Raw genomic sequence first — 44,918 nt, forward strand, 5'->3', positions numbered from 1 at the left:
GGCGGGCGGCGGCGGGCGCGCGGCCGCGTCAGCGGGCCGACCAGCCGCCGTCCATCGTGTAGCTCGAGCCCGTCACCATGGCGGCGGCCGGCGACGCCAGCCACAGCACGAGCGCGGCCACCTCCTCGGGCTCCACGAGCCGCTTGATCGCGCTCTCGGTGAGCATCACCCGCGCCAGCACCTCCGACTCCGCGAACCCGTGCGCCGCGGCCTGCTGCGCGATCTGCTTCTCCACGAGCGAGGTGCGCACGTAGCCGGGGCTCACGCAGTTGCTCGTCACCCCGTGCGGGGCCGCCTCGAGCGCCGTCACCTTCGAGAGCCCCTCGAGCCCGTGCTTCGCCGCCACGTACGCGCTCTTGAAGGCAGACGCCCGCAGCCCGTGCACCGACGAGACGTTCACGATCCGCCCCCACCCGCGCCGGTACATCCCGGGAAGGGCCGCCCGCACGAGCAGGAACGGCGCCTCGAGCATCACGGTGAGGATCTGCCGGAACCACTCCGGCTCGAACTCCTCGATGGGCGCCACGTGCTGGATGCCGGCGTTGTTGACGAGCACGTCGACGCCTTCCAGCATGGGCTGCAGCGAGTCGTCGGTGAGGGCGGCGGCATCGGCGAGGTCGATCGTCCACGCCTCCCCGCCGACCGAGGCGGCGAGGGCCTCGGCGCGCGGGCCGTCGCGATCGGCGACGACCACGAAGGCCCCCTCCGCCGCGAAGGCCCGCACCACGGCCTCACCGATGCCGCTCGCGCCACCGGTCACGAGGGCGCGCCTGCCCCGGAGCGCCAGGGTCCGCTCCGGAGCACTCATCGCCGAGCGCCGCGCAGGCCGAAGCGCTCGGCATCCGCCTCGTCGACCGCCCGGAGCGAGGCTCCGCGGGTCTCCTTGAGCGTGAGCACCGTCACGGCCGTGATGGCGCACGCCAGCACGATGTAGAGCGCCACCGGCACCCACGAGTCGAACCGCTGCAGCAGAGCGGATGCGATGATCGGCGCGAGCGATCCGGCCACGATCGAGGTCACCTGGTAGCCCAGCGAGACACCCGAGTAGCGCATGCGGGTGGGGAACATCTCGGCCATGATGGCGGGCTGCCCCGCGTACATCAGGGCGTGGAAGCACAGCCCGATGGTGATCGCGACGACGATGAGCACGGGGTTCAGCGTGTCGAAAAGCGGGAAGGCGAAGAACGCCCAGGTCGCGCCGAGCGCGGCTCCGGCGAAGTACACGGGCTTCCGGCCCACCCGATCCGCGAGCCGCCCCACCTGCGGGATGACCGCGAAGTGCACGGCGTGCGCGATGAGGAGCGCGAGCAGGAGCGAGCTCGTGTCGTATTCGTGCACCGTCACGAGGTAGACGATCGAGAAGCTCACGATGATGTAGTAGAGGATGTTCTCGGCGAACCGCAGCCCCATCGCCTTCAGCACGCCCTTCGGGTAGCGCTTCACGACCTCGAACACGCCGTAGCTCGCGGCCTTCTCCGACTCCACGAGGGCTTTGGCCTCGAGGAAGATCGGGGCCTCGTTGACGTGGGTGCGGATGTAGTAGCCCACGAGCACGATGAGCGCCGACAGCCAGAACGCGATGCGCCAGCCCCAGCCGAGGAACTGGTCGTCGGGCAGCACGGTCGAGAGCACGAGCAGCACGAGCGTGGCGAGCAGGTTGCCCACGGGCACGGCGGCCTGCGGCCAGCTCGACCAGAAGGCGCGCGAGCTGTTCGGGCTCTGCTCGGCCACCAGCAGCACAGCGCCGCCCCACTCGCCGCCGAGCGCGAAGCCCTGGATGAAGCGCAGCGCCACGAGGAGCGCGGGCGCCCAGTAGCCGATGGTGTCGAAGCCCGGCAGGCAGCCGATGAGGAAGGTCGCGACGCCGATCAGGATGATCGTGACCTGCAGCGTGTGCTTCCGCCCGAGCCGGTCGCCGATCTGGCCGAACACGATGCCGCCGAGGGGCCGCGCGATGAAGCCGACCGCGTAGGTGAGGAACGCCGCGATGATGCCGTCGAGCTGGCTGCCCGCGTTCGGGAAGAACACGGCGCCGAAGACGAGGCTCGCGGCGGTGGCGTAGAGGAAGAACTCGTACCACTCCACGACGGTGCCCACCATCGAGGCGGCCACCACCTTCTTCAGGCCGGAGGGCGCTCGTTCGGTGCGGACGGGATCGGTGACGGTCATGTGGTCTCCTCAGTGGTCGTCGTTGACTGCTGACGAGTATTCGTGCAGATCGGAGCCTCGACAATGACCAGTTCGGAACACCCGCTGTGCATAATTGCAGACATGTCCGTCGATCCGCATGATCTGCTCGTGCTGCGCGCCGTCGCCCGCACCGGACGCTTCACCGGCGCCGCCGACGAGCTGGCCCTCAACCACACCACGGTCTCCCGCCGCATCCAGTCGCTCGAGCGCGCCCTCGGTGGCCGCGTGCTCTCGCGCGCCGCCGGCGGGTGGGAGCCGACCGAGCTCGGCCGTCGCGCCCTGCGCGCCGCCGACGGGGTCTCCGAGGCGCTCGACGGCCTCGCGGCCGAGGTCTCCGGGGCCGACCTGCGACCGAAGCTCGCCGGAGTCGTGCGGCTCTCGGCGACCGACGGCTACAGCGCCCTCGTCGCCGCGCCGGCGGTGGCCGACCTGCAGCGCGAGCATCCGGAGCTGCAGGTCGAGATCGTCACGGTCACCCGCCGGGCGCTGCAGCAGCGTTCGGGCCTCGACATCGAGGTGGTGGTGGGGCGCCCGCAGGTCCACCGCGCCGAGGCGGTGCTGCTCGGCGAGTACGTGCTCGGCATGTACGCCTCCGAGCGGTACCTGGCCGAGCACGGCGCTCCGCAGACGCGCGACGAGCTGGTGGCGCATCCGCTCGTCTACTTCATCGACTCGATGCTGCAGGTCGACGACCTCGACGCCCCGCGCCGCCTCGTGCCCGGCATGCGCGACTCGCTCACGTCCACCAACGTCTTCGTGCACGTGGAGGCCACGCGCGCCGGTGCCGGCATCGGCTTCCTGCCCTGCTTCGTGGCCGACCGGCATCCGGATCTCGTGCGCGTGCTGCCCGAGGAGATCGCCGAGGTGCTGCCCTACTGGATGGTGCTCCGGCCCGACTCGCTCGACCGCCCGGCGGTGGCGGCGGTGGTGGCGGCCCTCCGCGACCGCACGGCGGCGATGGCGGATGCGCTCCGCGGCGATCGGCGTGCCGAAAGACTCTGACCGCCGGATGCGCGTCGCAGCACGCGGAGAGACGGCAGGCCAGCGGGTGGTCGGGATTCAGCGAGCCAGGATGAGGTCGAGCACCTCGCGCGTCGTCGCGGCCTCCACGGTGGGTGGCGCCGCGGCATCACCGCGCTCGCTCCACACCGTCCCGTGCCCCACCCACGCGGTGCGGAGCCCCGCCGCACGCCCTCCGGCCACGTCGTTCACGGGATCGTCGCCCACCATCCAGGTGTCGGCCGGATCCCCGCCGGCGCGCTCGAGGGCGATCCGGAAGATGCGCTCGTCGGGCTTCTTCACCCCCACGCCCTCCGAGATCACGGTGTCCACCATGCGCCGGTCGATCCCCGTGCGGCGCAGCTTCCGGCCCTGCTGCTCGACCGGCCCGTTCGAGAGGATCGCGAGCCGCACCCCGTCATCGGCCAGCACGTCGAGGTGCTCGGCGAGGCCGTCGTAGACCTCCACGAAGTCGACGTGCTCGTAGAGCAGCCGGTCGATCATCCGCTTCACGGCCGAGGGCCCGGCGTCGAGGCCGAACCGCTCGAGCACGCGGGCGGCGAGCTGCGGGCGCGGCGTGTGCCCGTTGCGGTCCTCCGCCACGATGAAGGCGGCCTCGTCCTCCCGCCCGTGCTCGGCGGCGAACAGCTCGGCCCAGCGCGCGAAGGCGCCCGCGCGATCGACGAGCGTGTTGTCGAGGTCGAGCAGCAGCAGGGGCGGCGGGCGCCCGGTCATCCGGCGGTGCTGAACTCGCGGGCCGGCGGGTGGTCGCCGTGCCTGTGCACGAGCAGCCACTCGCCCGCGGCGTCGCGGCGGTAGATGTGCGTCACCCGGATGACGATCTCGCGCGGCTCGCCGCCGTCGATCCGCACGACCCCGCGTTCGAGCCCGACCGTGTAGCCGAGGTCGCCGCCCGCGTGCACGGCGTCGTAGCTCGGCTCGAGGGGGCCGCCGCTGAAGCGCGTGCCCACCCAGTCGAGGGTGGCGTCGATGGCGTCGTGCCCGCGTTCGAGCGTGCCGAACGCGCCGTAGAGCGTGGTGTCGGCATCCGGGGCCCAGCAGGCACGGAACGGCTCCGGATCGCCCTCGCCCATCGCCGCGAGGGCCCGGCCCACGCGATCGACCGCCGCCTGGAACGCGGGATCGACCCCGCTCGAGACCTGCTCACCCACGACTTCTCCCTCCGCCGCCGACAGCCTAGCGCCAGGCGGGGGCGGCGCCTCAGCCTGCGACGGCCGTCTGCCCGAGGTGCTGGGCGAGCGAGTCGAGCGCGCTCTCCCAGCCGTCCTGGATGAACTCGTCGCCGCTCATGCCGTCGTAGCCGCGCAGGTCGAAGGTCAGGCGGCTGAGCTCGCCGAGGTCCGCGATCGTGACGGTCACGAGCAGGGCGTCGTCCGGATCGGCGTCCGGCTCGCCCCAGGTGAAGACGAGGCGCTCGGGCGCCGAGACCTCGCGATAGACGCCGCCCGTCGGGTGCTCCTCGCCGCTGGTGTCGTCGACCATCGTGTAGGCGTAGTGCCCGCCGGGGCGCACGTCCATCGAGACCGACTCGAGCGGGGTGTGCAGGCCCGACGGATGCCACCACTCGGCCGCCTGCGCAGGCTCGGTCCACGCCCGCCAGATCTGGTCGGGGGTGGCGTCGAACTCGCGGGTCAGGGTGAAGCCCTTGTCGATGTCGATCATCGTCGATCCTCCTTCGTCGGCGCCGATCCCGGATGCCGTCGAAGGCGGGGGCGCACCTCCTGTCTACTCCCGTCGCCGGGGCAGCGGGCCGGAGGCGGCCCAGGGCGAGCCGGTAGGCTGTGGCGCGATGTCTCCCCGCACCGTCTTCCGCACCGTCTCGATCGCCGAGGCGATCACCTGGACCGCCCTCATCGCCGCCATGATCGCGCGCTACGCGTTCTCGGCCGAGGTCCCGTTCTTCTTCGCCATCGGCCTCGCGCACGGGGTGGTCTTCATCGCCTTCGTGGCCGCGTGCGTCGTGGTGGGCCTCAACCAGCGCTGGCGGTGGTGGGTGATCGTGGTCGCCGCGGCCACCGCGATCCCGCCCTACGGCACGGTCGTGACCGACGTCGTGCTCGAGCGCCGAGGGCGTCTGGCGGGCGGATGGCGGCTGCAGGCGACGGATGATCCGCGCGACGCGCATCCGATCGACCGGCTGCTGCGCTGGTTCCTCAACCGGCCCTGGCTGTTCGTGGTGGTGCTCGTGGTCGTCGTGGCCCTCCTCACGACCGTGGCGCTCGTGGCCGGGCCTCCCGCGGGCTGAGCGTGAGCACCGGCGACGACGAGCGCGGAGCGAGCCTGCGGAACCTCCGGCTCGTGCCCGCCCGCAAGCTCCCGAAGCTGCCGCCCCGGGGCGAGCGCTGGGCCGGGCTGCTGCGGCCGGCGACGTTCGTGGCGCTCGGCGTCGCGGCGGTGCTCGTGGCGGTGGTGTGGATCGGGGTCTCGACCGCGCGCACGGGGGTGCCGACGACGCTCGAGGGCGTGACCGCCGAGGTCACCGACGAGGTCGACACGCTGCTCGCGCTCCTGCCGGGCGAGGTCACGACGGTCTCGGACGACTCGGTGGTGCAGGAGTGCCCCGACGGCTCGCCCGAGGAGCAGTTCGCGCTCGCACGCACGGCGAGCGCCACCGGGATCGCGTCGGCCGAGGACTGGGCGCGGGAGGTGCGCACCGCCTACGAGGAGCGCGGCTGGAGCGTCACCGCCCAGGGCATCGGCGGCGGGGGTGTGCGGCTGTCGCTCGTGGGCACGAACCTCGTGCCGCTGAAGGTCTCGGCCCGCCCTCTCGACGGCGGGCTCCGGATCGGGCTCTCGAGCGAGTCGCGGTGCACGGGCGCCGAGCGCTGAGCGACGGACACAGCGCCACGCCGAGCGCGGCTCAGGCCGAGGCGCGGCCGCCCAGTTGCCGGAGGCGGTCGTCGATCGCGTGCGTGAAGGCGGCGGCCCAGATGCGGTAGCCGCGGTCGTTGGGGTGGAAGAGGTCGCCCGCGAACTGCGTGCTCACGCCCCAGAGCCCCTGCCGCTCTGTGAGGCGGTGGAGCGGCACCACGCGGAGTCCTCGTGCGGAGGCCGCCTCGCGGAGCATCCGGTTCGCCACGAGCACTTTCCGCTCGGCGGGCAGGAAGTAGAAGCTCGGCAGGTCGGCCACGATGGCGTGCTCGGGCAGCGCGTCGAGGATCGTGGCGATCTCGGTGCGGAAGTGCTCGGGGTCGAAGTCGGCCATGTCGTTGGCGCCGATGCACACGGTGAGCACGTCGGGCTCGAGCTTCGCGAGCCGCGGGAGCTCCTTCTCGATGGCTTCGCGGAGCCGCGCCCCCGAGATGCCGAGGTTGACCACGCGCACGGTGCGCCCGGAGCGCTCCCGCAGGTGCTTCGCCAGGAAGCCGACGTAGCCCTGGGCCGGCCGGCTCGCTCCGATGCCCTGGGCCGCCGAGTCGCCGACGGCCACGTAGAGAAGCTCGCCCTTCTTCGCGGCCTGCTCCCGCCAGTAGAGGGAGTGCACGGGGATCGCATCGGAGAGCACACCCCTCCAGTGGTGCTGGCGACGTGCGAGGTAGCGCACCCAGGCGGCGATGCCGGCCGCCGCGGCGCCGGTCGCGACGACGGATGCGACGAGGGTGCGGCGTCGCACGCTACGCACCTCCGTGGAAGGCGGTGAGGGCGGCGGCGAGCGCGGCGAGGTCGTCGACGTGGGCGAGCTCGCGGGCGGAGTGCATCGAGAGCAGCGGCGGGCCCACGTCGACCACGCGGATGCCGAGGCGGGTGGCGGTGAGTGGACCGATCGTCGATCCGCAGGGCACGGTGTTGTTCGAGACGAACTCCTGCACCGGCACACCGGCCGCCGCCGACACCCGGTGCCAGAGCGCGGCGCCGTGCGCATCCGTGGCGTAGCGCTGGTTGGCGTTGATCTTGAGCAGCGGGCCGCCGCCGGCCACGGGCCGGTTCGCGGGGTCGTGGCGCTCGGGGTAGTTGGGGTGCACGGCGTGGCCGGCGTCGGAGGAGACGCACCACGAGGCGGCGAGGGCGCGGGCGTGCAGCTCGGCGGCGGCTGCGCGGTCAGCGGCATGGTCCGCGGCGTCGCCGGTGGCGAGGCCGGCGGTGATGCGGGCGAGCACGTCGGCGAGGAACGGGCCGCTCGCGCCCGAGCGAGACTCGGAGCCGAGCTCCTCGTGGTCGAAGGCGGCCAGCACCGGGATGTGCGCCCCGGACCCGTCCGTGCCCTCGGACGTCGCCAGCAGGGCGACGAGTCCGGCGTGCACCGAGGTGAGGTTGTCCATCCGGCCCGCTGCGAAGAGCGCGTCGTCGAGGCCGAAGCGGGCGGGGGCCGCGGTGTCGACCGTGAGCAGGTCGTAGCCGGCCACGTCGGCACCGCTGCCCAGACCGGCACGGCGGGCGAGGATGTCGACGAGGTCGGCCTGGGACACGTCGCCCACGCCGAACACGGGCGCGGTGTGGCGCTGGCGGTCGAGGGTGAGGCCGTTGTTGACCTCGCGGTCGAGGTGCACGGCGAGCTGCGGGATGCGCAGGAACGGTCCGGTGCGCACGAGGTGCTCGCGGCCGTCGCGGTCGACGAGGCGGCCGGCGAGCTCGAGCTCGCGGTCGAGCCACGAGTTCAGCAGCGGTCCGCCGTAGACCTCGACGCCCGCCTGCAGCCAGCCGTTCGACCCGATGGTGGGGCGCGGCTTGAGCTTGAAGCCGGGGGAGTCGGTGTGCGCGCCGATGATGCGGAACGGGCTGCCGGGCGCGGCGCCCTCCGGGACCGTCCAGGCGATCACGGCACCATCGCGCCGCACGTGGTGGAGGCCGGGTCGTGCGGTCCAGGCATCCGTCTCCCGCAGCTCCTCGGAGCCGGCGGCCTCGAGCCGCCGGGAGACCTCGGCGACCGCGTGGTACGACGAGGGGGAGGCCTGGATGAAGGCGGCGAGATCGGCGACGTGGGCGGCGGTGTCGGGCATCCCTCCATCCAACCACCCCGTGCTGCCACGGCGGCCCCGCGGTGGGTTCGGTGTCGGGGGCTGCCGGTAGCCTTCTGGGGATCGAAGGAGTCGCATGATCCTCACGGGCGGCACGGTTCTCTACAGCGCCACCGACCTCACGGCCGCGGCGTCGTGCGAGTTCGCCCTCGTGCGGCGGCTCGACGCCAAGCTCGGCCGGGTCGCGCCGCCGCCCGAGAGCACCGACGAGATGCTCGAGCGCACCGCGCGGCTGGGTGATGCGCACGAGCTGCGCACGCTCGAGCGGTTCCGTGCCGAGTTCGGACCGTTCGTGCCCGGATCCTCGGTGCCGGGGTCCTCGGTGCCCGGCTCCTCAGTGCCCGGATCCGCGCGGGGAGTTGCCGAGATCGACAGGCCCGAGCGCACCACGCCCGAGGCCCTCGCCGCCCAGCAGCAGGTCACCCTCGAGGCGCTACGGGCGGGTGCCGACGTGGTGTTCCAGGGCACCTTCTTCGACGGCCGGTTCCTCGGCTTCGCCGACTTCCTCGTGAAGGCGGGGCAGGCATCCGCCGGGCCGGTCTACGAGGTCTACGACACGAAGCTCGCACGGCACGCGAAGATCACGGCGCTGCTGCAGCTGGCCGCCTACGCCGATCAGCTCGAGCTGCTCGGCGTGCCCACGGGGCCGGAGGTGCACCTGCTGCTCGGCGACGGATCGCGCTCGACCCACCAGCTCCGCGACATCCTGCCGGTCTACCGGGATCGGCGCGAACGCCTCGAGGCGCTCCTCGACGACAGGTCGCGCGAGGGGGTCGAGGCGGTCGCCTGGGGAGACGAGCGGTACACGGCGTGCGGTCGCTGCGACGTCTGCGCGCCCGAGGTGGAGGCGCACGACGACGTGCTGCTCGTCGCCGGGCTCCGCCTCGGCCAGCGCGAGAAGCTCCGCGCCGCGGGGCTGCCCACGCTCACGGCGCTCGCCTCCTCCACCGGGCCCGTCCCGGGCCTCGCCGACACCACGCTGGCGGGGATCCGCGACCAGGCGGCCATGCAGGTGCAGGGCCGCTCGGGCCTCGCCTACCGCGTGTTCGATCCCGCGGCCCTCGGAGCGCTCCCGCCTCCCGATCCGGCCGACATCTTCTTCGACTTCGAGGGCGATCCGCTCTATACGGAGAACGCGGGGCCGGACTGGGGTCTCGACTACCTCTTCGGGGTCATCGAGCACGCGGCGCCGGATGCCTCGCGGGGGTCTGCCGGTGCCGCTGCGCTCGGCCTGCCGCACCCGGGCGGGATCGATCCCCGCACGGTGTTCCGCCCCTTCTGGGCGCACGACCACGCCGAGGAGCGGGAGGCGCTCCGGGCCTTCCTCGACTACCTCACGGAGCGTCTGCACGCGCATCCGGGCCTGCACGTCTACCACTACGCCGACTACGAGCGCGCCCACCTGCAGTCGCTCTGCGCGCGCCACGGCGTGGGCGACGAGCAGCTCGACGAGCTGCTGCGGCGAGGCGTGCTGGTCGACCTCTACCCGGTCGTCAAGAAGAGCCTCCGGGTGAGCACGCGCTCCTACAGCCTCAAGAAGCTCGAGCCGCTCTACATGGGCGACCTCCTCCGCGACAGCGGTGTCACGAACGCGGCCGACTCCATCACGGCCTACGCCCGCTGGGCCGAGCTCCGCGACGAGGGCGAGGCTGAGGCGGCCGCGACCCTTCTCGGCGAGATCGCCGACTACAACGAGTACGACTGCGTCTCCACCCTGCGGCTCCGTGACTGGCTGCTCGACCGGGCGGCGGAGAACGGACTCGGCCCGTCGACGGCGGCGCCCGCCCCGCAGCTCGACACGCTGGAGATCGACGCCGGGCGCGGCCCGGGCGGCCCGGGCGGCAGCACCGGGAACGACGGCACCGGGAACGACGGCACCGACGGCACCGACGGTGCTGACGGCTTCACCTTCACGGCGAGCCCGGTGCACGAGGCGCTCACCACCTTCCTCGGCCGCGTCGACGCTGGGGAGGAGCCCGCCATCGACGGCGACGACCGAACGGCGATCGCCCTGGCTGCCGCAGCGATCGACTACCACCGCCGCGAGGACAAGTCGTTCTGGTGGGAGCACTACGGCCGTCTGGAGCGGCCGCTCGAGGAGTGGTCCGACACGCGAGACGTGCTCGAGGTCACGCACGCCCGCATCGACCGCGAGTGGTATCGCTCGGGCCGGCAGAAGGCCGACCGCCGCGAGATCCGTCTGCGCGGCGTGCTCGCCCCCGGCAGTCGGCTCGAGGCGGGCGCGTCCGGCCGGTTCTTCGTCTACGACCCGCCGCATCCGTGGCCGGATCCGCGCTCCCGCGCGACCGATCGCCTCGCCCACGCGCGCACCACCCTCGATGAGGTGCGGGAGCTCGAGAACGGCCTCACCCAGTTCGTCTTCACCGAGGCCCTCAAGGTGGGCGACCTGCCCTACGACGCCGTCCCGATCGCCGTCGCCCCCGCAGCCCCGCCCAAGACCGACTCCCTGCAGGCGGCCATCGCGGAGTGGGGCGCCACCCTGGCAGCCGCCCTCCCGGAGTTCCCCGCCGACCCGGCCCTCGACATCCTCCGCCGCCGCCCGCCTCGCACCCTTTCCCCCGACGCCACCGGAGAGCCCGACACCACCGGCGAGCCCGCCACCACGGCGCCCATCGCGAGCACGCTGCGTCCCGTCGGCGACGGTCCCCGCGGCACCATCGACGCCATCCGCGACTCGCTGCTCGACCTCGACCACTCGTTCCTCGCTGTGCAGGGCCCGCCCGGCACGGGCAAGACCTACACGGGCGCCCGGGTCGTGGCCGACCTCGTGCGCGAGCACGGCTGGCGCGTGGGGGTCGTGGCGCAGTCGCACGCGGTGGTCGAGAACATGCTCGACGCGATCGTCGGTGCCGGGGTCGATCCGGCCGCGGTCGGCAAGTCGAGCGACTCACCGACCGCCCGCTTCACGGCGCTGTCGGGCCGGGATGCGCTCGGCCGCTTCCTCGCGCACGCCGAGCGGCACGACGTCGGTGCGGTCATCGGCGGCACCGCCTGGGACTTCACGAACACCGGCCGGGTGGGAAGGCGGAGCCTCGACCTCCTCGTGATCGACGAGGCCGGCCAGTTCTCGCTCGCCAACACGATCGCCGTGAGCGTCGCGGCCCGCAACCTGCTGCTTCTCGGCGACCCGCAGCAGCTGCCCCAGGTCACGCAGGGCACGCATCCCGAGCCGGTCGATACCTCGGCGCTCGGCTGGCTCACCGACGGGCACGACGTGCTGCCGCATCACCTCGGCTACTTCCTCGACGTCAGCTGGCGCATGCATCCGGAGGTCTGCGCCCCCGTGAGCGACCTGTCCTACGAGGGCGAGCTGCACTCGAAACTGCCCGCCACCACCGACCGGCGCCTCGAGGGAGTCGAGCCCGGCCTGCACCTCGAGCCCGTGCAGCACGCGGGCGATTCGACGGAGTCGCCGGACGAGGCCGCTCGCGTCGCGCAGATCGTGCGCGATCTCCTCGGGCTGACCTGGCACGACCCGGGGGAGGAGTCGCCCGGCCGGCCGATCGAGGCCTCGGACATCATCGTGGTGGCGCCTTACAACGCCCAGGTCGAACTCGTCAGGCGCACGCTCGCCGAGGCGGGACTGGACGGGGTCTCCGTGGGCACGGTCGACAAGTTCCAGGGCCGTGAGGCGGCGGTGGCGATCGTGACGCTCGCGGCCTCGTCGGCGGCGGAGGTGCCGAGAGGCATCGGCTTCCTGCTCATGAAGAACAGGTTGAACGTCGCCATCTCGCGGGCGAAGTGGGCGGCCTACCTGGTGTACTCACCGGCGCTCGTCGACCACCTGCCGGGGAACGCGGCGGAGCTCGCCACGCTCTCGGGGTTCCTCCGGCTCACGCGAGCGGTTCCCACCGACCGTGCACCTGTCGGTTGACCTGCCACGCGATCGGCTCGGCCGACACCCGGGCGCCGTCGATCCCCTGCTCGGCGATGAGGAACGCGGCCTCGTCGGTGTCGGCGGTGAACCGCACGGTCACGCGCGGCCGCCCGGAGACGATCGCGATGTCGGACGACTCCACCGTGGTGAAGTCGGCGATGGCCTGGGTGAGGGTGGGCAGCACGGTCTCGGGCTTGACGCCGAGCTCGAGCGTTCCGACGATCATGGTCACGCGGTACGAAGGCATGCCACCAGCGTAGGGGTCGATCGCCGCCGAGCGCTGGCGAAGCGCGTGGGCCAGCGCGGGCGCGGGAGCGGGCCGGTGGGCAGGCTCACTCGCGTGAGCTCCGGCAGCCCGGTGGGCTGGCCCAGTCGGGCGGGCAGGCTCGGGTGCGTGGACAGGCGCAGCTGTGTGGACTCCCGCAGCCGTGCGGGCTCCCGCGGCAGGGTGTGCGCGCGCAGTACGGTGGGCAGATGAAGCCGGTCGTGTTCACCGAGGTCATCGACACCGCCGTCTCGGCGCGCCGAGCTTTCGACCGAGTGGTGCCCCGCGACGACGCCGAGCTCTTCACCGGCTACCTCGTGCTCCCCGCCGTCACCCGCGTCTCCGACCAGACCGGCCCCTGGACGACGCCGGGCTCCCGCCGCACCGTCCACCTCTCCGACGGCGGCACTTTCCGCGAGCACCTCCTCCGCCACACCCCACCCGCCGAGCCCTCCACCACCACCCCACCCGCCGAGCCATCCCCCACCACCCCGCCCCCCGAGCCCGACACCACCACCCCGTCCGCCGTGGGCGAGTTCGACTACCGCGTCACCGACTTCACCGGCGCCCTCGCCCACCTCGTCTCCGAGGCCAGGGCGAGCTGGCGCTACGAGCCCACGGCGACCGGCTCGCGCATCCGCTGGACCTACGAGTACGTCCCGCTGCCCCGCCGCCGCTTCGTGGTCGAGCGCCTCATCGGGCCCATCTGGCGCCGCTACATGCGCCGCAGCCTCCTCGTCTGCGCCCGGGTCGCCGAGGGCGCATGACGGCGGTCCTCCTGACCGGATCCCGCGCCCCGGTCACGCTCGACCTGGCCCGCCGGTTCCACGACGCCGGCCGCTTCGTGGTGGTCGCCGATAGCCAGCCCGCCCTCACCTCCGCGTCACACGCGGTGGGTGCCGCCTACCGCGTGCCGTCGGCGCGCTTCGCCCCGTGGGAGTTCGCCCGCGCGGTGGCGGGCATCGCCGAGCGCCACGCCGTCGACCTCATCGTGCCCACGTGCGAGGAGGTCTTCCACCTCGCCGCCATGCGCGACACCGGGAGCGTGCCGGGCCTCGAGGGTCGCGTCTTCGCACCGCCGCTGCCCGTGCTGCGGCGGCTCCACGACAAGGCGCTCTTCGCCGCCCTCCTCGCCGAGCTCGGCATCCCGCATCCCGAGACCGCCGTGATCGACTCGGGCATCGGCTGGCGCCGGCTGGCGAGACGTCGCCAGGAGCGGCCCTCCGCTGCGGTCGTGGTGAAGCCCGCCTACTCCCGGTTCGGCGCGCTCACCCGACGCGTGCCCGAGGGCGCACCTCTGCCCGACGTGCCGGCCCCCACACCCGAGCACCCCTGGCTCGTGCAGGAGCACCTCGACGGCATCGAGTTCTGCGTGCACGCCGTGGCGGTCGACGGAGTCCTCACCGCGTTCTCGGCCTACCGCCCCGTCTGGCGCGCGGGCACCGGAGCCGGCGTCGCCTTCGAACGCCTCGACCACGACGGCTCCGCACCTCTCTCAGGCGCCGTGCAAGCGGCCGAGCGGTACGCCGAGCAGCTCGCGAGGCACCTCGACATCACCGGCCAGTTCGGGCTCGACCTCATCGCCACCGCATCCGGCGACCCCCACGTTCTCGAATGCAACCCGCGCGCGACCTCCGGCCTCCACCTCTTCACCGCCGAAGACGACCTCCCCGCCGCCTTCACCCCCGCCGCCACACCGCGGAACCCGACCCGCCCGAGCTCACCCTCCGCCCGGCTCGGGATCCCGCACGCCCTCTACGGCCCGGCGGGCATCCGCAGCGGCGCCGACCTCCGCCGCCACCTCCGTCAGCTCCGGTTCCCGGATGCGCTGCGCCCGCACCGCGACCGCCTCCCGATCGGCACCCTCCTCCGGTCGCTCGCCGTGCAGGCCACCACGGCCCGAGCCTCCGGCGGAAGCCTGCTGGCAGCCTCCACCCACGACATCGAGTGGAACGGCGAACCACTGCCGAACGACCCGGCCGACGGCCAGCAGGCAGCCGAGGGTGTCACCTCCTACCCCTCCGGATGGGCGTCCCGTCTCACGGAGGACACCCGGCGGACAGGCGGCACCGAGCACCTGGCACCCAACATCGCCGTGTGCTTCGAGACCGTCCAGGTGGCCGGTCTCACGCTCCCGCTCACGAGACCCCGCACGACGACGCCGAGCTCGCGCCCCCCGCAGAGCTACGTCGTCTCGCCCCGTTCCCACTTCATCCACTACGCCCGCGAGGAGCTCGGCGAGCTGAGATCCCCTGCGGTGCGCGCCCTCGCAGCCCGAGCGATCGACGCCCTCGACCTGCTCACCCGCACCGCCCACCTCGACGACATCGTGCTCGTGGGCAACGCCCTCGTCTCGACGAACCTGCAGCCCGACCTGCCCGAAGCGGCCGTCACCGCGCTCACCGCCGAGCTCACCGCCCGCCACCCGCGTCTCGCCCTCGGCTGGCGGAGCGTGCACGGTCGCGCAACCCGGTTGCCGGAGACCCTCCGCCGGGCGGGGTACCGCCTCATCCCCTCCCGCAGCGTGCTCTTCCTGCCGACGCGGGGCACGGAGTGGCAGAGCCTCCGCGACTCCCGCCGCGACCGTGCCCTCCTCGAGACCGAGGGCTACAGCCTCCGAGAGGCACCCCGAGACGCCACCGGAGCCTCCGACGAGACCACCCGGCGCCGCATCGCCGACCTGTACGACCTCCTCTACGTCGACAAGTACTCCGCGCTCAACCCCCGCTACACCCCGGAGTTCATCGCGATCGCCCAGCGGAGCGGCCTGCTCCGCTTCGTGCTGCTCGAGCGCGACGGGCGGATCGACGCCGCCTTCGGCTACACGACCGCCCACGGGCTGCTCGCCGCGCCCGTGGTGGGCTACGACACGGCCCTGCCCCAGGAGCTCGGGCTGTACCGCATGCTCACCTACGCCATCGCCCGCACCGCCCACGAGGCGGGCGTCGACCTCCACGCCTCGAGCGGTGTGGCCGACTTCAAGCGAAACCGCGGGGCGGACGCCGAACTCGAGTGCACGGCCGTCTTCACCCGCCACCTCCCGTGGCCGCGCCGCGCAGGCTGGGCGGTGCTCGACCTGGTCGTGCGCCGCATCGCCGTGCCGCTCGTGCAGCGCAACGGTCTCTGACAGCACCAAGGCCTCCGCCGATGGCAGAGGGCTCGAACACATGTGGCATGAAAGCCAGCGGCACAGCCTCTCTGGTAGCAGGAGCATGAGGCAGGTAGGCATGAGGGGTGAGTTCCGCGCCGTCCGATGCCTCCCGTCTGCTGGGGTCCCGCATCCGTGAAGAGCGCCAGCGCTTCGCCATCAACCAGATGGAGCTCGCCGACCTCGCGGGCCTGCACTTCACCAACCTCGGCAAGATCGAACGCGGCCAGGCGAACCCGTCGCTCCACACGATCCTCCGCATCGCCGGCGCGCTCGACCTGAACCCCGCGGTGCTGCTCGACGGCATGACGGCCGACATGCTGCCCGACCGGCCGCACAAGGTCACGGTGGCCGACCTCATCCGGGCCCGCGAGCAGGGCGACCAGCCCGTCTGAGACGCCGCGCTCTCAGAAGCTCACCCGCCAGAGGTACTCGTCGCCGTTCGGCCGGAACCAGCGGATGATGAGGATCGCCGACACCGGCAGCGTCGACCCCCGGATGCGCAGGGTCATCTCGTGCCCGGGCGCGAGGAGGAGGGGTGGTGTCGCCCGCATGAGGCCGCTGCCCAGAAGGCTGAACGACAGACCGCGGAGCGGCTCGTCGCTGATGTTGCGGAGGCCGTAGCGCTCGGGCGCCCCGCTGCGATCGAGCCGCAGCGGCACGGGATAGGCGTCGGATTCGGAGGACGGTGTGGGGGAGGAGTGGACCTGACTGCTTGCCATGCCCACAGTAGAAACCCCACCACCGACGATCAGGGCCCGAAAAGCCCCCTCCGGCCGTCCCCTGTGGACAACCCGTCCCGATCAGCCGGATGTGTCGGAGGAGTAGCGCTCGAGCGCCTCCGCGATCGGCCCGTCGAACACGAGCCTCCCGCCGTCGAGGTAGAGCCCGCGCGTGCAGAACCGCCGGAGGTCGCGTTCGTTGTGCGACACGAAGAAGAGGGTGCGCCCGCCGGCGAGCAGCTCCTCGATGCGCCGGTAGCACTTCTCCCGGAACCCCTTGTCGCCGACCGCGAGCACCTCGTCGACGAGGATGACGGGCTCCTCGAGCTGCGAGATCACGGAGAACGCGATGCGCACCCGCATGCCACTCGAGAGGTGCTTGTACGGGGTGTCGAGGAAGTCGCCGATCTCGGCGAACGAGATGATGTCGTCGAACCGCTCGTCGACCTCGCGCCGGGTCATGCCGTGCAGGCCCGCCGTGAGGTAGACGTTGTCGCGCACCGAGAGGTCCTCGACGAAACCGCCGGTGATCTCGATCAGCGGCGCCACGCCCTCGTGCACCCGCACACGGCCCTCGTCCGGCAGCACGACCTCGGCCACGAGCTTCAGCAGGGTCGACTTGCCCTGCCCGTTCCGGCCGATCACGCCGATGGCCTCCCCGGGCTGCACCGTGAAGCTCACGTCGCGGAGCGCCCAGAACTCGCCGGGGCGCGACCGGCGGGTGCTGCCGGCGAAGAGGTCCTTGAAGCTGCGTCGAGCGCGCTTGTTGCGCTTGAAGCGGATGCCGACGCGCTCCACCTCGATCACGGCCATCAGATCTCCTTCAGCACGGATCGCTCGGACCGCTTGAAGACCAGCAGCCCGATGGCCAGCAGCGCGACCGACATCGCGGCCCCGACCCCCACCTGGTACCAGTCGAGCTGGTCAGGGAAGAAACCGGCCCGGTAGAGCGAGAACACACCGCTCAGCGGATTGAACGCCGCGAGCGGCTGCAGCGCCTCGGGCAGGTCGTGGGTGCCGTAGATGATGGGGGAGGCGTAGAAGAGGAACCGCAGAGCGAGCTTGACCGCCCGCTCGAGGTCGCGGAAGAACACCACGAGCGGTGCCACGATGAGCGCGACCCCCACCGTGAGGGTGGCCTGCAGCAGGATGCCGAGCGGGAACAGCAGCAGCTCCCAGTCGACCGTGGCCCCCGCGACGATCGCGAAGGCGGCGAGCACGGGCAGGCTCGCCAGGAACTCGATCCCCTTCGAGAGCACGAGCCGGTTCACCCAGATCGTGCGGGGGATCTTGGTGGAGCGGATCAGCTTGGCCTCACGCAGGAACGCCCGCGTCGCATCCGAGACCGTGCCGTTGAACCACATCCAGGCCAGCAGCGCCGTGAGCAGGAACACGATGTAGGGCTCCGTGCCGACCGGCCGCCGGAACACCTGGGTGAAGACGAACCAGTAGATCCCCGCCATGACGAGCGGATCGAGGATCGACCACAGGTAGCCGAGTGCGGACGTGGAGTACCTGACGCGCAGGTCTCTCCGGGTGAGGAGGAGCAGCGAATGCCGGTAACGCGACCAGCGGCCACCCTTACGGGCCAAAGGCGCCCGTGCAGCAACGCTCACCTGTGCAAGCCCCTTCGTGATGGATCGAGGCTAACTCTGTCACACGAAGAGGTTCGCGCGCTCCAGGTCTTCTGCGAAGTCGACCTCGACGGCGTAGAGGTCCGAGATGTCGACGGGCTCGATGAGCAGACCGTCCTTCTCGATGGCGAGCTCGAGGCCGCGCTCGAAGTAGTCCTGGTCTCCCACACGCTGCAGGTGACGGATGAAGGAGGCCTTGTCGCGCGCCGAGATGTAGTTGATGCCGACCGCTTCGCCGAGTCCGCCGACGACGGTCTTGGAGAGCTCGTCGATGTAGCCCTCGGCCGTGGTCGTGTACTTGACCTCCTCGTCGGAGACCTTCGCGGTGTTCACCGTGACGAACGACTGGTCGCGGGCGATCATCGAGACCGCGCGGTCGAGCACGGCGGGGTCGAAGACCACGTCGCCGTTCATCCAGAGCACGCCGCCCGAGGTGGAGGCCTGCAGGGCGCGGAGGAGGCTCTTGGAGGTGTTCGTCTGGTCGTACTCCTCGTTGTAGACGAAGGATGCCTCGGGGAACGCCTCGATGATGTGCTCGAGCTTGTAGCCCACCACGATGGTGACCTTGGCGTTGGAGCCGAAGGCGTGGTGGATGTTGTCGAACTGCTGGCCCATGATCGTGCGGCCGTCGCTCAGCTCGGTGAGCGGCTTGGGGAGGGATCGGCCGAGCCGGCTGCCCATGCCCGCGGCAAGAATGACGACCTGCGTGGTCATGTTGACTCCTCTTCGTTCCACGAGATGTTCACCGGGTCGTTGCTGACCCGCGATTGCCTCGTTCGACTACTCACCGTACTATGACCCGAAAAATACCGGACGCAGAAGAGATGTATCGTGTCTCTTTCGTGATGCATGCCGCGGGGCGCAGTGCACGCGACAGAGGATTGATAGGTTTATCCGGTGAGCTCAGAGTCCGACACTCCACCAGCGCAGGGTGCCTCCAGCGGACCCCGCACTCCCAGGCGGACTCCGGCCAAGGCCTCCGCCTCGACGGCCAAGGCTGCGACGCCGCGGCAGCCGGCCGCCCGCAAGCCCGCGGCCCGCCCCGCGGCCAAACGGCCCGCCGTGAAGGTCGAAGACGTGAAGGTCGAAGACGTGAAGGTCGAAGACGGGTCGGCTGTCGACGAGATGGTCGTCGACGATCTGGTCGAGGCCGAGCTCGAGGCCTCCGCCGCCCAGAAGGCGGCTCCCGTCAAGAAGCCCGCCGCGCCCCGCAAGCCGGTGCAGCGCAAGACTCCCGTCAGGAAGCCGGCGGCCACCGCGGCGGACGAGACGGCCGCACCGGTCGCCACCCGCGCCCCGCGAACGCCGCGCACCCCCCGCACTCCGGCCAAGCCGCGCACGGCACCCGTCCTCCCGCCCTCGGTCGTCCGCGACCTCGATCCGTCGAAGATCGCGCTGTCGATCTCGGGCCTGTCGAAGAAGTTCGGCAGCACCACGGCGGTCGCCGGCGTCGACATCGACGTGCCGCAGGGCTCGTTCTACGGCATCGTCGGCCCCAACGGCGCGGGCAAGACCACCACGCTCTCGATGGTCACGGGCCTCCTGCGCCCCGACGGCGGCGTCGTCACGGTGCTCGAGCAGGACGTCTGGCGCGATCCCGCCGCCGCCAAGCGCCTCATCGGCGTGCTCCCGGACAGGCTCCGCCTCTTCGACCGCCTCACAGGCCGGCAGCTGCTGCACTACTCCGGTTCCCTCCGCGGCCTCGACTCCGCCACCGTGCGTCAGCGCAGCGAAGACCTCGCCACGGCCTTCGGGCTCGAGGATGCGCTCGGCCGGCTGGTCTCGGACTACTCGGCGGGCATGACCAAGAAGATCGCGCTGGCCTGTTCGATGATCCACTCGCCGCGGATCCTGGTGCTCGACGAGCCGTTCGAGTCCGTCGACCCCGTGTCGGCCGCCAACGTCGTCGAGATCCTCGAGAAGTACGTCACCGGCGGGGGCACCGTCGTGCTCTCCAGCCACAGCATGGACATGATCCAGCGGGTCTGCGACCGGGTCGCCATCATCGTCGAGGGGAAGGTGCTCGCCAAGGGCACCGTCGACGAGGTGCGGGAGGGCGGAACGCTCGAGCAGCGGTTCGTGGAGCTGGCCGGCGGCCGCAAGAGCCCTGAGGGGATGGAATGGCTGCTGAGTTCCTCCGACTGAGGCTGAGGCTTCTCGGCAACACGTTCAAGCGCAGCACCCCCGAGCTCACGGGCGTCGTGATCGGCACCGTGCTCGCCCTGGCGGTGACCGTGGCCGCCGTCGTGGCACTCGTGATGCTCCGCGACGCCTCCGCCGACCTCGCCCGCAACGCCGTCGTGCTCGGCGGCTCGGTCGTGGTCGCCATCTTCTGGTTCGCACCGCTGCTGCTCTCGCTCCGCGACGGCATGGACCCGCGCTCGTTCTCGTTGATGGGGCTGACGGCCGACCGCATCGCCCTCGGGCTCGCCGCGGTGGCCTTCGTGAGCCTCCCGGCGATCGTCGTCACCATCGTGTCGCTCGCCACCGCGGTCACCTGGTCCGCGTCCCCGGGCACCGCGCTGCTGGCGCTCCTCGCCGGCGTCGTGGCGGCCGTCACGTGCGTGCTGGGCGCTCGGCTCTCGCTCTCCCTCTCGGCCTTCGCATTCGCGACCCGCCGCGCCCGTGACCTCGGCGCTGCGGGGGCCGTGCTCGCGATCGTCGTGATCGTGCCCGGGCTCGTGCTGCTCGGGCTCACCGGCTGGGGCGCCGACGGCGGCGGGTTCTTCTCGACCCTCGAGGGCATCCTCGGCTGGACCCCGCTCGGCGCCGTCTGGGCCGTGCCCGCCGACGCCGCCGCCGGCCAAGGGGTCTCGGCCGTGCTCAAGCTCCTCATCGCGGTCGCGACCGTCGCCCTGCTGTGGCTGGCCTGGAAGGGCCTCGTCGCCCTGATGCTGGTCACCCCGGGTCGCGACGTCGAGGTGCGGGAGGCCTCGGGGCTCGGCTGGTTCGCCCGCACCCCCACGACCCCGCTCGGTGCCATCGCGGCCCGTTCGCTCACCTACTGGGGCCGCGATCCGCGCTACTACGCCCAGCTCGTGATCGTGCCCGTCGTCCCCCTGGTGGCCGTGATCGTGTTCGTCTTCGTCGGGCTCCCGATCGAGTACACCGCCCTCCTGCCCGTGCCGCTCATGTGCGTCTTCCTCGGCTGGGTCGTGCACAACGACGTGGCCTTCGACAACACCGCCGTCTGGCTGCACGTCGTGACCGGCCGCTTGGGCCTCGCCGACCGGATCGGGCGGATGATCCCGGTCGTGCTCATCGCGATCCCGCTGATCGGCATCGGCTCGTTCCTCAGCGTGCTCTTCGCCGACGAGCTCGACGCGCTGCCGGCCGTGCTCGGCACGAGCACGTGCCTCGTGCTCGTGGGGCTCGGCCTCGGCAGCCTCTTCTCGGCGCGCTTCCCGTATCCGGCCAGCCGGCCGGGCGACAGCGCGTTCTCGCAGCCGCAGGCGACCGGTGCCACGAGCGTGCTGGCCCAGGTGTTCTCCTTCTTCGGCACGGTGGCGCTGTCCACCCCGGCGATCGTGTTCGCCGTGCTGGGTGTCTTCGTCGATCCGGAGTACTACTGGCTGTCGCTCTGGACCGGGCTCGGCATCGGCGTGTTCGTGCTCGTGGTCGGCGTGGGCGGAGGCGCGGCGATCTTCAATCGCCGGGGTCCCGAGATCCTCGCCGCCGCCCTCCGCAACTGACGCACGGCCGGCCCGGCGCGGTTAGAATCGACGTCATGACTGGCGCATTCGATCGCACCTCCGAGCCCGGAGCCCTTCCCGACGGCGGCGGCGGAACCACCACTCTCGACCGGGAGCTCGAGGAGCTCCTCAACACCGAGAACATCGATCCCGGCGACCACGAGCGCTTCTCGCACTACGTCGAGAAGGAGAAGATCCTCGAGTCGGCGATGACCGGCAAGCCCGTCAAGGCGCTCTGCGGCAAGAAGTGGACTCCGGGGCGCGACCCCGAGAAGTTCCCGATCTGCCCCACCTGCAAAGAGATCTACGAGCGCCTACTCGACGAGTAGGGGGCCCTAGACGGCCTGGAAGACGGTCGGGATGGCCGGCGTGCCCGAGGCCAGCCGGAAGGCCTGGTCCGGCAGCTCGGCGAGGGCGACCTCGCGGTGGCCTCGTGCCGCCACGACGCCGGCTGCACCGAGGTAGCGCTCGTCGGCAGTGCCGTCGGCCATCAGGTCGACGTGCAGGGGGCGCCCCGGCGCGTCATCCGGAGCGGCATCGCCCACGAACACCGTCTCCGTCACCGCGGTGCCCGAGCTGTCGATCATGCGCACCGGATGCTTGCGCCCGCCGTGGGTGGCCTTGTCGGCCGACTTCTTGGCCACCGAGATCCAGCGGCCCTCCGCGTCCTCCCGCGCCACGAGCTTGTAGACGAGACCGGCGGCCGGATGCCCGGAGCCGGTCACGACGGAGGTCCCGACCCCGAACGAGTCGACGGGCGTGGCCGCGAGGGCCGCGATGGCGTACTCGTCGAGGTCGTTGGTCACCGTGATCCGCGTGCCCGTCGCCCCGAGTTCGTCGAGCTGCTGCCGCACCATGGCCACGAGGGTGAGCAGGTCGCCGGAGTCGAGGCGCACCGCGCCGAGACCGGTGCCGGCCACGCGCACGGCCGTGGCCACGCCCTCGGGCACGTCGTAGGTGTCGACGAGCAGGGTGGTGCCCGCGCCGAGGGTGGCGACCTGCGCCCGGAACGCCTCCTCCTCGGAGTCGTGCAGCATCGTGAAGGCGTGTGCCGCCGTGCCCATCGTGGGCACGCCCCAGGTGCGGCCCGCCTCGAGGTTCGAGGTGGCTCCGAAGCCGGCGATGTAGGCGGCGCGGGCGGCGGCCACGGCCGAGCGCTCGCCCGTGCGGCGCGATCCCATCTCGGCCACGGGCCGGCCGCGGGCGGCGGAGACCATGCGGGCGGCCGCGCCCGCCACCGAGGTGTCGTAGTTCAGCACCGAGAGGATGAGGGTCTCGAGCAGGACACCCTCCGCGAAGCTCGACTCCACCACGAGCAGCGGTGAGTCGGGGAAGTAGGCCTCGCCCTCCCGGTAGCCGCGGATGCGCCCGGTGAAGCGGTAGTCGGCGAGCCAGTCGAGGGTGGCGGAGCCCACCACCTCGTTCTCGCGCAGGTAGTCGAGCTCGGCGTCGCCGAAGCGGAAGGCCGAGATCAGCTCGAGCAGACGGCCCGTTCCCGCGACGACCCCGTAGCGGCGGCCGTGCGGCAGCGAGCGGCCGAACGCCTCGAACACGCTCTGCCTGTCGTGGGTGCCGGCCCGGATGGCCGCGTCGACCATCGTGAGCTCGTAGCGATCCGTCAAGAGGGCGGTGGAGTCGGCGAGAGGCGCGTTCACCCTCCGAGCCTAGGCGGCTAGGCTGGTCTACCGTGAGTGACAGGCCGATCGGGATCTTCGACTCGGGCGTCGGCGGGCTCACGGTGGCGCGGGCGATCCGCGACCAGCTGCCGCGGGAGTCGCTCCTCTACGTCGGCGACACCGCGCACTCGCCCTACGGGCCCAAGCCGCTCGCCGACGTGCGCCGCTTCGCCCTGGAGGTGCTCGACGATCTCGTGGAGCAGGACGTGAAGATGCTCGTCATCGCGTGCAACACGGCCTCCTCGGCGATGCTCCGGGATGCGCGTGAGCGCTACAGCGTGCCGGTCATCGAGGTCATCCAGCCGGCCGTCCGCACCGCGGTGTCGGTCACCCGCAATCACCGGGTCGGCGTGATCGCGACCGAAGGCACCATCCTGTCGCGCGCCTACGACGACGCCTTCGCGGCCGCCCCCCACCTCGAGCTCTTCAGCCGCGCCTGCCCCGAGTTCGTCGACCACGTCGAGGCCGGCGACACCACGAGCCGCGAGCTCGTGGCCCTCGCCGAGCACTACCTGCGGCCGCTGGTCGAGAGCGGGATCGACACCCTCGTGCTCGGCTGCACCCACTACCCGTTCCTGAAGGGCGCGATCTCCTACGTGGTCGGCGACGGCGTGCAGCTCGTCTCGAGCGACACCGAGACCGCCAACGACGTCTACCGCACGCTCGTGCAGAGCGGCATCGAGCGCACGTCGCCCGGGCGGCCCGTCTACCGCTACGAGGCCACCGGCACGAGCGCCGCCGAGTTCCTCCGCCTCGCCGAGCAGTTCCTCGGCCCCGAGGTCTCGTCGGTCGAGCTCGTCGAGACCGGCACCATCCCCATCGCCCCGAAATCCCCGACCACGAGGAGCACACCATGACCGAAGCCACCCGCAAAGACGGTCGCACCGTCGACGAGCTCCGCACCGTCACGATCGAGCGCGGCTGGAGCGACCAGGCCGAGGGGTCGGCCCTGATCTCGTTCGGGCGCACCAAAGTGCTCTGCACCGCCTCCTTCACCAACGGCGTGCCGCGCTGGAAGTCGGGCTCGGGGAAGGGCTGGGTCACCGCCGAGTACGCGATGCTGCCGCGGGCCACCAACGACCGCACGGATCGCGAGTCGGTGAAGGGCCGGATCGGCGGGCGCACCCACGAGATCTCGCGGCTGATCGGCCGGTCGCTGCGGGCCGTGGTCGACATGAAGGCGCTCGGTGAGAACACCATCGTGATCGACTGCGACGTGCTGCAGGCCGACGGCGGAACCCGGACGGCCGCCATCACGGGTGCCTACGTGGCTCTCGCCGACGCGATCGAGTGGGCGCGGGGCAAGAAGTTCATCGGCCAGCGCTCGACGCCGCTGCTCGACACCGTCTCCGCCGTCTCGGTGGGCATCATCGACGGCGATCCGATGCTCGACCTCGCCTACGTCGAGGACGTGCGGGCCGAGACCGACATGAACGTCGTCGTGACCGGTCGCGGTCTCTTCGTGGAGGTGCAGGGAACGGCCGAGGGCGCGCCGTTCGACCGCACCGAGCTGAACTCGCTGCTCGACCTCGCGCTGAAGGGCACCGCGGAGCTCGCGGCACTGCAGCGCGCGGCGCTCGAGACCTCCACCGCGGGCGCGGGGGAGTAGCCGCCGTGCGCGTGGTGCTCGCCACCCACAACGCCCACAAGGTCGAGGAGTTCCAGGCCATCCTGGGGTCGGTGCTGCCCGAGCTCGAGATCGTCGCCTACGACGGTCCCGAGCCGGTGGAGGACGTCACGAGCTTCGCAGAGAACGCCCTGATCAAGGCGCGCACGGCAGCCCTCCACACGGGACTGCCCGCCCTCGCCGACGACTCCGGCATCTGCGTCGACGTCATGAACGGCTCTCCCGGCATCTTCTCGGCGCTCTGGGCCGGTCACGGCAAGGGTGCCCAGGCGAACCTCGAGCTGCTGCTGGACCAGATGGCCGACATCGCGCCCGAGAACCGCGGGGCGCACTTCGCCTGCACCATCGCGCTGGTCGTGCCCGCCACCGGTGCCGACCAGACCGGCAGCGAGCACGTGGTGGAGGGGATCTGGCCCGGTGCTCTCGCCACGGAGGCCCACGGCGGAGGCGGTTTCGGCTACGACCCGATCTTCGTGCCGGAGGGCCACGAGGTCACGGCGGCCGAGCTCACGGCGGCCGAGAAGAACGCAATCAGCCACCGCGGGCGCGCCTTCGAGGCCGCGATCCCGCTGCTGAGAACGACCCTCATTCCGGATTAGACCGATCGGTGGCGTGGTGCTCTCGCGGGCGGCTACCGTGGAAGCGTGAGCGAATCCCCGAGCCCTGCGGAGCACCGCCCCGCCGACTGCGGGGGCGAGCTCTCGCATGGTGCGCCGGACGACCGCTCATCCGCCCACGACCACGGCCAGGGCGGTCATGCCGGCCACGACCACGGCGCCGGAGCCAACCGCACCCGCCTGACCATCGCGATCGCGATCGTCGCCACCGTCCTCGTGGTCGAGGCCGTCGGCGCCTTCCTCTCCGGCTCGCTCTCGCTCTTCGCCGATGCCGGGCACATGCTCTCGGATCTGATCGGGCTGATCGTCGCCCTCATCGCCACGATCGTGGCGGCCCGGCCGGCGAACGACCGGCACACCTACGGCTACCGGCGGGCCGAGGTCTTCGGAGCCCTCATCAACAGCCTCATCCTCATCGGTGTGGCGGCCTTCGTCACGATCGAGGGGATCGGGCGTCTCGTCTCGGCCGACGGCGGTGAGGTGCAGGGCGGTCTCATGCTCGCGGTGGCCGCGATCGGCCTCGTCGCGAACTTCGTCTCGCTGATGATCCTCCGCGGCGGCGCCAAGACCTCCATCAACATGCGGGGCGCCTACCTCGAGGTGCTCGGCGACCTTCTCGGCTCTGTCGCGGTCATCATCGCGGCCGCCGTCATCCTCACCACCGGCTTCGAGAAGGCGGATGCGATCGCCTCGCTGCTGATCGCCGCCATGATCGTGCCGCGCGCCGTCTCGCTCCTCCGCGACGTCGTCGGCGTGCTCAACCAGTCGGCACCGTCGGCGATGGACGTGCAGGGCATCCGCGACCACATCCTCGAGGAGCCGGGGGTCGTGGCGGTGCACGACGTGCACGTCTGGGCCATCACGCCGGGTCAGTACGTCTTCTCAGCCCATGTCGTGGTGGAGCAGGAGGTGTTCGCGCGCGGTGCGAGCGGCCCCCTGCTCGACGCCCTCGGGCGGTGCCTCACCGTGCACTTCGACGTGGAGCACTCGACGTTCCAGCTCGAGCCCGCGGAGCACGCGCGGCACGAGGAGAACCAGCACTCCTGAGAGGCGCTCCGGCTACGGCTTCGGGCGGGTGTCGACGTCTCCGCCGAAGACCTCGGGCTCGAGGGTCAGGCGCTCGGCGGCACCGGTGATCTCGATCTCCTCCTCGACGGCGGCCTCGGCGTCCTTCTTGGCCTTGCTCCGCTCGCGGAGGTAGTGGAAGACGGTGGGGATGATCGTGAGCACGACCACGCAGATCAGCACGACGTCGAGGTACTTCTCGGTGAACTCGCGCACGGGCTCGATCTGGCCGAGGCCGAAGCCCAGCAGGGTGATCCCGGAGCCCCAGATGAGAGCGCCGATGGCGTTGTAGAGCGAGTACTTCTTGTAGTTCATGTGACCGACGCCCGCGGCGATCGGAGCGAAGGTGCGCACGATCGGCACGAAGCGCGCCATGATCACCGCGAGGGCGCCGAAGCGCTCGAAGAACGCGTTGGTGCGCTCGACGTTGCGCACGCTGAACAGCCCCGACTCCTTGCGCTCGAAGACCCTCGGGCCGAGCTTGTGCCCGATCAGGTAGCCCACCTCACCGCCGAGGAAGGCGGCGAACGAGATGGCGAGGCAGACCCACCAGATGTCGATGCCGAACTTGCCGCCCACGGCCAGCACGCCCGTGAAGAAGAGCAGGGTGTCGCCCGGAAGCAGGAAGCCCACGAGCAGGCCGGTCTCGGCGAACACGATGGCGCACACCACGAGCAGTGCCACCGGGCCGAACACACCGCCGAGCAGGGTGTTGGGGTCGAGCCACGGGATGAGGGCTTGCGGCACTGCGGAAATCACGGCTCTCCAGTCGTTCGCGAGTACGGGAGAAGGGACTTGAACCCTCACGCTCGAAAGCACAGGAACCTAAATCCTGCGTGTCTGCCAATTCCACCACTCCCGCAGATACGAGTCCAGTGTAGGGGAGCTTCTCAGCGCGGCCTGTGAGGCAGGTAGCGGGGCACGTTCCGGATCAGGATGCCCGCTCCGAGGAGGCCGATCACGCCCATCACGCCGGTCGCGAGCGAGAGCGACGCCACCACGACGATCGCCGAGACGGCCACCGGGGCCAGGGCGGCACCGGCGTCGACGGTGAACCGGAACGCACCGAGGAACGGCGCGGGATTCACGCGCGGCGCGAGGTCGGCGCTCAGGGTCATGACGATGCCGCTGCCGACCCCGTTGGCCACCCCCATGAGGATGGCGATGGCGATGAACCACCCCACGGCTCCCGGGAGGTCGTGGGTGACGGAGAGCACGATCAGCGCGAGCCCCATCCCCACCATCGAGGGGACCACGCTCCAGAGCCGGCCGAAGCGGTCCATGATCTGGCCGCTGGTGTAGAAGAGGGCGAAGTCGGCGGCGGCGCCGATCCCGATCACGACCGCGGTGGTCTCTTCCGGGAGGCCGATGCTCACGGCCCAGAGGGGGAGGATCGCCATCCTGCTCGCCCGGAGCGCCCCCACCACGCTCGCGCCGCTGCCGATCCGCACGAGGGCGCCGCGGTTCTGCCAGATGGTGCGGAACAGCCCGCTCGTCTCGGCCGCCACGAGCAGCGCGCCGGTGTCGGGCTTCGGCTCGCCGGCCGTGGGGTCGCGGATGACCAGCAGCACCACGATCACGGTGAGGGCGCACACGATGTGCACCACGAAGGCCGCACTCGCCGTGCCCGTGAGCGCGATCACGCCGGCACCGAGGAAGGGGCCGATGAACCAGCCCGCGCGGAACGATCCGCCGAGCGTCGACAGGGCGCGGGCCCGGATGCGGATGGGCACGACCGTGGTCATGAACGCCTGCCGGGCGAGGGCGAACACGGCCGCTGCGAGGCCGAGGGCGAAGATGGTGACGCCGAAGAGCGCGGCCGAGGCGGCGAACAGGGCGACCGTCATCGCGGCGACCGACAGCACGGCCGAGGCGATCATGGAGCGCTTCTCGCCGATCCGGGCCACGAGGGCACCGCTCGGGATGTCGCCCGCGAGCTGCCCCACCACGATCATGGCGGCGATGAGTCCCGCACCCGCGAGGTCGGTGCCGAGGCCCACCGCGACGGCGGGGATGATCGGGATGACGGCGCCCTCGCCGATCCCGAAGAGCAGCGACGGCAGAAGGGCGGGGAGGGCGATGGAGCGGAACCGGAATCCGTCCTCGGATCCCTCGCCCGCAGCGCCTGTCGTCATTGCGACTACTTTACCCGGATCAACGATCGGGCCGGCCGCCGGATTCGGGGCCTCGCTAGACTGGCTGCATAATGCTCGACTTAGACCTCAGTGAACAGATCCAGCAGCTCCGCACCACCTTCGACGACATCCGATCGGTCGTCGACGTCGACGGGCTCCGGGCGGAGATCGCGCGCCTGAGCGACGAGGCCGGTGTCCCGGACCTCTGGGACGACACGGAGAAGGCGCAGAAGGTCACGAGCGCGCTCAGCCACCGGCAGGGGGAGCTCGCCAAGATCGAGTCGATCCAGTCGCGGCTCGACGACCTCGAGGTGCTCGTGGGGCTCGCGAACGAGATGGGTGACGAGGAGTCGGCCGAGGAGGCCAAGGTGGAGCTCATCTCCATCCAGAAGGTGCTCGGCGACCTCGAGGTGCAGACCCTGCTGAACGGCGAGTGGGATGCCCGGCCGGCCGTCATCACCATCCGCTCGGGTGCGGGAGGCGTCGACGCTGCGGACTTCGCCGAGATGCTCATGCGCATGTATCTCCGCTGGGCGGAGAAGCACAACTACTCCACCACGGTGATGGACACGAGCTACGCGGAGGAGGCGGGCATCAAGTCGGCCACCTTCGAGATCGATGCCCCCTACGCCTTCGGAACCCTGAGCGTCGAGGCCGGCACTCACCGCCTCGTGCGGATGAGCCCCTTCGGCGCTGCAGGCAAGCGCCAGACGAGCTTCGCGGCCGTCGAGGTCATCCCGCTGATGGAGGAGGCCGCCGCCATCGAGATCCCGGAGAACGACATCCGGGTCGACGTGTTCCGCTCCTCGGGCCCCGGTGGCCAGTCGGTCAACACGACCGACTCCGCCGTGCGCATCACCCACCTCCCCACGGGCACCGTCGTCTCGATGCAGAACGAGAAGAGCCAGATCCAGAACCGGGCGGCCGCGATGCGCGTGCTCGCCTCGCGCCTGCTGATCATCCAGCGCGAGCAGGAGGCGGCTCAGAAGAAGGAGCTCGCCGGCACCATCACCGCGAGCTGGGGCGACCAGATGCGCAGCTACGTGCTCGCCCCCTACCAGATGGTCAAGGATCTGCGCACGGAGCACGAGGTCAACAACCCCTCGGCCGTGTTCGACGGAGACCTCGACGGCTTCATCAACGCGGGCATCCGCTGGCGCAAGACCAAGCACGACGACTGACACCGATCCGTCGGGTCGCCGGTTCATGTGAATCCTATGAATCGGCGACTCTCGCGCGTCGCGCCGGGGAATCGGCAGGGGCCTGCTTAGAGTCATCACGTCATGATTCGGTTTGATCACGTAACCAAGACCTACCGCGGGACCAAGCGGCCGGCGCTCAACGCCGTCGACCTCGAGATCCTGCGCGGCGAATTCGTCTTCCTCGTCGGAGCCTCCGGCTCCGGCAAGTCCAGCTTCCTCCGGCTCATCCTCAAAGAGGATCGCCCGACGAACGGCAACATCCACGTCCTCGGTCAGGATCTCAACGCGATCTCGAACCGCAAGGTGCCCTACTTCCGTCGCAACCTCGGTGTCGTGTTCCAGGACTTCCGGCTGCTGCCCGGCAAGAACGTGTTCGACAACGTCGCGTTCACGCTCCAGGTGATCGGCAAGTCGCGCGGCTTCATCCAGGAGGCCGTCCCGGACGTGCTCCAGATGGTGGGCCTCGCCGAGAAGGCCAACCGCCTCCCGCACGAGCTCTCGGGCGGTGAGCAGCAGCGTGTGGCGATCGCCCGCGCGGTGGTCAACAAGCCCGCCATCCTGCTCGCCGACGAGCCCACGGGAAACCTCGACCCCTCCACGAGCGCCGGCATCATGACGGTGCTCGAGCGGATCAACGCGGGCGGCACGACGGTGGTCATGGCCACCCACGACAACGCCATCGTCGACCACATGAAGCGCCGCGTGATCGAGCTGGTCTCCGGCCAGATCGTGCGCGACGAGGATCGCGGCGGCTACGGCATGACCGCCGAGATCGCCCTCCAGGACTCCGGCCTCACCGCGGAGATCGCGCTCGGCGAAGGCCTCGTGCGACCCGTCGGCCCCGCCCAGCCGCACGTGCAGCCCGCGGCTGCAGCAGCTGCCGCAGCCGCCCAGTCCCAGGCGGCACAGTCCCAGGCCGCCCAGTCGCAGCCGGTGCAGACGCTCGAGCAGGATGCCCCGGTGCAGTACAGCTACCCCCCTCAGGCCACGGGCCCTCAGGCTCCCGTCGCCGAGGAGGTCGTGCGCGCTCCTGAACAGCCCGCCCGGACGGCGCCCGCCCAGTTCGCGCCCGCCCAGTCCGCGCCCGTGCAGCCCGAGCCGCACGATCCCGCCACCGAATCACTCACCCTCGCCGAGAAGCTCGGCCTCCGCGCCCCCGGCGCCGCGGCGGATCCGGCGAAAGACCAGAACGTGGGGCCCACGACGTGAGATTCGCACTCATCCTCGGCGAGGTCGGCACCGGCCTCCGCCGCAACGTCTCGATGGTGGTCTCGGTCGTCCTCGTGACCTTCATCTCGCTCACCTTCGTGGGCGCCGCGATCCTGCTGCAGATGCAGATCGGCCAGATGAAGAGCTTCTGGTACGACCGCGCCCAGGTGGCCGTCTACATGTGCACCGCCACCTCCGGGGGCGAGAACTGCGCGAGCGGCGAGGCGAGCCCCGACCAGATCGCGGCCGTGCAGGCGCAGCTCGACTCGCCCACGCTCGCGCCCTTCATCGACCAGTACTACTTCGAGACCCACGAGCAGGCGTTCGAGAACTTCCAGGAGCAGTTCGCGGGCAACGCCGTGACCGAGTACGTCACGGCCGACCTGCTGAACCAGACCTACTGGGTCAACCTCGTCGATCCGGAGCAGTCGGCGGTGCTCAGCGAGAGCCTGTCGGGCCTCGCGGGCGTCGAGAGCGTGGTCGATCAACGCAGCTACCTCGAGCAGATCTTCTCCATCCTGAACGCCGCGAGCTTCACGGCCATCGGGGTGGCGGCCCTCATGCTCGTGGCCGCGGTGCTGCTGATCGCCACCACCATCCGCCTCTCCGCCTTCTCGCGCCGAAGAGAGCTCGGCATCATGCGACTGGTGGGGGCGTCGAACAGATTCATCCAGACACCCTTCATCCTCGAGGGCATCATCGCGTCGCTGATCGGATCGGTGCTCGCGGGCGCCGCCATCTGGGCGATCGTGCGCTTCTTCGTGCAGGGCTATCTGGCGGTCGAGCTGCCGTTCACGTCGTTCGTGAGCGACACCGACTCGTTCATCGTGATACCCATCCTGATCCTGGTCGGGGCCGTGCTCGCGGCGCTGTCGGCCAAGTTCGCCATCACGCGGTACCTCAAGGTCTAGAATGGTGGGCTGTCGCGATTCGCGGCGGCTCATCCCATTCCCCTCAGGTCAGGAGGCGTCATGCCCCGCGAACGCGGACAGAAGGTCGTCGCGACCAATCGCAAGGCGCGCCACGACTACACGGTGGAGGACACCTACGAGGCGGGCCTCGTGCTCACCGGCACCGAGGTGAAGTCGCTCCGGGCCGGGCGGGCCTCGCTCGTCGACGGCTACGCCTTCATCGACGGGGGAGAGGCGTGGCTCGACGCCGTGCACATCCCGGAGTACAACGAGGGCACCTGGAACAACCACCCGCCGCGTCGCAAGCGCAAGCTCCTGCTGCACAAGGAGCAGATCATCAAGATCTCGCACAAGACGAAAGAGGGCGGGTACACCCTCGTGCCGCTCTCGCTCTACTTCCTCGACGGCCGCGCCAAGGTCGAGATCGGTGTCGCCAAGGGAAAGCGCGAGTACGACAAGCGCCAGGCCCTCCGCGAACGCCAGGACAAGCGCGAGGCCGACCGTGCCATCTCGAGCCGCCGCAACCTCGGCGACTGATCTGCCGAACCGTCACTTCTCACGCTTCCGCGAGCATCTTCGTGTGGAAAGTGACGGTTCGGCAGAGGGTCAGCCGGGGAGGTGGTGGGTCACTCCCGTGAGCTCCTCGGCGGTGGTCCAGAGGGGGCGGGCGATCGCCGGGTCGCGAGCGTAGGGCTTGGCGTCGACCACCGTGGGGGCGCCCTTGAGCTGGCGCCAGCCGGCCGGGCCCCAGTACTGGCCGCCTTCGGCCCGCGGGTCGACCGCCGCCGCCACGAGCGGCCAGGCGCCCGCGTCCTTGCCCTGGCCGACCACGCGGTAGGCCGCACGGGTGACGGGGGTGCCCTTCTTCGGTGCGGGCAGGATGTCCCGGTGCGGCGAGAGCTCGTCGACCGCGAACCCCGGATGCGCCACGATGCTCGAGACGGTCGAGCCCGCGAGGCGGAGCCGCCGGTCGAGCTCGAAGCCGTAGGTCATCACGGCGAGCTTCGAGCGGCCGTAGGTGCGGAACTCGCGGAACCGGCCCGCGGTGGCCTGGAGGTCGTCGAGGTCGAGCCGGAAGAACTCGTGGCTGATGCTGCCGAGGTGCACGATCCTGGCCGGGGCCTCCTGGGCGGAGAGGGCGGGCAGGAGGCGGCCGATGAGTGCGACGTGGCCGAGCAGGTTCGTGCCCATCATCATCTCGAAGCCGTCGGCAGTCTGCTGCCGGCCCTTCGACGACAGCACGCCCGCGTTCGCGAGCAGGGCGTCGATGCGGGGGAGCGCGGCGGGCTCCTCGGCCGCCTCGGCCACCGACGCGAGGTCGGCGAGGTCGAGCCGCACGAACCGCGCATCCGAACCCGGAGCACGCCGCGCCAGCGAGGCCAGCGCCGCCTGCCCCTTCTCGGGCGTGCGGGCGGCGATGACCACGGTGGCGCCCGCGGCCGCGAGCTGCTCGGTGGCCCAGTAGCCGAGGCCGCCGGTGCCGCCCGTCACCACCACGGTGCGGCCGGCGAGACCCTGCAGGGGCCGCGGGGCGGCCATCAGAGGGCAGCCGCGGGCGAGGCGGCGAAGCGGATGTGCACGGTGGCCTCGACCGCGATCGTGCTGGGCCGGAGCTCCATGCCGCCACCGCCGGCAGCCGGCATGGCGCGGGCGAGGGCCATCGTGGCCGGCGCCTCGAGGGGAGCGACCGCCGAGCTCTCGAGCAGGCCGGGGTCGGCCACCGCGAGGGCCCGGATGTCGCCGAGCCCGAGTGCCTCGGCGTACTCGTGCGCCTTCTCGAGTGCGTCGACCACGGCGCTCCGTCGCGCCTCGGTCTGCACCTCGTGCTCCGTCTCGGGCGAGAGCAGCCAGTCGATGCCGTCGATCGCGATGCCCTCGCGGATGGCGACCACATCGATCCACTCCGAGAGCGCCTCGAAGTCGTCGAACTCGGCGTCGACGAACACGGCGCTGTGGAACTCCACGGGCAGCCGCGTGCCGTCCTGGCTCCAGGGCCGCTGGCCCCACACCCGGATCTCCTCCGAGCTCCACACGATCACGGGCCCGTGCTGCTCGTCGAGGAGGGTCTCGAGCGATCCGGTGAGCGACTCGTGCGCCGCCCTCGTGGCCGCCAGCACGCTGTCGCGTTTGGAGCCCTCGAACCCGACGCCGATGCGCACCCGGGCGCGCTCGGGATTGCGGCGCAGCCGACTCGATCCCGCTACCGTGATGATGGTCTCCTGCATGGGTCCCACGATATTCCATGCACCTGCATGTCCCCCGTCTCCCGGAATCTGTCGTAGACTAGAGGGCTGGTTCAGGTGGCCACCCTCGCGGTGGGCGTCGGATCAGCATTTGGTAACTCAAAAGTGTGCGACGACGACCTGCACGGGGATGATCGGTTTCGACATCGCCTGCGAAACCACGAGAAGCGGGTCGAGGATGCGGGGTTATCTCGTTAACGCCCTCCGCAAAACATAAGTGCCAATTCAAACAGCACTGTTGCGGCCAAGAAGGCCACCTTCGCTCTCGCAGCGTAGGTCTTCCTTCTAGCTAATTAGCAACTGTCGGTCCGGGAATGCTCTCTACCCGGGTTCCGGCATTATCTAGAGAGATTGCTGCGTGACTGTGTCTCAGGGTCACGCGGGACTTGCACTGTGGCTGGGCCCGTCGACCTAGGTGCCTGTAGCAAAGGTCGGGGCCGAGCAGAACGTCTGTACAGGCTACGCCCGTAGAAGGCGTGGAATCACAGCGATGGACGGGGGTTCAATTCCCCCCATCTCCACCATCGGTCGTCGTCGCACTCTCTTGCCGCGCGGGTCTGCCCGCGCCTCCGCTCCCGCTTCCGCTTCGGCGGTCAGGAGTCGAGTGCCACCGGCATGTCGTAGGGCGGCCGGCGCAGTTTCGGATCCTGTTCGCGGAGGCGCTGCAGGAACACCGCCACGACCGGCAGCTCGTCGTCGGACAGGTGGGCCGCGAACTCCTCGCGCACCACGCGGAGCACCTCGGCGGTGGCTCGCTCGAACGCGCGCGACCCCTCGATGGTGGGCCGCACGAGGATGACGCGGCGGTCGTCGGTGGACTGCTCCCGCTCGATCAGGCCGCCGCGCTGCATGGCGGCCACGAGCTTCGAGGCCGAGCCGCTGCTGTAGAGGAGCGTGCGGGTGAGATCGCCGATCGAGAGGGCGGAGCCCGGCTCGGCGTTCAGGTTGTAGAGCACGTCGTACTGGGCCCAGGTGAGCCCGGCCTCCTTGCGGATGGAGTGCTCGATCAGCCGCATCACCCTCGTGTGCGCGAGCACGAAGTCGGCCCAGACCGAGAACTGACGGGCATCCAGCGACGGTGCGGAATCGTTCATCGTTCCGACTCTAGTGCCCGAGCGGTTCCCCGGTGGGGTCGGGGGCCGCGGCGTCGTCGAGTGCCTCGCCGCCGAGGGGCTCGCCCTGCCACGTCGTCGCGAGCCACCCCTCCGGCGGCGATCCCTCGAGCACCACGATGCCCGTGTTCTCGAGTCCGTGTGAGCGGCTGAAGTCGGCGTCGAGGTTGGACGACGACCACGACGCCCAGGTGCGGATGGCGGCGCCGTGGCTGAACACCGCGACCGTGCCGTCCGGATGCGCGGCGGCGAGCTCCCGGATGACGCCGTCGTAGCGCGCGAAGAACTCCTCGCCGCTCTCGCCCCCCGGCATGCGGCCCGAGAGGTCGTGCCACCAGCCCATCAGGGTGCCGAGGTAGGTGGAGACGGCCTCGTGGTCGGTGCGCTGCTCGAGGTCACCCGCGGTGATCTCCCTGAGTCCCGGATGCTCGACGGGCACGAGGCCGCGCTCGGCCGCGAGGGGAGCGGCGGTCTCGTGGGTGCGCTGCATGGTCGACACGGCGATCGCGTCGATCCGCTCACCGGTGAGTGCGGCCGGCACGGCCGAGGCTTGAGTGCGGCCGAGGGCGGTGAGGCCGGGGCCGGGGATCGCGGTGCCGAGGGCCCCGCGCACGTTGTCGATGGTCTGGCCGTGACGGATCAGGAGGAGTCGCATTCCGTCCAGCCTATGTTGCTAGCGTGGTCGGTGATCAGAGGAGAACCACATGACATCCGGAATCATCCGCAGATCAGTGATCGCCATCGGCATCGGCCTCGTGGCCACCGCCCTCACCGCGTGTGCGTCGAGCGGCGCGGCGGGAGGGCCGGGCACCCCGGCCACCGAATCGGACCTCGTCGGCTCCTGGGTGACCGGCGAGACGTACGCCACGGCTCCGAACGAGCCCTACCTCACCTTCGCCGATGACGGCTCCTGGAAGGGCTCGGACGGCTGCAACGGGGGCGCAGGCTCGTGGAGCGTCGGCTCGGACGGCGCGGTCACGGCCACCGCTTCAGGCTTCAGCACTCTCATCGGCTGCGAGGGGGCGCCGCTGCCGAAGTACCTCACCAGCTCTCGCGCGGCCTATCTCGACGGCGACTCCCTCGTGCTCGCCGACGAGGCGGGCGAGACCCTCGTGACCCTGGTGCCGGCGCCAGAGGGAACTATCGAATAATCGTCAGCTCTCTGTATGATCGTCGTTGCTGAGGCATTCTCAGCAGCTTCGATCGGAGGAGAGCCCATGTCCCGACCCTCGACATCCCGGGTGGCCGTCTCGCGCACGTCGGCCGCCGTCGCACTTCTCACGGTGAGCGCCGTGCTGAGCGGATGCTCCGGCGGCGGGCAGAGCGGTGCAGCCGGTTTCGACGCGGTGCAGTCCGCCACCATCCGGATCGAGGCTGGGGGCACGTTCGCCGATCCGGAGGACGGCGCCTCGGCCGAGCAGGCGGGCACCGGATCGGGCTTCCTCATCTCGGCCGACGGCCTCGCCGTCACGAACAATCACGTCGTCGCCGGTGCCGGCACCATGAGCGTGCAGGTCGGCGGGGCGGACGGGGCGCACGATGCCGAGATCCTCGGTTCGTCCGAGTGCCTCGACCTCGCGGTCGTGCGGGTCGACGGGGAGGGTTTCCCGTTCCTCGGCTGGCAGGAGGGCGAGATCGCCACCGGCGAGCAGGTCTACGCGGCGGGCTTCCCGCTCGGCGATCCGGACTTCACGCTCACCCAGGGGATCGTGTCGAAGAACGACACCGCGGGGGAGTCGGCCTGGGCCTCGCTCGACCACGTGATCGAGCACGACGCGAAGATCCGCCCCGGCAACTCCGGCGGCCCGCTCGTGAACGCCGACGGCGAGGTCGTGGGCGTCAACTACGCGAGCATCGGCGAGCTCGACTCGAACTTCGCCATCCACCGCGACGAGGCGCAGAAGGTGCTGAAGCGGCTGATCGCGGGGGAGGACGTCGAGAGCCTGGGGGTGAACGCGCAGGCGCTGCCACCGCAGGAGGACGGCGCGGTCGGCGTCTGGGTGAGCTCCGTGAAGGCCGGCTCCCCGGCCGACGGCGCGGGCATCCTCCCGGGCGACCTGCTGCTCCGCATGGCCGGCACCAGCCTCGCCGAGGAGGGCACGCTCGAGGAGTACTGCGACGTGATCCGCACCCAGGGCGCCGACGGCACGATCGACGTCGACGTCTACCGGCCCTCGGAAGACGCGCTCTACCGCGGCCAGTTCAACGGCAAGCCGCTCGAGGCCGTGGAGGTGCCCGGCATCGGCAGCGTGACGGGCGACGACGACCGGCCCTACGTCACGGTGACCGACGACTCCGGAGTGCTGAGCGTCGATGTGCCGGCCGACTGGGCCGACGTCGACGGGAGCCCGTTCACCGGCATCGGCGGTCACGAGTTCCTCGACGTGCGGGCGAGCACCGACCTCGCGCAGTTCGAGGAGTCCTGGGCCACCTCGGGGGTCACGGTGTCGGCGGCCCCCGCCGCCCCCGACCTCACGCCCGAGGCCGTCTTCGCGTCGCTCACCTCGCTCACCGGTCAGTGCACGCCGGTGACCGAGGACGCCTACTCGGACGGCGTCTACGAGGGCCGCTACCAGTACTTCTCGGCCTGCGGTGGCACGAGCGACTACGTGGTCGTGGCGGCGCAGCCCGCCGACGGCAGCTTCGTGATCGTGGTGACGGTCACGATCGCCGCCGAGAGCGACCTGCCGGCCATCGAGCAGGTGATGGGCAGCTTCGCGGCCGACCTCTGATCGAGGTCGGCCGGCTCACGGCCGGTGCCGGGTCAGATCCCGGCGCCGGCGAGCGATCCGGTGGTCTTGCCGTTGGGGTCGCCCACGATGCACGAGACCAGGCGGTCGTCGCCCTGGGTCCACGACTCCTCGGTGGGGGAGAAGTAGGTGTAGCCGAGCATCGACTCGTCGTAGGAGATCCCCACGAACGGCTCGAACTCCGCGAGGCACTTCTCCTCCGCCTCGGCGTCGATGGCCTCCATGCCGGGGAACTCCTCGCCCGCCACCTCGAACTCGGAGTAGACCTCGAAGTCGTGCTCGTCGGCGCAGTCGACGATCGGCACCTCGGTGACCTCCTCGGCTGCCGTGTCGTTCAGGCAGTCGCCCACCGCGAGGGTGAAGACGTCGGTGTCGGTCTGGTCGATCTCCTCGCCGGTGGCCGAGTCGGTGGCCGGCGGCGCGGAGGGCGGGAAGAGGGCCGAGCAGCCGCCGAGCGCGAGCCCGAGGGCGAGCAGGGCGGCGGAGGACAGGATCGTGGTGGTGGCGCGGACCTTCGTGCCGGAGAGCTTCGTCATGCGCTCAATCCTGGCCCCGTTCGCGCGAGATGAGCGACAGGGCGGCCCCGTGCAGGTGGCCGTTGGTGGCGAGAGCACTGCCGCTCCACGGTCCCGGCACGCCGTCGACCGAGCTGAACCGGCCTCCGGCCTCCTCGACGATCGGCACGAGCGCCGCCATGTCGTAGGGCTGCAGGTCGAACTCGGCCGCGATCTCGAGCTGCCCCTCGGCCACCATCATGTACGACCACATCTCGCCGTAGGCCCGGGTGCGCCAGACCTCCCGGGTCAGCGCGGTGAGCTCGGCCAGCCGGCCCGCTTCGTCCCAGCCCTTGAAGCTGTTGTAGCTGAGGGAGGCGTCGGCGAGCTCGGCGATACCCGAGACCCGGAGTTCCCGCACCTCGTCGGGGCCCCCGTCGAGCACGTCGGTCGTGAAGGCCCCGAGCCCGCGGGCGGCCCACCAGCGGCGGCCGAGGGCAGGGGCGCTCACGACACCCACCACCGGAACACCGTTGACCGCGAGCGCGATGAGCGTCGCCCAGACCGGCACGCCGCGCATGAAGTTGGCGGTGCCGTCGATCGGGTCGATGATCCACTGGCGGGATGATCCGGATGCGTCGCCTCCCGCCTCCTCCCCGAACTCCTCGCCCAGGATGCCGTCTCCCGGTCGGGTGGCGGCGAGAACGGCGCGGAGGGCCTCCTCGACGGCGCGGTCGGCATCCGTCACCGGGGTGCGGTCGGGCTTCGCCGTGACGTGCAGGTCGAACGCGCGGAAGCGGCTCCGTGAGATCGAGTCGGCGTGGTCGGCCAGCCGGAGCGCCAGATCGAGGTCGTCGGCGACGTCGTGCGCGAAATCGTGCTCGGCATCCGGGGCGGAGGTGTGGTCGTTGTCCTGGGTCACCGATCCAGGCTAGCGCGCACCCGCCGGGCCCGAGGGCCCCGTCGTGTCGAGCAGCTTCTGCAGCGAGTGCAGCCGGGCGCGGCCGCTCTCGCCGAGCTCGCCGGCCTCCACCCGGTCGACGATCTCCCAGTCATGCGCCTCGGTGAGCGGGATGCCCCCGGGCGGCGGGCCCTCGGGCAGATGCGCGGTGGCCACGAACGAGCGCAGGATGTTGGCCGGATCGACGTGCCCGAGACCGAACGAGCGCACACCGGGGGTGTCGATGATCCAGCCCGTGCGGCCGTCGGCCGAGTGCAGCCGGAGGCACACGGTGGAGGAGGAGGTGTGGCGGCCGCGACCGGTGACGGTGTTGACCACGCCGGTGGCCCGATCCGCCCCCGGCACGAGTGCGTTCACGAGCGTCGACTTGCCGACACCCGAGTGACCGACCGTCACCGTGCTCTTTCCCACGAGCAGCTCGGTCAGCTCGTCGACGGGCACGTCGTCGCGCGACAGGGTCACGACGCGGATGTCGAGGGCCGCGAACTCGGAGAGCAGCTCGGCGGGATCGGCGAGATCGGTCTTGGTGATGCAGAGGATGGGGGTGACCCCGGCGTCGAACGCGGCCACGAGGTAGCGGTCGATGAGCCGGGCACGCGGCTCGGGGTTCGCGGCGGCGACCACGATCAGCATCTGGTCGGCGTTGGCCACGATCACCCGCTCCACGGCGTCGGAGTCGTCGGCGCTGCGGCGGAGCAGGGTGGTGCGCTCCTGCACGCGGACAACCCGGGCGAGCGATCCGGACTCGCCGCTGGTGTCGCCTACCACGTCGACGCGGTCGCCCGTGACGATCGCGGTGCGGCCGAGCTCCCGGGCCCTGGACGCGGCCACGGCGTGCTCCTCGGGCGTGTCCTCGCCGATCAGCACCGTGAAGCGGCCGCGGTCGACGGTCATCACGCGACCGGCGACCGCGTCGTCGTGGCTCGGCCGGGTCTTCGTGCGCGGACGGTTGGCCTTGGGGTTCGGGCGCGTGCGGATCGACGACTCGTCGAAGCCGTCGTACTCGCCCTCGTCGTCGTCGCCGTCGACGTCGCTCCACCAGCTCATCGGCGAGCCCTCAGGCGCCCGCCGCGAGGAGCCCGTGCCAGAGCTCCGGGAACTGCGGGAGGGTCTTGGCCGTGGTCGCGATGTCCTCCACGAGCACGCCGTCGACCGCGAGGCCGATCAGGGCGCCCGCCGTGGCCATCCGGTGATCGGCGTAGCTCGACCACAGGCCGCCGTGCAGCGGTCGCGGGGTGATCGCCAGACCGTCGGGGAGCTCGGTGACCTCGCCGCCCAGGTTGTTGATCTCGGTCGCGAGGGCCGCGAGCCGGTCGGTCTCGTGGTGGCGGATGTGGCCGATGCCGGTGATCTCGCTCGGCTCGTCGGCGAGGGCGGCGAGAGCCACGAGCGGGGGAGCGAGCTCCCCTCCCGTCGAGAGGTCGATCGAGACGCCGCGGATGCGGTCGCCCCCCGTGACCGTCAGACGGTCGCCGTCGAGCTCGACGGTGGCGCCGAACAGCGGCAGCAGCTCGGCGAGGTCGGCCCCGACCTGGGTGGTCGACGACGGCCAGCCCGTGATCGTGACCGAGCCGCCCGTGACGAGTGCCGCCGCGAGGAACGGTGCCGCATTCGACAGGTCGGGCTCGATGGCCACGTCGGCGCCGGTGATGGCCCCGGGCTGAACGCTCCAGAAGCCCGGCTCGTTCGATACGGCCTGCACACCGCGGGCCCGGATGGCGGCGAGCGTCATCTCGATGTGCGGCTGGCTGGGCAGGCGGTCGCCCTGGTGCCGGAGCTCGAGGCCCTCGTCGAAGCGTGCAGCGGCCAGCAGCAGTCCGCTCACGAACTGGCTCGAGGAGGAGGCGTCGATGGAGAGGGCGCCACCGCGGATGCGGCCGCTCCCGTGCACGGTGAACGGCAGGGCGGCCCGGCCGTCGTCCCCGATGTCGACACCCAGGTCGCGGAGCGAGCTGATGGTCGTGGACATGGGGCGGCGACGCGCTCCCTCGTCACCGTCGAACGTGGTGGGACCGAGGGCGAGAGCGGCCACGGGGGGAAGGAAGCGCATGACGGTGCCGGCGAGGCCGCAGTCGATCGTGGTGCTGCCGACGAGCTCCTCGGCGGGCGTGATCCGGAGGTCGGGACCGAAGCCGCCCGACCCGTCGACCTCCTCGATCGTGGTGCCGAGCGAGCGGAGCGCCTCGACCATGAGGTCGCTGTCGCGGGAGTGCAGGGGGGCGCGCAGGATCGACGGTGCGTCGGCGAGGGCCGAGAGCACGAGCTCACGGTTGGTGAGCGACTTCGAGCCGGGCAGGGAGACGACGGCGTGGATCGGTGCGGTCGCACGGGGAGCCGGCCAGTGCTCGTCGTGCGCCACCGGGGCGTCGTCGCCGTAGGGGTTGAACTGCGGCACGGAATATCTCGAAACAGGCATCGGTTATCAGAGTAGTCGGACGACGGATTCTTGGAGGAACAGCGCTTGACGGCAACTGCAGTACTGAACCCACCGGAGCTCGCGGCCCCGGTCGTAGACTTGGGCTCGATGAGCACTCCCACCCCAGATCCCCGCGCCCTCTTCGAGGAACAGGCCATCCCCTTCCTCGATCAGCTCTACGGCGCGGCCCTGCGCATGACGCGCAATCCCAGCGATGCGCAGGATCTCGTGCAGGAGACCTTCGTGAAGGCCTACGCGGCGTTCGGCCAGTTCGAGCAGGGCACCAACCTCAAAGCCTGGCTCTACCGCATCCTCACGAACACCTACATCAACCTCTACCGCAAGAAGCAGCGCGACCCCTACCAGGGCTCGACGAGCGACATGGAGGACTGGCAGCTCGGCACCGCCGAGTCGGTCACCGCCTCCCTGTCGAGCCGATCGGCCGAGGCCGAGGCCATCGACCACCTCCCCGACAGCGATGTCAAAGAGGCGCTGCAGTCGATTCCCGAGGACTTCCGTCTGGCCGTCTACCTGGCCGACGTCGAGGGCTTCTCCTACCAGGAGATCGCCGACATCATGAAGACCCCCGTGGGCACGGTCATGAGCCGCCTGCACCGTGGCCGGCGACTGCTCCGGGGTCTCCTCACCGATTACGCGCGAGAGCGGGGCCTCGAGGCCACCGCCGCGCCCGCCAGAGGGAGCAAGAAATGAACAACGACTGCGGTTGCGACAAGGCCCGGGCCGAGCTCGAGGAGTATCTGCGCAACGAGATCTGCCGCACCGACGCGGCCGACATCCGAGCCCACCTGGAGACCTGCGAGGGCTGCCAGTCGGAGCTCCACGTCGGCATCGTCCTCACCCAGACCGTCCAGCGCGCCTGCAAGGAGACGGCCCCGGAGGAACTCCGCGACCAGCTCCTCGCCAGGCTGCGCACTGTCGCTTCCTAGTGCGCCGCCGCCTCTGCGGCGCACGGGACATGCGACGGCGCGGTCGCTGACGCGGCCACGCTGTCGCCTTGGGTCATCGACAACGCCCAGATGGTTTCAGAATCGCGCCGAAGTCAACCAGCCAGGCGGCAATCAACGGTTCCCTACGCTGACCAGGTGACAGGCCGTACCCGACGACCCAAGGCGAGGTCGTGGCCGCGATAGCGACCGCGATCTCGCATGTCGCGGCACGCCGCAGAGGCGGCGGCGTGCCCGGGTGGAGCCGCGCGAAGCACGGCCCCAACCGCAACCAGCACAGCTAGCTCAGCGCCCGAGTGATCAGCTCCGCCTGCTCCACCGCGTGGCGCTTCGCGCTGCCGGCGGCGGGCGCGGCCGCCGCCGGGCGCGAGGCCACCGTGATGGTGCGGCCGTCGAGGCGGCTGGCGAGCTCGGTGCAGATGAAGGGCCAGGCGCCCTGGTTCTGCGGCTCGTCCTGCACCCACACCAGCTCGGCGTTCGGGTAGCCGGCGATGACGCGGTTGATCTCCTCGAGCGGCAGCGGGTAGAACTGCTCCACGCGCACGAGGGCGATGGCGTCGTTCGGGTTCTTCTGCAGCTCGCTGGCGAGGTCGTAGTGGATCTTGCCGGAGTGCAGCAGTACCTTCGTGACCGCGTCGCGGTCGGTGATGCGGGCGTCGTCGATCACGGGCTCGAAGCGACCGCTCGTCAAGTCCTCCACCGAGCTCGTGGCGCCGCGGAGCCGCAGCATCGCCTTCGGGGTGAACACCACGAGCGGCTTCCGCGGCCGGGCGTAGGCCTGGCGGCGCAGCAGGTGGAAGTACGACGCCGGCGTGGAGGGCCGCGCCACCGTCATGTTGTTCTCGGCGCAGAGCTGCAGGAACCGCTCGATGCGGGCCGACGAGTGGTCGGGCCCCTGACCCTCGTAGCCGTGCGGCAGCAGGAGCACGAGCGACGAACGCTGACCCCACTTCTGCTCGGCCGACGAGATGAACTCGTCGATGATGGTCTGCGCGCCGTTGGCGAAGTCGCCGAACTGCGCCTCCCAGAGCACGAGGGCGTCGGGGCGCTCGACCGAGTAGCCGTACTCGAAGCCCATGGCCGCGTACTCCGACAGCAGCGAGTCGTAGATCCAGAACCGGGCCTGGTTGTCGGCGAGGTTGGCCAGTGGCAGCCACTCCTGGCCGTTCTCGCGGTCGTGCAGCACGGCGTGACGCTGCACGAACGTGCCTCGGCGCGCATCCTGGCCCGCGAGACGCACCGGGGTGCCCTCGACCAGGAGCGACCCCAGCGCGAGCAGCTCGCCGAACGCCCAGTCGATGTTGCCGTTGCGGCTCATCTCGACGCGCTTGGTGAGCAGCTGCTGCAGCTTCGGGTGCACCGTGAAGCCGGCGGGCTTGTTGTCGAACGCGTCGCCCACGAGGCGGATGGCCGACTCGGAGACCGCGGTCTCGAACGGCGCCGTGGTGCTGTCGTCGCGCTGCGCCTCGGGGCGCTCGAGGTCGGAGACCGCCTGCGTGTCGGCCGTGATGACCGGGATCGAGGAGGTCTGAGCCGCGTGCGTCTCGGCGAAGGCGCGCTCGAGGCGGTCCTGGAAGTCGCGGTGCGCGGCTTCGTACTCCTCCTCGGTGATGTCGCCGCGGCCGACGAGCGACTCCACATAGAGCTTCCGCACAGACCGCTTGGCCTCGATCAGGTTGTACATCAGCGGCTGGGTCATCGAGGGGTCGTCGCCCTCGTTGTGCCCGCGCCGGCGGTAGCAGATGAGGTCGATGAACACGTCGCGGTGGAACTGCTGACGGAACTCGAACGCCAGCTGCGCCACCCGCACGACCGACTCGGGGTCGTCGCCGTTCACGTGGAAGATGGGCGCCTGGATGGTCTTCGCAACGTCGGTCGAGTAGACCGAGGAGCGCGACTCCGACGGGGGAGTCGTGAAGCCCACCTGGTTGTTGATGTTGATGTGGATCGTGCCGCCCGTGCGGTAGCCGCGCAGCTGCGACATCTGCAGGGTCTCCACCACGATGCCCTG

Annotated in this window: 46 protein-coding genes, 1 tRNA gene and 1 other RNA gene; 23 read left to right on the top strand and 25 right to left on the bottom strand. The window is 71.0% G+C overall.

Going from position 1 to position 44,918, the window contains the following annotated elements; all coding sequences use genetic code 11:
- Positions 1 to 28: 28 nt before the first annotated feature.
- Together Q0D57_RS07960 and Q0D57_RS07965 are read right to left on the bottom strand one after the other, a co-directional pair.
- On the bottom strand, positions 29 to 808 hold the full coding sequence (locus Q0D57_RS07960) for a 3-hydroxybutyrate dehydrogenase (protein WP_291040991.1): 780 nt from the start codon (positions 806 to 808) through the stop codon (positions 29 to 31).
- On the bottom strand, positions 805 to 2,169 hold the full coding sequence (locus Q0D57_RS07965) for an MFS transporter (RefSeq protein WP_291041011.1): 1,365 nt from the start codon (positions 2,167 to 2,169) through the stop codon (positions 805 to 807). Before Q0D57_RS07965 ends, Q0D57_RS07960 begins: the two co-directional genes overlap by 4 nt.
- Positions 2,170 to 2,271: 102 nt before the next feature.
- Here Q0D57_RS07965 and Q0D57_RS07970 point away from each other — a divergent pair, with 102 nt between their 5' ends.
- A complete protein-coding gene (locus Q0D57_RS07970) occupies positions 2,272 to 3,192 on the top strand; it encodes a LysR family transcriptional regulator (protein WP_291041014.1) in 921 nt (306 codons plus the stop codon).
- A gap of 57 nt (positions 3,193 to 3,249) precedes the next feature.
- On the opposite strand, the gene Q0D57_RS07975 is transcribed toward Q0D57_RS07970, so the two are convergent.
- The 3 genes from Q0D57_RS07975 to Q0D57_RS07985 are packed head-to-tail and all read right to left on the bottom strand — an operon-like array spanning position 3,250 to position 4,872.
- Positions 3,250 to 3,924: an HAD family hydrolase gene (locus Q0D57_RS07975; protein ID WP_291041017.1), complete on the bottom strand. Its 675-nt coding sequence runs from the start codon at positions 3,922 to 3,924 to the stop codon at positions 3,250 to 3,252.
- The gene (locus Q0D57_RS07980) at positions 3,921 to 4,361 is read right to left on the bottom strand and encodes a DUF4440 domain-containing protein (RefSeq protein WP_291041021.1); all 441 of its coding nucleotides are present in this window, start codon (positions 4,359 to 4,361) and stop codon (positions 3,921 to 3,923) included. Before Q0D57_RS07980 ends, Q0D57_RS07975 begins: the two co-directional genes overlap by 4 nt.
- 49 nt (positions 4,362 to 4,410) lie before the next feature.
- The gene (locus tag Q0D57_RS07985; protein ID WP_291041024.1) at positions 4,411 to 4,872 is read right to left on the bottom strand and encodes an SRPBCC domain-containing protein; all 462 of its coding nucleotides are present in this window, start codon (positions 4,870 to 4,872) and stop codon (positions 4,411 to 4,413) included.
- Positions 4,873 to 4,999: 127 nt separating this feature from the next.
- Here Q0D57_RS07985 and Q0D57_RS07990 point away from each other — a divergent pair, with 127 nt between their 5' ends.
- Positions 5,000 to 5,455, top strand: coding sequence for a DUF3817 domain-containing protein (locus Q0D57_RS07990; protein WP_291041027.1), 456 nt, complete (start codon positions 5,000 to 5,002; stop codon positions 5,453 to 5,455).
- Positions 5,456 to 5,457: 2 nt separating this feature from the next.
- A complete protein-coding gene (locus tag Q0D57_RS07995; RefSeq protein WP_291041032.1) occupies positions 5,458 to 6,039 on the top strand; it encodes a hypothetical protein in 582 nt (193 codons plus the stop codon).
- 31 nt (positions 6,040 to 6,070) lie between these two features.
- Here the strand turns inward: Q0D57_RS07995 and Q0D57_RS08000 are convergent, their stop codons facing one another.
- Complete coding sequence (locus Q0D57_RS08000; protein WP_291041055.1) at positions 6,071 to 6,823, bottom strand: SGNH/GDSL hydrolase family protein; 753 nt, start codon at positions 6,821 to 6,823, stop codon at positions 6,071 to 6,073.
- Between the two features lies 1 nt (position 6,824).
- Positions 6,825 to 8,147, bottom strand: a complete 1,323-nt coding sequence (locus tag Q0D57_RS08005; RefSeq protein WP_291041058.1) for a M18 family aminopeptidase — start codon at positions 8,145 to 8,147, stop codon at positions 6,825 to 6,827.
- A gap of 94 nt (positions 8,148 to 8,241) precedes the next feature.
- On the opposite strand from Q0D57_RS08005, the gene Q0D57_RS08010 reads away from it, so the two are divergent.
- Complete coding sequence (locus Q0D57_RS08010) at positions 8,242 to 12,060, top strand: TM0106 family RecB-like putative nuclease (RefSeq protein WP_291041061.1); 3,819 nt, start codon at positions 8,242 to 8,244, stop codon at positions 12,058 to 12,060.
- Here the strand turns inward: Q0D57_RS08010 and Q0D57_RS08015 are convergent.
- Positions 12,020 to 12,310 carry a hypothetical protein gene (locus tag Q0D57_RS08015; RefSeq protein WP_259527644.1) on the bottom strand — a complete coding sequence of 97 codons (291 nt, stop codon included), beginning with the start codon at positions 12,308 to 12,310 and terminating at the stop codon, positions 12,020 to 12,022. The genes Q0D57_RS08010 and Q0D57_RS08015 overlap by 41 nt on opposite strands.
- Before the next feature lie 227 nt (positions 12,311 to 12,537).
- Here Q0D57_RS08015 and Q0D57_RS08020 point away from each other — a divergent pair, with 227 nt between their 5' ends.
- The 3 genes from Q0D57_RS08020 to Q0D57_RS08030 all read left to right on the top strand — a co-directional run bounded on the left by Q0D57_RS08020 (position 12,538) and on the right by Q0D57_RS08030 (position 15,871).
- The gene (locus Q0D57_RS08020) at positions 12,538 to 13,095 is read left to right on the top strand and encodes an SRPBCC family protein (RefSeq protein WP_291041067.1); all 558 of its coding nucleotides are present in this window, start codon (positions 12,538 to 12,540) and stop codon (positions 13,093 to 13,095) included.
- On the top strand, positions 13,092 to 15,455 hold the full coding sequence (locus tag Q0D57_RS08025; protein ID WP_291041070.1) for a GNAT family N-acetyltransferase: 2,364 nt from the start codon (positions 13,092 to 13,094) through the stop codon (positions 15,453 to 15,455). The genes Q0D57_RS08020 and Q0D57_RS08025 overlap by 4 nt, the downstream gene beginning before the upstream one ends.
- A gap of 107 nt (positions 15,456 to 15,562) precedes the next feature.
- The gene (locus tag Q0D57_RS08030) at positions 15,563 to 15,871 is read left to right on the top strand and encodes a helix-turn-helix transcriptional regulator (protein ID WP_291041073.1); all 309 of its coding nucleotides are present in this window, start codon (positions 15,563 to 15,565) and stop codon (positions 15,869 to 15,871) included.
- Between the two features lie 12 nt (positions 15,872 to 15,883).
- Here Q0D57_RS08030 and Q0D57_RS08035 read toward each other — a convergent pair whose 3' ends face one another.
- The 4 genes from Q0D57_RS08035 to Q0D57_RS08050 form a co-directional block, all read right to left on the bottom strand.
- Positions 15,884 to 16,198 (bottom strand): hypothetical protein, encoded by a 315-nt coding sequence (locus tag Q0D57_RS08035; RefSeq protein WP_291041076.1) that lies wholly within the window; start codon positions 16,196 to 16,198, stop codon positions 15,884 to 15,886.
- An 81-nt stretch (positions 16,199 to 16,279) separates the two neighbouring features.
- Entirely contained in the window at positions 16,280 to 17,011 is a 732-nt protein-coding gene (locus Q0D57_RS08040) for an ABC transporter ATP-binding protein (protein ID WP_291041079.1), read from the bottom strand.
- Positions 17,011 to 17,790 carry an ABC transporter permease gene (locus Q0D57_RS08045; RefSeq protein WP_291041081.1) on the bottom strand — a complete coding sequence of 260 codons (780 nt, stop codon included), beginning with the start codon at positions 17,788 to 17,790 and terminating at the stop codon, positions 17,011 to 17,013. Before Q0D57_RS08045 ends, Q0D57_RS08040 begins: the two co-directional genes overlap by 1 nt.
- A 63-nt stretch (positions 17,791 to 17,853) precedes the next feature.
- On the bottom strand, positions 17,854 to 18,546 hold the full coding sequence (locus Q0D57_RS08050) for a phosphocholine cytidylyltransferase family protein (protein WP_259527626.1): 693 nt from the start codon (positions 18,544 to 18,546) through the stop codon (positions 17,854 to 17,856).
- A gap of 183 nt (positions 18,547 to 18,729) precedes the next feature.
- Between Q0D57_RS08050 and Q0D57_RS08055 the strand changes: the two genes are divergently transcribed.
- The 3 genes from Q0D57_RS08055 to Q0D57_RS08065 are packed head-to-tail and all read left to right on the top strand — an operon-like array spanning position 18,730 to position 21,853.
- Positions 18,730 to 19,977 carry an ABC transporter ATP-binding protein gene (locus Q0D57_RS08055; RefSeq protein ID WP_366518592.1) on the top strand — a complete coding sequence of 416 codons (1,248 nt, stop codon included), beginning with the start codon at positions 18,730 to 18,732 and terminating at the stop codon, positions 19,975 to 19,977.
- Positions 19,953 to 21,524, top strand: a complete 1,572-nt coding sequence (locus tag Q0D57_RS08060; RefSeq protein ID WP_291041086.1) for an ABC transporter permease — start codon at positions 19,953 to 19,955, stop codon at positions 21,522 to 21,524. The genes Q0D57_RS08055 and Q0D57_RS08060 overlap by 25 nt, the downstream gene beginning before the upstream one ends.
- Before the next feature lie 35 nt (positions 21,525 to 21,559).
- Positions 21,560 to 21,853 carry a DUF3039 domain-containing protein gene (locus Q0D57_RS08065; RefSeq protein WP_259527622.1) on the top strand — a complete coding sequence of 98 codons (294 nt, stop codon included), beginning with the start codon at positions 21,560 to 21,562 and terminating at the stop codon, positions 21,851 to 21,853.
- Between the two features lie 6 nt (positions 21,854 to 21,859).
- Here the strand turns inward: Q0D57_RS08065 and Q0D57_RS08070 are convergent, their stop codons facing one another.
- Positions 21,860 to 23,179, bottom strand: a complete 1,320-nt coding sequence (locus Q0D57_RS08070) for a nicotinate phosphoribosyltransferase (RefSeq protein ID WP_291041092.1) — start codon at positions 23,177 to 23,179, stop codon at positions 21,860 to 21,862.
- Between the two features lie 32 nt (positions 23,180 to 23,211).
- Between Q0D57_RS08070 and murI the strand changes: the two genes are divergently transcribed.
- The 4 genes from murI to Q0D57_RS08090 all read left to right on the top strand — a co-directional run bounded on the left by murI (position 23,212) and on the right by Q0D57_RS08090 (position 26,491).
- Positions 23,212 to 24,057: a glutamate racemase gene (gene murI, locus Q0D57_RS08075; RefSeq protein WP_291041096.1), complete on the top strand. Its 846-nt coding sequence runs from the start codon at positions 23,212 to 23,214 to the stop codon at positions 24,055 to 24,057.
- Entirely contained in the window at positions 24,054 to 24,809 is a 756-nt protein-coding gene (gene rph, locus Q0D57_RS08080; RefSeq protein WP_291041099.1) for a ribonuclease PH, read from the top strand. Before murI ends, rph begins: the two co-directional genes overlap by 4 nt.
- A 5-nt stretch (positions 24,810 to 24,814) precedes the next feature.
- Entirely contained in the window at positions 24,815 to 25,426 is a 612-nt protein-coding gene (rdgB, locus tag Q0D57_RS08085; RefSeq protein ID WP_291041102.1) for an RdgB/HAM1 family non-canonical purine NTP pyrophosphatase, read from the top strand.
- A gap of 198 nt (positions 25,427 to 25,624) precedes the next feature.
- A complete protein-coding gene (locus Q0D57_RS08090; RefSeq protein ID WP_291041191.1) occupies positions 25,625 to 26,491 on the top strand; it encodes a cation diffusion facilitator family transporter in 867 nt (288 codons plus the stop codon).
- A gap of 12 nt (positions 26,492 to 26,503) precedes the next feature.
- Here Q0D57_RS08090 and Q0D57_RS08095 read toward each other — a convergent pair whose 3' ends face one another.
- The 3 genes from Q0D57_RS08095 to Q0D57_RS08105 form a co-directional block, all read right to left on the bottom strand.
- Positions 26,504 to 27,268, bottom strand: coding sequence for a VTT domain-containing protein (locus Q0D57_RS08095; RefSeq protein WP_291041107.1), 765 nt, complete (start codon positions 27,266 to 27,268; stop codon positions 26,504 to 26,506).
- 21 nt (positions 27,269 to 27,289) lie between these two features.
- Positions 27,290 to 27,371: transfer RNA gene (locus Q0D57_RS08100), tRNA-Leu, on the bottom strand.
- Between the two features lie 28 nt (positions 27,372 to 27,399).
- Positions 27,400 to 28,644 carry an MFS transporter gene (locus Q0D57_RS08105; RefSeq protein WP_291041110.1) on the bottom strand — a complete coding sequence of 415 codons (1,245 nt, stop codon included), beginning with the start codon at positions 28,642 to 28,644 and terminating at the stop codon, positions 27,400 to 27,402.
- A 71-nt stretch (positions 28,645 to 28,715) separates the two neighbouring features.
- Between Q0D57_RS08105 and prfB the strand changes: the two genes are divergently transcribed.
- From prfB to smpB, 4 genes are all read left to right on the top strand, one after another.
- Positions 28,716 to 29,825 carry a peptide chain release factor 2 gene (gene prfB / locus Q0D57_RS08110; protein ID WP_291041113.1) on the top strand — a complete coding sequence of 370 codons (1,110 nt, stop codon included), beginning with the start codon at positions 28,716 to 28,718 and terminating at the stop codon, positions 29,823 to 29,825.
- A gap of 102 nt (positions 29,826 to 29,927) precedes the next feature.
- Positions 29,928 to 31,055, top strand: coding sequence for a cell division ATP-binding protein FtsE (gene ftsE / locus Q0D57_RS08115; protein ID WP_291041116.1), 1,128 nt, complete (start codon positions 29,928 to 29,930; stop codon positions 31,053 to 31,055).
- Positions 31,052 to 31,966 (top strand): permease-like cell division protein FtsX, encoded by a 915-nt coding sequence (ftsX, locus tag Q0D57_RS08120; RefSeq protein ID WP_291041121.1) that lies wholly within the window; start codon positions 31,052 to 31,054, stop codon positions 31,964 to 31,966. Before ftsE ends, ftsX begins: the two co-directional genes overlap by 4 nt.
- Before the next feature lie 60 nt (positions 31,967 to 32,026).
- Entirely contained in the window at positions 32,027 to 32,503 is a 477-nt protein-coding gene (gene smpB / locus Q0D57_RS08125) for an SsrA-binding protein SmpB (protein ID WP_259527574.1), read from the top strand.
- Positions 32,504 to 32,572: 69 nt separating this feature from the next.
- Here the strand turns inward: smpB and Q0D57_RS08130 are convergent, their stop codons facing one another.
- Complete coding sequence (locus Q0D57_RS08130) at positions 32,573 to 33,505, bottom strand: SDR family NAD(P)-dependent oxidoreductase (RefSeq protein ID WP_291041135.1); 933 nt, start codon at positions 33,503 to 33,505, stop codon at positions 32,573 to 32,575.
- Complete coding sequence (locus Q0D57_RS08135; protein ID WP_291041138.1) at positions 33,505 to 34,191, bottom strand: SIMPL domain-containing protein; 687 nt, start codon at positions 34,189 to 34,191, stop codon at positions 33,505 to 33,507. The genes Q0D57_RS08130 and Q0D57_RS08135 overlap by 1 nt, the downstream gene beginning before the upstream one ends.
- 144 nt (positions 34,192 to 34,335) lie before the next feature.
- On the opposite strand from Q0D57_RS08135, the gene ssrA reads away from it, so the two are divergent.
- Positions 34,336 to 34,733: a transfer-messenger RNA gene (gene ssrA, locus Q0D57_RS08140) on the top strand.
- A 69-nt stretch (positions 34,734 to 34,802) separates the two neighbouring features.
- Here the strand turns inward: ssrA and Q0D57_RS08145 are convergent.
- The gene (locus tag Q0D57_RS08145) at positions 34,803 to 35,303 is read right to left on the bottom strand and encodes a MarR family transcriptional regulator (protein ID WP_291041155.1); all 501 of its coding nucleotides are present in this window, start codon (positions 35,301 to 35,303) and stop codon (positions 34,803 to 34,805) included.
- Positions 35,304 to 35,313: 10 nt separating this feature from the next.
- On the bottom strand, positions 35,314 to 35,976 hold the full coding sequence (locus tag Q0D57_RS08150; protein ID WP_291041157.1) for a histidine phosphatase family protein: 663 nt from the start codon (positions 35,974 to 35,976) through the stop codon (positions 35,314 to 35,316).
- 49 nt (positions 35,977 to 36,025) lie between these two features.
- Between Q0D57_RS08150 and Q0D57_RS08155 the strand changes: the two genes are divergently transcribed.
- Complete coding sequence (locus Q0D57_RS08155; RefSeq protein ID WP_291041160.1) at positions 36,026 to 36,472, top strand: META domain-containing protein; 447 nt, start codon at positions 36,026 to 36,028, stop codon at positions 36,470 to 36,472.
- 66 nt (positions 36,473 to 36,538) lie between these two features.
- On the top strand, positions 36,539 to 38,053 hold the full coding sequence (locus Q0D57_RS08160) for a trypsin-like peptidase domain-containing protein (RefSeq protein ID WP_291041163.1): 1,515 nt from the start codon (positions 36,539 to 36,541) through the stop codon (positions 38,051 to 38,053).
- Between the two features lie 32 nt (positions 38,054 to 38,085).
- Here Q0D57_RS08160 and Q0D57_RS08165 read toward each other — a convergent pair whose 3' ends face one another.
- The 4 genes from Q0D57_RS08165 to aroA are packed head-to-tail and all read right to left on the bottom strand — an operon-like array spanning position 38,086 to position 41,942.
- The gene (locus Q0D57_RS08165; RefSeq protein ID WP_291041165.1) at positions 38,086 to 38,607 is read right to left on the bottom strand and encodes a septum formation family protein; all 522 of its coding nucleotides are present in this window, start codon (positions 38,605 to 38,607) and stop codon (positions 38,086 to 38,088) included.
- A gap of 4 nt (positions 38,608 to 38,611) precedes the next feature.
- The gene (locus tag Q0D57_RS08170; protein WP_291041168.1) at positions 38,612 to 39,487 is read right to left on the bottom strand and encodes an inositol monophosphatase family protein; all 876 of its coding nucleotides are present in this window, start codon (positions 39,485 to 39,487) and stop codon (positions 38,612 to 38,614) included.
- A 9-nt stretch (positions 39,488 to 39,496) separates the two neighbouring features.
- Entirely contained in the window at positions 39,497 to 40,573 is a 1,077-nt protein-coding gene (gene rsgA / locus Q0D57_RS08175) for a ribosome small subunit-dependent GTPase A (RefSeq protein ID WP_291041172.1), read from the bottom strand.
- Positions 40,574 to 40,583: 10 nt separating this feature from the next.
- Positions 40,584 to 41,942: a 3-phosphoshikimate 1-carboxyvinyltransferase gene (gene aroA, locus Q0D57_RS08180; RefSeq protein WP_291041175.1), complete on the bottom strand. Its 1,359-nt coding sequence runs from the start codon at positions 41,940 to 41,942 to the stop codon at positions 40,584 to 40,586.
- Positions 41,943 to 42,050: 108 nt separating this feature from the next.
- On the opposite strand from aroA, the gene Q0D57_RS08185 reads away from it, so the two are divergent.
- The gene (locus Q0D57_RS08185) at positions 42,051 to 42,653 is read left to right on the top strand and encodes a sigma-70 family RNA polymerase sigma factor (protein ID WP_259527513.1); all 603 of its coding nucleotides are present in this window, start codon (positions 42,051 to 42,053) and stop codon (positions 42,651 to 42,653) included.
- On the top strand, positions 42,650 to 42,889 hold the full coding sequence (locus Q0D57_RS08190) for a zf-HC2 domain-containing protein (RefSeq protein WP_291041180.1): 240 nt from the start codon (positions 42,650 to 42,652) through the stop codon (positions 42,887 to 42,889). Before Q0D57_RS08185 ends, Q0D57_RS08190 begins: the two co-directional genes overlap by 4 nt.
- Before the next feature lie 298 nt (positions 42,890 to 43,187).
- On the opposite strand, the gene Q0D57_RS08195 is transcribed toward Q0D57_RS08190, so the two are convergent.
- Positions 43,188 to 44,918 (bottom strand): multifunctional oxoglutarate decarboxylase/oxoglutarate dehydrogenase thiamine pyrophosphate-binding subunit/dihydrolipoyllysine-residue succinyltransferase subunit (locus tag Q0D57_RS08195; protein WP_291041183.1); only part of this gene is annotated, 1,731 nt, incomplete at its 5' end.

Origin of the sequence: Herbiconiux sp., assembly GCF_023264895.1 — a bacterium.
In the GTDB taxonomy this organism is placed as follows: Bacteria; Actinomycetota; Actinomycetes; order Actinomycetales; family Microbacteriaceae; genus Herbiconiux.

What these genes read in the sequence shown, in the direction of transcription:
- Q0D57_RS07960 (WP_291040991.1), bottom strand. Translation starts at nt 808, where the DNA reads ATGAGTGCTCCGGAGCGGACCCTGGCGCTCCGGGGCAGGCGCGCCCTC.
- Q0D57_RS07965 (WP_291041011.1), bottom strand. Translation starts at nt 2,169, where the DNA reads ATGACCGTCACCGATCCCGTCCGCACCGAACGAGCGCCCTCCGGCCTG.
- Q0D57_RS07970 (WP_291041014.1), top strand. Translation starts at nt 2,272, where the DNA reads ATGTCCGTCGATCCGCATGATCTGCTCGTGCTGCGCGCCGTCGCCCGC.
- Q0D57_RS07975 (WP_291041017.1), bottom strand. Translation starts at nt 3,924, where the DNA reads ATGACCGGGCGCCCGCCGCCCCTGCTGCTGCTCGACCTCGACAACACG.
- Q0D57_RS07985 (WP_291041024.1), bottom strand. Translation starts at nt 4,872, where the DNA reads ATGATCGACATCGACAAGGGCTTCACCCTGACCCGCGAGTTCGACGCC.
- Q0D57_RS07990 (WP_291041027.1), top strand. Translation starts at nt 5,000, where the DNA reads ATGTCTCCCCGCACCGTCTTCCGCACCGTCTCGATCGCCGAGGCGATC.
- Q0D57_RS08005 (WP_291041058.1), bottom strand. Translation starts at nt 8,147, where the DNA reads ATGCCCGACACCGCCGCCCACGTCGCCGATCTCGCCGCCTTCATCCAG.
- Q0D57_RS08010 (WP_291041061.1), top strand. Translation starts at nt 8,242, where the DNA reads ATGATCCTCACGGGCGGCACGGTTCTCTACAGCGCCACCGACCTCACG.
- Q0D57_RS08015 (WP_259527644.1), bottom strand. Translation starts at nt 12,310, where the DNA reads ATGCCTTCGTACCGCGTGACCATGATCGTCGGAACGCTCGAGCTCGGC.
- Q0D57_RS08020 (WP_291041067.1), top strand. Translation starts at nt 12,538, where the DNA reads ATGAAGCCGGTCGTGTTCACCGAGGTCATCGACACCGCCGTCTCGGCG.
- Q0D57_RS08025 (WP_291041070.1), top strand. Translation starts at nt 13,092, where the DNA reads ATGACGGCGGTCCTCCTGACCGGATCCCGCGCCCCGGTCACGCTCGAC.
- Q0D57_RS08035 (WP_291041076.1), bottom strand. Translation starts at nt 16,198, where the DNA reads ATGGCAAGCAGTCAGGTCCACTCCTCCCCCACACCGTCCTCCGAATCC.
- Q0D57_RS08040 (WP_291041079.1), bottom strand. Translation starts at nt 17,011, where the DNA reads ATGGCCGTGATCGAGGTGGAGCGCGTCGGCATCCGCTTCAAGCGCAAC.
- Q0D57_RS08050 (WP_259527626.1), bottom strand. Translation starts at nt 18,546, where the DNA reads ATGACCACGCAGGTCGTCATTCTTGCCGCGGGCATGGGCAGCCGGCTC.
- Q0D57_RS08060 (WP_291041086.1), top strand. Translation starts at nt 19,953, where the DNA reads ATGGCTGCTGAGTTCCTCCGACTGAGGCTGAGGCTTCTCGGCAACACG.
- Q0D57_RS08065 (WP_259527622.1), top strand. Translation starts at nt 21,560, where the DNA reads ATGACTGGCGCATTCGATCGCACCTCCGAGCCCGGAGCCCTTCCCGAC.
- rph (WP_291041099.1), top strand. Translation starts at nt 24,054, where the DNA reads ATGACCGAAGCCACCCGCAAAGACGGTCGCACCGTCGACGAGCTCCGC.
- Q0D57_RS08105 (WP_291041110.1), bottom strand. Translation starts at nt 28,644, where the DNA reads ATGACGACAGGCGCTGCGGGCGAGGGATCCGAGGACGGATTCCGGTTC.
- prfB (WP_291041113.1), top strand. Translation starts at nt 28,716, where the DNA reads ATGCTCGACTTAGACCTCAGTGAACAGATCCAGCAGCTCCGCACCACC.
- ftsE (WP_291041116.1), top strand. Translation starts at nt 29,928, where the DNA reads ATGATTCGGTTTGATCACGTAACCAAGACCTACCGCGGGACCAAGCGG.
- smpB (WP_259527574.1), top strand. Translation starts at nt 32,027, where the DNA reads ATGCCCCGCGAACGCGGACAGAAGGTCGTCGCGACCAATCGCAAGGCG.
- Q0D57_RS08130 (WP_291041135.1), bottom strand. Translation starts at nt 33,505, where the DNA reads ATGGCCGCCCCGCGGCCCCTGCAGGGTCTCGCCGGCCGCACCGTGGTG.
- Q0D57_RS08135 (WP_291041138.1), bottom strand. Translation starts at nt 34,191, where the DNA reads ATGCAGGAGACCATCATCACGGTAGCGGGATCGAGTCGGCTGCGCCGC.
- Q0D57_RS08145 (WP_291041155.1), bottom strand. Translation starts at nt 35,303, where the DNA reads ATGAACGATTCCGCACCGTCGCTGGATGCCCGTCAGTTCTCGGTCTGG.
- Q0D57_RS08150 (WP_291041157.1), bottom strand. Translation starts at nt 35,976, where the DNA reads ATGCGACTCCTCCTGATCCGTCACGGCCAGACCATCGACAACGTGCGC.
- Q0D57_RS08155 (WP_291041160.1), top strand. Translation starts at nt 36,026, where the DNA reads ATGACATCCGGAATCATCCGCAGATCAGTGATCGCCATCGGCATCGGC.
- Q0D57_RS08160 (WP_291041163.1), top strand. Translation starts at nt 36,539, where the DNA reads ATGTCCCGACCCTCGACATCCCGGGTGGCCGTCTCGCGCACGTCGGCC.
- Q0D57_RS08165 (WP_291041165.1), bottom strand. Translation starts at nt 38,607, where the DNA reads ATGACGAAGCTCTCCGGCACGAAGGTCCGCGCCACCACCACGATCCTG.
- rsgA (WP_291041172.1), bottom strand. Translation starts at nt 40,573, where the DNA reads ATGAGCTGGTGGAGCGACGTCGACGGCGACGACGACGAGGGCGAGTAC.
- aroA (WP_291041175.1), bottom strand. Translation starts at nt 41,942, where the DNA reads ATGCCTGTTTCGAGATATTCCGTGCCGCAGTTCAACCCCTACGGCGAC.
- Q0D57_RS08185 (WP_259527513.1), top strand. Translation starts at nt 42,051, where the DNA reads ATGAGCACTCCCACCCCAGATCCCCGCGCCCTCTTCGAGGAACAGGCC.
- Q0D57_RS08190 (WP_291041180.1), top strand. Translation starts at nt 42,650, where the DNA reads ATGAACAACGACTGCGGTTGCGACAAGGCCCGGGCCGAGCTCGAGGAG.